The organism is Aureibacillus halotolerans, from assembly GCF_004363045.1.
In the GTDB taxonomy this organism is placed as follows: domain Bacteria; phylum Bacillota; class Bacilli; order Bacillales; family DSM-28697; genus Aureibacillus; species Aureibacillus halotolerans.
The window spans coordinates 57,672-115,342 of the sequence record NZ_SNYJ01000007.1; the positions used below are offsets into that span (position 1 = coordinate 57,672).

At 44.2% G+C, this 57,671-nt stretch carries 51 protein-coding genes and 1 pseudogene (2 of these 52 cut by a window edge); 48 read left to right on the plus strand and 4 right to left on the minus strand.

The window, feature by feature from the left end; all coding sequences use genetic code 11:
- The 6 genes from truB to EV213_RS09900 all read left to right on the plus strand — a co-directional run.
- Positions 1–361: the 3' portion of a tRNA pseudouridine(55) synthase TruB gene (gene truB, locus EV213_RS09870; protein ID WP_133580368.1), read on the plus strand. 539 nt of this gene lie to the left of the window's left edge; the window shows 361 of its 900 coding nt (coding positions 540–900); its start codon lies beyond the left edge, outside the window; the stop codon is at positions 359–361.
- Positions 362–405: 44 nt separating this feature from the next.
- Complete coding sequence (locus EV213_RS09875) at positions 406–1,365, plus strand: bifunctional riboflavin kinase/FAD synthetase (RefSeq protein ID WP_133580369.1); 960 nt, start codon at positions 406–408, stop codon at positions 1,363–1,365.
- A 129-nt stretch (positions 1,366–1,494) separates the two neighbouring features.
- Positions 1,495–1,764, plus strand: coding sequence for a 30S ribosomal protein S15 (gene rpsO, locus EV213_RS09880; protein ID WP_133580370.1), 270 nt, complete (start codon positions 1,495–1,497; stop codon positions 1,762–1,764).
- Positions 1,765–1,946: 182 nt separating this feature from the next.
- Positions 1,947–4,070 carry a polyribonucleotide nucleotidyltransferase gene (gene pnp, locus EV213_RS09885; protein ID WP_133580371.1) on the plus strand — a complete coding sequence of 708 codons (2,124 nt, stop codon included), beginning with the start codon at positions 1,947–1,949 and terminating at the stop codon, positions 4,068–4,070.
- Positions 4,071–5,124: 1,054 nt separating this feature from the next.
- Positions 5,125–6,138, plus strand: a complete 1,014-nt coding sequence (locus tag EV213_RS09895) for a polysaccharide deacetylase family protein (RefSeq protein WP_133580373.1) — start codon at positions 5,125–5,127, stop codon at positions 6,136–6,138.
- A 45-nt stretch (positions 6,139–6,183) separates the two neighbouring features.
- Positions 6,184–7,392, plus strand: a complete 1,209-nt coding sequence (locus tag EV213_RS09900) for a M16 family metallopeptidase (RefSeq protein ID WP_133580374.1) — start codon at positions 6,184–6,186, stop codon at positions 7,390–7,392.
- Between the two features lie 535 nt (positions 7,393–7,927).
- Here the strand turns inward: EV213_RS09900 and EV213_RS09905 are convergent.
- A pseudogene (locus EV213_RS09905) lies at positions 7,928–8,341 on the minus strand (YoqH family protein); the annotation flags it as partial.
- 202 nt (positions 8,342–8,543) lie between these two features.
- Between EV213_RS09905 and EV213_RS09910 the strand changes: the two are divergent.
- The 31 genes from EV213_RS09910 (at position 8,544) to hfq (ending at position 44,715) form a co-directional block, all read left to right on the plus strand.
- Positions 8,544–8,798, plus strand: coding sequence for a YlmC/YmxH family sporulation protein (locus EV213_RS09910; protein ID WP_133580375.1), 255 nt, complete (start codon positions 8,544–8,546; stop codon positions 8,796–8,798).
- 83 nt (positions 8,799–8,881) lie between these two features.
- Entirely contained in the window at positions 8,882–9,784 is a 903-nt protein-coding gene (gene dpaA, locus EV213_RS09915; RefSeq protein WP_133580376.1) for a dipicolinic acid synthetase subunit A, read from the plus strand.
- A gap of 1 nt (position 9,785) precedes the next feature.
- On the plus strand, positions 9,786–10,379 hold the full coding sequence (locus EV213_RS09920) for a dipicolinate synthase subunit B (protein WP_133580377.1): 594 nt from the start codon (positions 9,786–9,788) through the stop codon (positions 10,377–10,379).
- A gap of 147 nt (positions 10,380–10,526) precedes the next feature.
- On the plus strand, positions 10,527–11,579 hold the full coding sequence (locus EV213_RS09925; protein ID WP_133580378.1) for an aspartate-semialdehyde dehydrogenase: 1,053 nt from the start codon (positions 10,527–10,529) through the stop codon (positions 11,577–11,579).
- A 17-nt stretch (positions 11,580–11,596) separates the two neighbouring features.
- Positions 11,597–12,844, plus strand: a complete 1,248-nt coding sequence (gene dapG, locus EV213_RS09930) for an aspartate kinase (RefSeq protein ID WP_133580379.1) — start codon at positions 11,597–11,599, stop codon at positions 12,842–12,844.
- Between the two features lie 36 nt (positions 12,845–12,880).
- Positions 12,881–13,756, plus strand: a complete 876-nt coding sequence (gene dapA, locus EV213_RS09935) for a 4-hydroxy-tetrahydrodipicolinate synthase (protein WP_133580380.1) — start codon at positions 12,881–12,883, stop codon at positions 13,754–13,756.
- A 243-nt stretch (positions 13,757–13,999) separates the two neighbouring features.
- Positions 14,000–14,755, plus strand: coding sequence for a ClpP family protease (locus tag EV213_RS09940; RefSeq protein ID WP_133580381.1), 756 nt, complete (start codon positions 14,000–14,002; stop codon positions 14,753–14,755).
- A complete protein-coding gene (locus EV213_RS09945) occupies positions 14,752–14,967 on the plus strand; it encodes a YlzJ-like family protein (protein ID WP_133580382.1) in 216 nt (71 codons plus the stop codon). The genes EV213_RS09940 and EV213_RS09945 overlap by 4 nt, the downstream gene beginning before the upstream one ends.
- Positions 14,968–15,074: 107 nt before the next feature.
- Complete coding sequence (locus EV213_RS09950) at positions 15,075–17,453, plus strand: FtsK/SpoIIIE family DNA translocase (RefSeq protein WP_133580383.1); 2,379 nt, start codon at positions 15,075–15,077, stop codon at positions 17,451–17,453.
- A gap of 17 nt (positions 17,454–17,470) precedes the next feature.
- Entirely contained in the window at positions 17,471–18,781 is a 1,311-nt protein-coding gene (yfmF, locus tag EV213_RS09955) for an EF-P 5-aminopentanol modification-associated protein YfmF (RefSeq protein ID WP_133580384.1), read from the plus strand.
- The gene (gene yfmH, locus EV213_RS09960; RefSeq protein ID WP_133580385.1) at positions 18,759–20,054 is read left to right on the plus strand and encodes an EF-P 5-aminopentanol modification-associated protein YfmH; all 1,296 of its coding nucleotides are present in this window, start codon (positions 18,759–18,761) and stop codon (positions 20,052–20,054) included. The genes yfmF and yfmH overlap by 23 nt, the downstream gene beginning before the upstream one ends.
- A 13-nt stretch (positions 20,055–20,067) precedes the next feature.
- Entirely contained in the window at positions 20,068–20,790 is a 723-nt protein-coding gene (gene ymfI / locus EV213_RS09965) for an elongation factor P 5-aminopentanone reductase (RefSeq protein ID WP_133580386.1), read from the plus strand.
- 66 nt (positions 20,791–20,856) lie between these two features.
- Positions 20,857–21,120 carry a DUF3243 domain-containing protein gene (locus tag EV213_RS09970; protein WP_133580387.1) on the plus strand — a complete coding sequence of 88 codons (264 nt, stop codon included), beginning with the start codon at positions 20,857–20,859 and terminating at the stop codon, positions 21,118–21,120.
- Positions 21,121–21,332: 212 nt separating this feature from the next.
- Positions 21,333–22,124 (plus strand): YmfK family protein, encoded by a 792-nt coding sequence (locus EV213_RS09975; protein WP_133580388.1) that lies wholly within the window; start codon positions 21,333–21,335, stop codon positions 22,122–22,124.
- Between the two features lie 23 nt (positions 22,125–22,147).
- Positions 22,148–23,083, plus strand: a complete 936-nt coding sequence (locus tag EV213_RS09980; protein ID WP_133580389.1) for a helix-turn-helix domain-containing protein — start codon at positions 22,148–22,150, stop codon at positions 23,081–23,083.
- 106 nt (positions 23,084–23,189) lie between these two features.
- Positions 23,190–23,768 (plus strand): CDP-diacylglycerol--glycerol-3-phosphate 3-phosphatidyltransferase, encoded by a 579-nt coding sequence (gene pgsA, locus EV213_RS09985; RefSeq protein ID WP_133580390.1) that lies wholly within the window; start codon positions 23,190–23,192, stop codon positions 23,766–23,768.
- Positions 23,769–23,783: 15 nt separating this feature from the next.
- Positions 23,784–25,013, plus strand: coding sequence for a competence/damage-inducible protein A (locus EV213_RS09990; protein ID WP_133580391.1), 1,230 nt, complete (start codon positions 23,784–23,786; stop codon positions 25,011–25,013).
- 274 nt (positions 25,014–25,287) lie between these two features.
- Complete coding sequence (gene recA, locus EV213_RS09995) at positions 25,288–26,334, plus strand: recombinase RecA (RefSeq protein WP_133580392.1); 1,047 nt, start codon at positions 25,288–25,290, stop codon at positions 26,332–26,334.
- A 1,023-nt stretch (positions 26,335–27,357) separates the two neighbouring features.
- Positions 27,358–28,923: a ribonuclease Y gene (gene rny / locus EV213_RS10000; RefSeq protein WP_133580499.1), complete on the plus strand. Its 1,566-nt coding sequence runs from the start codon at positions 27,358–27,360 to the stop codon at positions 28,921–28,923.
- 95 nt (positions 28,924–29,018) lie between these two features.
- Complete coding sequence (locus EV213_RS10005) at positions 29,019–29,816, plus strand: TIGR00282 family metallophosphoesterase (RefSeq protein WP_133580393.1); 798 nt, start codon at positions 29,019–29,021, stop codon at positions 29,814–29,816.
- A gap of 108 nt (positions 29,817–29,924) precedes the next feature.
- Entirely contained in the window at positions 29,925–30,185 is a 261-nt protein-coding gene (gene spoVS / locus EV213_RS10010) for a stage V sporulation protein SpoVS (RefSeq protein ID WP_133580394.1), read from the plus strand.
- A gap of 317 nt (positions 30,186–30,502) precedes the next feature.
- On the plus strand, positions 30,503–31,435 hold the full coding sequence (locus EV213_RS10015; RefSeq protein WP_133580395.1) for a dipeptidase: 933 nt from the start codon (positions 30,503–30,505) through the stop codon (positions 31,433–31,435).
- A gap of 678 nt (positions 31,436–32,113) precedes the next feature.
- The gene (locus tag EV213_RS10020) at positions 32,114–33,784 is read left to right on the plus strand and encodes an ABC transporter ATP-binding protein (protein ID WP_166639246.1); all 1,671 of its coding nucleotides are present in this window, start codon (positions 32,114–32,116) and stop codon (positions 33,782–33,784) included.
- A gap of 101 nt (positions 33,785–33,885) precedes the next feature.
- Complete coding sequence (locus tag EV213_RS10025; protein ID WP_166639247.1) at positions 33,886–35,637, plus strand: ABC transporter ATP-binding protein; 1,752 nt, start codon at positions 33,886–33,888, stop codon at positions 35,635–35,637.
- Positions 35,638–35,880: 243 nt separating this feature from the next.
- Positions 35,881–37,398, plus strand: a complete 1,518-nt coding sequence (gene miaB, locus EV213_RS10030) for a tRNA (N6-isopentenyl adenosine(37)-C2)-methylthiotransferase MiaB (protein WP_133580398.1) — start codon at positions 35,881–35,883, stop codon at positions 37,396–37,398.
- A 5-nt stretch (positions 37,399–37,403) separates the two neighbouring features.
- The gene (locus EV213_RS10035; protein ID WP_133580399.1) at positions 37,404–37,841 is read left to right on the plus strand and encodes a YlbF/YmcA family competence regulator; all 438 of its coding nucleotides are present in this window, start codon (positions 37,404–37,406) and stop codon (positions 37,839–37,841) included.
- A gap of 301 nt (positions 37,842–38,142) precedes the next feature.
- On the plus strand, positions 38,143–38,700 hold the full coding sequence (cotE, locus tag EV213_RS10040) for an outer spore coat protein CotE (RefSeq protein ID WP_133580400.1): 558 nt from the start codon (positions 38,143–38,145) through the stop codon (positions 38,698–38,700).
- 345 nt (positions 38,701–39,045) lie between these two features.
- On the plus strand, positions 39,046–41,619 hold the full coding sequence (gene mutS / locus EV213_RS10045; RefSeq protein ID WP_133580401.1) for a DNA mismatch repair protein MutS: 2,574 nt from the start codon (positions 39,046–39,048) through the stop codon (positions 41,617–41,619).
- A gap of 12 nt (positions 41,620–41,631) precedes the next feature.
- Positions 41,632–43,464, plus strand: coding sequence for a DNA mismatch repair endonuclease MutL (mutL, locus tag EV213_RS10050; RefSeq protein WP_133580402.1), 1,833 nt, complete (start codon positions 41,632–41,634; stop codon positions 43,462–43,464).
- A gap of 25 nt (positions 43,465–43,489) precedes the next feature.
- Positions 43,490–44,428, plus strand: coding sequence for a tRNA (adenosine(37)-N6)-dimethylallyltransferase MiaA (gene miaA, locus EV213_RS10055; RefSeq protein ID WP_133580403.1), 939 nt, complete (start codon positions 43,490–43,492; stop codon positions 44,426–44,428).
- Positions 44,429–44,472: 44 nt separating this feature from the next.
- Complete coding sequence (hfq, locus tag EV213_RS10060; protein WP_133580404.1) at positions 44,473–44,715, plus strand: RNA chaperone Hfq; 243 nt, start codon at positions 44,473–44,475, stop codon at positions 44,713–44,715.
- Between the two features lie 125 nt (positions 44,716–44,840).
- Here hfq and EV213_RS10065 read toward each other — a convergent pair whose 3' ends face one another.
- Positions 44,841–45,848 (minus strand): tyrosine-type recombinase/integrase, encoded by a 1,008-nt coding sequence (locus EV213_RS10065; RefSeq protein WP_133580405.1) that lies wholly within the window; start codon positions 45,846–45,848, stop codon positions 44,841–44,843.
- Between the two features lie 141 nt (positions 45,849–45,989).
- Here EV213_RS10065 and EV213_RS10070 point away from each other — a divergent pair, with 141 nt between their 5' ends.
- From EV213_RS10070 to EV213_RS20715, 6 genes are all read left to right on the plus strand, one after another.
- Positions 45,990–46,958 (plus strand): AAA family ATPase, encoded by a 969-nt coding sequence (locus EV213_RS10070; RefSeq protein WP_133580406.1) that lies wholly within the window; start codon positions 45,990–45,992, stop codon positions 46,956–46,958.
- Positions 46,959–46,967: 9 nt separating this feature from the next.
- Positions 46,968–48,197, plus strand: coding sequence for a GTPase HflX (gene hflX / locus EV213_RS10075; protein WP_133580407.1), 1,230 nt, complete (start codon positions 46,968–46,970; stop codon positions 48,195–48,197).
- A 13-nt stretch (positions 48,198–48,210) separates the two neighbouring features.
- Positions 48,211–49,470, plus strand: a complete 1,260-nt coding sequence (locus EV213_RS10080) for a methionine gamma-lyase family protein (protein ID WP_133580408.1) — start codon at positions 48,211–48,213, stop codon at positions 49,468–49,470.
- 97 nt (positions 49,471–49,567) lie between these two features.
- Positions 49,568–49,981, plus strand: a complete 414-nt coding sequence (locus tag EV213_RS10085; protein ID WP_133580409.1) for a MerR family transcriptional regulator — start codon at positions 49,568–49,570, stop codon at positions 49,979–49,981.
- A 77-nt stretch (positions 49,982–50,058) separates the two neighbouring features.
- On the plus strand, positions 50,059–51,396 hold the full coding sequence (glnA, locus tag EV213_RS10090; RefSeq protein WP_133580410.1) for a type I glutamate--ammonia ligase: 1,338 nt from the start codon (positions 50,059–50,061) through the stop codon (positions 51,394–51,396).
- Between the two features lie 331 nt (positions 51,397–51,727).
- Positions 51,728–51,880, plus strand: a complete 153-nt coding sequence (locus tag EV213_RS20715; protein ID WP_166639248.1) for a hypothetical protein — start codon at positions 51,728–51,730, stop codon at positions 51,878–51,880.
- A 135-nt stretch (positions 51,881–52,015) separates the two neighbouring features.
- On the opposite strand, the gene EV213_RS10095 is transcribed toward EV213_RS20715, so the two are convergent.
- On the minus strand, positions 52,016–52,573 hold the full coding sequence (locus EV213_RS10095; protein WP_133580411.1) for a DEAD/DEAH box helicase family protein: 558 nt from the start codon (positions 52,571–52,573) through the stop codon (positions 52,016–52,018).
- 310 nt (positions 52,574–52,883) lie between these two features.
- Here EV213_RS10095 and EV213_RS10100 point away from each other — a divergent pair, with 310 nt between their 5' ends.
- On the plus strand, positions 52,884–53,666 hold the full coding sequence (locus tag EV213_RS10100) for a sporulation protein (RefSeq protein ID WP_133580412.1): 783 nt from the start codon (positions 52,884–52,886) through the stop codon (positions 53,664–53,666).
- A gap of 222 nt (positions 53,667–53,888) precedes the next feature.
- Here the strand turns inward: EV213_RS10100 and lexA are convergent, their stop codons facing one another.
- Complete coding sequence (lexA, locus tag EV213_RS10105) at positions 53,889–54,509, minus strand: transcriptional repressor LexA (RefSeq protein WP_133580413.1); 621 nt, start codon at positions 54,507–54,509, stop codon at positions 53,889–53,891.
- 217 nt (positions 54,510–54,726) lie between these two features.
- Here lexA and yneA point away from each other — a divergent pair, with 217 nt between their 5' ends.
- The 4 genes from yneA to tkt form a co-directional block, all read left to right on the plus strand.
- Positions 54,727–55,038, plus strand: a complete 312-nt coding sequence (gene yneA, locus EV213_RS10110; RefSeq protein WP_166639249.1) for a cell division suppressor protein YneA — start codon at positions 54,727–54,729, stop codon at positions 55,036–55,038.
- Complete coding sequence (locus EV213_RS10115; protein WP_133580415.1) at positions 55,038–55,712, plus strand: YneB family resolvase-like protein; 675 nt, start codon at positions 55,038–55,040, stop codon at positions 55,710–55,712. The genes yneA and EV213_RS10115 overlap by 1 nt, the downstream gene beginning before the upstream one ends.
- Positions 55,713–55,750: 38 nt before the next feature.
- Entirely contained in the window at positions 55,751–55,981 is a 231-nt protein-coding gene (locus EV213_RS10120) for a DUF896 domain-containing protein (RefSeq protein WP_133580500.1), read from the plus strand.
- A gap of 185 nt (positions 55,982–56,166) precedes the next feature.
- Positions 56,167–57,671 carry the 5' portion of a transketolase gene (gene tkt / locus EV213_RS10125; RefSeq protein ID WP_133580416.1) on the plus strand. Its footprint extends 505 nt past the window's final position, so only the first 1,505 of its 2,010 coding nucleotides appear in the window; it begins with the start codon at positions 56,167–56,169; its stop codon lies off the right edge, out of view.

The following is a 57,671-nucleotide window of genomic DNA, read 5'->3' on the forward strand; positions in this document are numbered from 1 at the left end:
ACTAGCTGTAGACATTGGAAAAAAGTTAGCGTATCCAGCGCATATGTCAACACTCGTTCGCTCTTCTTCAGGGCCTTTTACATTGCAAGATTGCACGACGTTTGACAGTATAGAGGCTGGGACGTATACCATTATGTCTATAAAAGATGCTTTAGCCGATTTGCCTTTTTGGCAAGCGACGGAAGCTGTGACGCCGAGCATTAAAAATGGGGCTGTGCTGCTTGCTGAGCAATTGCCTTCATTTACAGACAAGCTTTGTATAGAAACACCTGATTCATCAGTGATTGCCGTCTATATTCATCATCCTGAAAAACCGGGTATGGTCAAACCAGACAAAATGATTGTATTAACGAATGATTGAGTAAAACGAGCTAATTTAAACGCAAGCAAAGGTGGCGCAATCCCATGAAGACATACAACATAACGTATCCATCCGCATGGACTGCGGAGCAGAGGCAGGCAAAAACGCTAGCGCTTGGTTTTTTTGATGGCGTTCATCTCGGTCATCAAAAGGTGATTGCAACAGCTGTTGAAGAGGCTAAAAGAAACGACATAAAAAGTGCTGTATTGACATTTTCACCTCATCCTTCAGTTGTGCTTCGTGACCAACAGCACGTAAGTTATTTAACCCTTTCTGATGAGAAGAGAAAATTAATTGCTGCCTGTGGCGTTGACGAATTGTATATCATTGAGTTTAATGAAGAGCTGGCCAAGCTCTCGCCAGAAGCGTTTATCTCTCATTTTATTGATGATTTGAATGTTTCGCATGTTGTGGCAGGTTTTGATTTTTCTTTTGGACATCGAGGCGTAGGGACAATGGACATGCTTCAAAATGATACATCGCGCTCTTTTGCTGTCACTACTGTAGCCTCTGAAAATGATGACCAAGAAAAAATCAGCTCCACCCGTATTCGTGAGTGCATCCGTCAAGGCGATATGAAAAAGGCAACAGAGCTGCTTGGTCGACCTTATCAATTGACTGGCACAGTGACAACTGGTGAAGGTCGAGGAAGAACGATTGGTATACCAACGGCAAACATTGTCGCCTCTGAGAATTCATTGATCCCAGGGAGAGGCGTGTATGCGGTTTTGGTTTCATCTGAAGCGTTTGAAGGGAAAAAAGGTGGCATGTGCAATATTGGCTACAAGCCGACGTTCCATGGTGACAAGAAAACAGACATGCCGTCAATTGAAGTGCATTTGTTTGATTTTGCAGACGACCTATACGACAAAGAAATCACGGTTGAATGGCTCGCATACTTGCGCTCTGAGCAGAAATTTTCTTCTGTTGATGACCTGATCGCTCAGCTTGACAAAGATCGGCAAGACGCTAGAGAGATCACGAGTGGAACGCATAACTATTAGTAGAAAAATGAATACCTCTTGCTTTTTTGTAGAAATATCGGTATCCTTATCCGTGAACCTTTTCTTGGCATCTGAATCACCAGCTCATGCTAGGAGGATGGGGATATTGTTATAAAGGAGGTGGATAGGATGGCATTGACACAAGAACGTAAAAATGAACTTATTGCGGAGTACAAAACGCATGATCAGGACACAGGATCTCCTGAAGTTCAAGTGGCTGTCCTTACGGAGCAAATCAATTCATTAAATGAACATTTGCGCGAGCACAAAAAGGATCATCACTCACGCCGCGGTCTTTTGAAGATGGTAGGGAAACGACGTAACTTGTTGAACTATCTTCGTAAAAACGACGTAACGCGTTACCGTGAATTGATTCAAAAACTTGGCTTACGCCGATAATGTACGAGAAGCGGGTGGCGACACCCGCTTTTTTCCATACGTACAGATGAAAAGCAATAAAGACTGTTTTATTTGGATACATATCCTCTTTTTGTTAGGTTTTGTACGAATGGGCAACACTATACACAAAACCGTCCATGAATGGCATGTATGATATTGTATTGAGAGGAGCACTGGATCGAATGAGTAATGAGAAACAAACATTTACGACGGAATGGGCAGGTCGCACGTTAGTCCTTGAAGTTGGCGAGCTCGCTAAGCAAGCAAGCGGAGCTGTGCTCGTACGGTATGGCGATACGGCGGTTTTGTCCGCAGCCACGGGGTCTCGTGAGCCGAAGGACTTGCCGTTTTTTCCACTAACCGTCAATTATGAAGAGCGACAGTATGCTGTTGGTAAAATTCCTGGAGGCTTCATCAAGCGTGAAGGTCGTCCAAGTGAAAAGGCGATTCTTGCCAGCCGATTAATTGATCGCCCGATCCGCCCTCTGTTTCCAGATGGCTTTCGTTATGAGGTGCAGGTGATTAGTACAGTGATGAGTGTCGATCAGGATTGTTCGTCAGAAATGGCAGCGATGCTAGGGTCTTCACTTGCTTTGATGCTCTCAGATATTCCATTTGATGGACCGATTGCTGGCGCAAACGTTGGACGTGTGGATGGGCATTTTATTATTAATCCAACACTAGCACAAGCCGAAAAAAGCGATATTCAATTAACAGTAGCCGGAACGAAAGATGCCGTTAATATGGTTGAAGCAGGCGCAAACGAAGTGCCTGAAGAAATAATGCTTGAAGCGATTCTTTTCGGACATGAGGAAATTAAAAAGCTCATTGCTTTCCAAGAGGAAATCGTCAAAGCTTGTGGCAAGGAAAAACGCGACGTTGAGCTATTCTCCATTGATGAGGACGTCCAGGAAACAGTGAAAGAACTCGCTGGTCAAACGATCGAGGAAGCGGTTCAAGTGCATGAGAAAAAAGCACGTGAACAAGCGATTGCGGATGCCAAAGCCAACGTTATTGTGGCGCTTGAAGAGAAAGAAGCTGAAGATGCCTTCGTGAAACAGGCGAAAGCCTATATGGATAAAATGGTGAAGGACGAGGTGCGCCGACTCATCACTGTTGAGAAAATTCGCCCAGATGGTCGAAAAGTGGATGAAATTCGTCCGCTCACGTCTGAAACAGGTAAACTACCTCGTACACATGGCTCTGGTTTATTTACACGTGGACAAACACAGGCGCTTAGCATTTGTACGTTAGGACCACTTGGGGATATGCAAATCATTGATGGATTGGGCCTTGAAGACTCAAAGCGCTTCATGCATCATTACAACTTTCCGCAATATAGTGTTGGAGAAACAGGACCGCTTCGCGCACCAGGTCGTCGTGAAATTGGTCATGGCGCTTTAGGAGAGCGAGCATTAGAACCGGTTCTTCCTTCTCAAGAAGACTTTCCATACACCATTCGTCTCGTAGCTGAAGTGTTGGAATCTAACGGGTCAACGTCACAGGCAAGTATCTGCGCAAGCACTTTGGCAATGATGGATGCGGGTGTGCCAATTACCTCTCCAGTTGCTGGAATTGCGATGGGATTGGTCAAACAAGGTGAGCATTACACGATCTTATCGGATATTCAAGGTATGGAAGATGCACTTGGGGATATGGACTTTAAAGTGGCAGGTACAGCAAAAGGGGTTACCGCTCTTCAAATGGACATCAAAATTGATGGGTTGTCGAGAGAGATTCTTGAGGAAGCCTTACAGCAAGCGAAAAAAGGCCGTATGCATATTCTTTCTCATATGACAGAAACCATTGACACACCTCGTTCAGAGCTTTCTCCATATGCACCAAAAATCTTGATTATGAACATCAATAAAGACAAGATTCGTGATGTCATTGGGCCAAACGGGAAACAAATCAACAAGATTATTGAAGAAACAGACGTGAAAATTGACATCGAACAGGATGGTACGATTTACATTTCCTCCTTGGTTCATGAGCAAAATGAACGCGCGAAACAAATTATTGAAGATCTTGTACGCGAGGTTGAAGTTGGTCAAATGTACCTCGGCAAGGTAAAGCGAATTGAGAAATTCGGCTGCTTTGTTGAACTATTTAGCGGCAAGGATGGACTTGTTCATATTTCAGAACTGGCAGAAGAACGAGTTGGCAAAGTAGAGGACGTCGTCTCTATCGGCGATGAAATTCTTGTCAAAGTCACTGAAATTGACCGTCAAGGAAGAGTCAACCTGTCACGAAAAGTCGTTCTGAAGGAACAAAAAAACAAAGAAAAAGAAGCCAATAAAGACTAACTCCCAGGAAGCTAGAACGCTAGCTTCTTTTTCATTTGCCTATAGATGGGTAAGTCTGCAAATCAAAGTTGGGGTTGCTTTTCATACAAGCTGTCATACGCTCGCTTTCACCCTAAAGGGCATAAGCGCATCATCGATTCAGAAGTACGATTCGTCGTGATTTCTTTTCTACAAGTGCAACATCGATTCGAGAGGACCTCATCGTGTTTTCTTTGCCGCTGGTGTCTCACTAGCGGCTGCCTTTGATTTATCCTCTTTTTTATTGCTCAGGCACGGCTTAAAAAAATTTTGTTATGAAATTTACTCATTCCAGCTGTTTTCATGTGTTGAAGGATTCTTAGCTTCAAAAATGAAGTTTCATTTCTTGAGGTGGTGTAAGATAGTAAATGTTGGCATCATCACTTTACTAAATAAGGCTGATATTTTTCTCTATTAGCTCTATCATGCGTTTGGTGTTTTATTTCAAACGCAGTTAAGTATTCATAATGCGAAAATGCCCAATGTTCTTCGTTGTATGCATTACGTGGAATCGTTTCATCTCTGCGTTTTTGTGTTCCATAATTGGGCTCAAGTCGTTTTCCCATTTTCTCCGTTATATGAGACAAAGACAAATAAAAACAATGTACGCAGAAACAACCATCAGCGTAGTCAAAATACGCAGACTCCAGCGGGAACAGCGCGAGCTGAAGATCCCGCAGGAAAGCAAAATTCCGAGGAAGCTGAAGCCGTGCCCGCGGAAAGCGAAGTATTTTGACGAAGCGGCCGTAATTCCTTTACACCCTAAAGGGCACAAGTCCATCATCGACTCAGAAGTACCTCTCGCCGTGATTTCTTTGCCGCTGGTGTCTCACTGAGTGGCTGTTTTGATTCTTTTTTCTTGCTCAGACATTTCTCCACAAAGGCAAATCAGTGTTTAAGGTGATTTTAACGTTGCGAAAGTAAAATAATTAAGAGGTCCAACGACGTGTCGTTGAAAAGCTAGCCTGAAAGCAATGTGTCCAGTTCTGCCTCGTCCTCTGTCTTCATACGATGGGATAAGAGGAGGAAAGGACTCATGAAACAAAACGCATTGTCTATGGTCATTTATTTTGTGTTGATTATCGGGATGCTCCCGACCTTGTTTTTGCTTCCACATGTAGAACAATATGTGGAAGCTGTTAAAGACAAAGAGGCGATAATGGTGTCTGGTGAACCGTCAGAGGACAAGCTTTATGAAGCGGTTCGCAAAAGTGCTGAGAAACGCAATATCCCTCCTGTGAATGCAAGAATTGATCGTGTATGGAAGGCTGTTCCTGGGCTAGCTGGCCTGGAAGTTGATATCGAGGCATCAGTAGATCGGATGAGGAAAAGGGGCGTGTTTGAAGAGCATTTGCTAGTCTTTAAGGAAGTGCAACCAGAAGTCACGTTATCGGATCTTCCACCATCGCCTGTTTACAAAGGGAATGAAGGCAAAAATAAAGTGGCCTTTTTAATTAATGTTGCTTGGGGAAATGAGTACATTCCTGATATTCTCAGCACATTAAAAGAGCATGGCGTTCATGCAAGTTTTTCTTTAGAAGGGCGTTGGGCGCGGGAAAACATTGAACTGGCAAGGATGATTGCTCAGAATGGGCATGATATCGGCAATCACTCGTATTCTCACCCTGATATGACTTCGCTCTCAAAAGCCGAAGCCAAAAAGGAAATCAATCGTACAAATGAGGTCGTTGAGGCTGTGATTGGACAAAGGCCAGTATGGTTTGGACCTCCGAGTGGGGCGTATAACGAAGTGACCATTCAAGCCGCCGCAGAGGAAGGGATGCGAACTGTTCTATGGACGGTGGATACAATTGACTGGAAAAAACCAAAACCGGATGAAATGGTTCAGCGAGTCGATCGCCTCATTCATCCAGCAGCCATCGTTTTAATGCACCCAACGGAGTCGACACGAGACGGACTCGATGCAATGATAGAGAAGATAGAAGCCAAACAGCTTGGGATTACCTCCGTATCAGCTTTACTTAGCGAAAGCCGGCGTCCGCAAGTCGCCGAATCATTCATTAGGGATGACTTTTATGTGGATCGTTGATACAATATACGTTGATTTTCGATAGTGTGATGAGGAGGAAACGGATTGCTTAGAACACATACATGCAGCAACGGCGTTCGAATTGTTGCAGAACCCCTACCAAATGTTCAATCAGTCGCATTGGGCCTTTGGATTAAAACCGGATCAAGACATGAGACTGCGTCGCAAAATGGCATGTCTCATTTTTTAGAACACATGATGTTTAAAGGGACACCTACACGATCTGCAAAGGAAATTGCAGCGTTTTTTGATCGGATTGGCGGAGAAGTCAATGCTTATACGTCCAAGGAGTATACGTGCTTTCATGCCCGAGTGCTAGGAACACATGCCAAAGCAACGATAGACGTGTTGGCTGATATGTTTCTGAATTCGTCCTTTGACGAAGGCGAGATCGAGAAAGAGAAAAAGGTCGTAACAGAGGAAATAAAGATGTACGAGGATACACCTGACGATCTTGTGCACGATGTTCTTATGGAAGCCAGCTATCGTGATCACCCGTTAGGTAGGCCAATTTTAGGCACAGTGAATACGGTGAAACAGTTTTCAAAATCAACATTGACCGCCTTTCAAAAAAAGCATTACACTCCGAGCAATGTCGTCATCTCCATCGCAGGCAATTACGACGATGCCGTACTTGCTCAATTGGAAGAAGGCTTTGGTTCGTTTACTGTGTCGGGGAATGAAGCTTTTGAAGCACAAACACCAGCTTTTGAAGGATTGACACTTGAGCGCACAAAAGATACCGAGCAGGCACACCTATGCCTCGGGTACGAGGGCGTGCCCATTAATGACAAGCGCATCTTTCCAATGTCAATCGTAAACAACCACCTAGGAGGCAGCATGAGCAGTCGACTGTTCCAAAAAATACGTGAGGATTTAGGACTCGCCTACTCCGTCTTTTCCTACCATTCCTCCTTTGCAGACGTTGGCTTGCTTACCATTTACGCAGGTACGGGTAGTGAACAGCTAGAGCAATTGCGAGACGTGATAGACCACTGCCTAACAACCCTAACCAATGGATTAACAGAAGATGAACTGCTCATGCAAAAAGAACAGCTTAAAGGTCATCTGCTTTTGTCTATGGAAGGCACAGGAAGCCATATGCAGCGCAACGGGAAAAATGAGCTCCTGCTAGGCAAACACCGCACAAACGAAGAATTGATCCAACTCATCAACAACGTCACCCTCGACGACTGCCATACCCTCATAGAGCAAGTATTTAAAGGGAAAAAAGCCACAGCCATTGTGACGTAGCCAAGAAAAGCGAAGGCGAGTACGTTATGAAACGGAGGGCAGAACATCCTCAAACAGGGAAATGGTTCTTTCATTTCTCTCGTTTGGGGATTTCTGTCCCGCAGTTTCAGCGAGCCGTAGCTAGCCAAGAAAAGCGAAGGCGAGTACGCTATGAAACGGAGGGCAGAACATCCTCAAACAGGGAAATGGTTCTTTCATTTCTCTCGTTTGGAGATTTCTGTCCCGCAGTTTCAGCGAGCCGCAGCTGGACAAAGAAAAGCGGAGCGCCGTTGTACAGAAGCGCAGGTCAGAACATCATCGGGCAGGGAAATGGTTCTTCACATTTCACTAGCCCGAGGATTTCTGCGCCGCAGCTTCTACGGCGCGCAGCTAGCCAAGAAAAGCGGAGCGCCGTGCGCAAGTATTCGAATCATCCCCAAACCTAGAAATGGGTCTCCTATTTCAAGGTTTGGGGATGTCTTTTGTATTAAAGAGCCTTGCCACATCCCATGCTCCCTTGATAATGCATCACCACAACCCTATCTTCACCTCATCCTCAATCACTTTCGCACGTTTGAATGGAGCTCTGCAACACAGGAGAGCCAAGCTTTAATGACGTTGTATTCGAAGGTCGAACCTGAAAGACGACCCTTTTAAGCTCTGCCGAAATATAGTCAAATCGCCCTGCCCACGTAGGGCTTTCATTTTCAGCTGTCGGGTAAAGCGCGAAACGCCAGCTTATTTCACTAGGGATGGTCGCAAAGCCCTCATAACGATCAAATGCGCCGTAGGTCGATGGCGGGGGGAGGTGCACGGCATGAATACTTGCACTTGTGCGGGCAAAGCTTGGGGGATTTAACTGTGGCTTATAAACAAGAGAGACACCATTTGCATTCATCGCCTGTTGATCATTCGGGGTTAAAAGAATGAGGCATGGCATGGTTGATGCATGACTATAGAGCGGGGCTGCCTACGGCCATAAACAGAGTAGCATGATAAAAAGAACGCGGCGCATAAGACACAACCTTCCTCATTTTCCCCTAGCATCCCCAAACCTTCGATTAGTACACATTGGTCCCTATGCGGATCTTTCTAAAATCAGAAGACGAGCATGTTGCTGCTGATGAAATCATAAAATGAACGAAATGACTTAGTGAAAGAAGGCGTTGAGGTTGCGACTAAGTGAACTGAATTCAAAAGAAATCATTGATTTGAACAATGGAGAGCGGCATGGCACGGTCGGGCAATGCGACCTTGAGATTGATGTGCGTTCAGGGAACATTCATAGAATTATTGTTCCTGACTTGAAGTGGCTTGGGCTCAAAAAAGCAAGTGATCGCCTGACCATTGAGTGGAGTGATATTGAAACGATTGGCAAGGACATGGTTCTTATAAACAGTAGAGTGGAATTGTCTGATGTGGACTAATCACCTTCATCGCTTTTCGTCATACACTATGGTGAAACATCACATAAACGGGTGGCTGGGAAAGCAAAAAAGAAGGTGATTTTTTGACAGAGGGAAAACATATCGCAATGTTTGGCGGAGATGCAAGGCAGTTAGAGGTTGTTCGTTTTTTACAGGAGGCTGGCGCTCAGCTTAGCTTGTACGGCTTTGATCAATTGGACACGGTAGACACAAGTGCTGTGAAAAAGAGTTGGCAGACCGCGGATCTTTCTAATACCGATGCGGTGCTTTTGCCAGTGTCTGGCATTCAGTTAAATGGGACCATTGAATCCATGTTTTCAAACGAGCGTGTTGAGCTCTCTTTAGAAGCTCTGAAGCAGACACCTGCGCACTGCAAAGTGTTCACGGGAATTGCAAACGATACGCTTGTCAAGCTGTGTCACGCAGCGAATCGAACGCTAATACCAATACTTGACCGGGATGATGTGGCGATATTTAACTCGATTCCTACCGCAGAGGGCGCTGTGATGATGGTCATTCAAAATACAGATTACACCATTCATTCATCTAAAGTCGCCGTTCTTGGCTGGGGACGTACTGGCATTACGGTGGCTCGAACGTTTCATGCTCTTGGTGCCAATGTCTTTGTTGGCGCACGAAGCTCAAGTCATCTGGCGCGTATTGAGGAAACCGGCTATACATCCTTTCACACCTCTGATATGCAAGCGCATCTAAATGATGTCAATATTTGCATCAATACCATTCCGGATCAAATGCTTACAAAGGACATCTTGCAAACCATGTCTACGAACACGCTCATTATTGACCTTGCTTCAAAGCCGGGAGGAACAGACTTCAAATATGCAGAAGAACTTGGGCTTAAAGCCATTCTTGCGCCTGGATTGCCTGGGATCGTGGCACCGAAAACAGCAGGTCAAATCTTGGCGAAAATCCTCTCCCAGTTACTCCAGCAAAACGATGAGGAAGCGAAAGGAGAGGTGAGCTAACGTGAAATTAAAAGGCAAGCGAATTGGCTTCGGGATGACGGGCTCTCATTGCACGTATGAAGAAGTCATGCCACAAATGCAGGTGCTTATGGATGAAGGCGCAAAAGTCGTTCCAATTGTAAGCTCCACACTTGTTCATACGAGTACTCGCTTTGGGCAGGCAGGCGAATGGGTCGAGAAAATCGAGAAGGCTACCGGCGAAAAAGTCATTGATAGCATCGTAAAAGCAGAGCCGCTCGGACCAAAAACTCCATTGGATTGTATGGTGATTGCCCCACTAACTGGAAACTCATTAAGCAAGTTCGCAAACGCCATGACAGATACTCCGGTTTTAATGGCCGCGAAAGCAACACTTCGAAACCGTTCGCCCGTTGTATTGGCCATCTCCACAAATGATGCCCTTGGTCTTAATGGCGTTAATTTAATGCGGCTGATGGCAACGAAGCACATTTATTTTGTGCCGTTTGGTCAAGATGATCCAGTGAAGAAGCCAACCTCTCTGGTGGCTCGGATGTCTGACCTGCTTCCAACGGTACAGGCAGCAATCGAAAATGTACAATATCAGCCCGTCATCGTCGAAACGAACAAATCCTAACTAAAGTGTGCGGCTAGTTCAAAATGCCGCGCCTTTTTCAATTGTCTTCCACGAAAACACAGGGAACATTTGCTTGTCTACGGAGCTATGATAAAATACGACTAGAACCTTTCGCAGTTTGCGATGTTCAATCGAGAGGAGAAACCTATGAATACACAACAAACCTATCATGTTGCAGTCGTTGGTGCTACTGGCGCTGTAGGCGAGAAAATGCTAGAAACGTTATCGAAACGTTCATTTCCAATCGGGAAACTAACGCTATTATCATCAAAGCGCTCAGCAGGCAAAACGCTTGTCTATAATAACGAAACGTATGAGGTGCAGGAAGCGACACCTGAATCTTTTGCAGGTGTCGACATTGCCCTTTTTAGTGCGGGTGGATCTGTGTCTAAAAAACTAGCTCCAGAAGCTGTCAAGCACGGTGCAATCGTCATTGACAATACGAGCGCGTTTCGAATGGACACAGAAGTTCCTTTGGTCGTACCAGAGGTCAATCCGGAAGATTTAACAGCACACAAAGGCATTATTGCCAATCCAAATTGCTCCACCATCCAAATGGTGGCTGCATTGAAACCGATCAAAGAACGCTACGGGCTTTCCCGAGTGATTGTTTCTACGTACCAGGCTGTATCCGGTGCTGGGACAGAAGCCATTGAGGAGATGAAACAGCAATCACGTGACCTCCTAGACGGCAAAGCAGCAGAGCCAAAGATATTGCCCGTTGGCGGAGACAAAAAGCATTATCAAATTGCTTTTAATGCCATACCGCAAATTGATGTGTTTCAGGACAATGGGTATACGTTTGAAGAAATGAAAATGATAAACGAGACGAAAAAGATTCTTCATGATGAAGACCTTTCTGTGTCTGCAACATGTGTTCGCTTGCCGGTCGCATCTGGTCATGCAGAGTCCGTTTATATCGAAACTGAAGCAACAGATGTAACAGCAGAGGAGATAAAAGCATTGCTTCAGACGGCAGAAGGGGTCACGCTCCAAGACGATCCATCAACGCAAACGTATCCGATGCCCGCACTAGCAGAAGGCAAAGATGATGTGTTCGTCGGCAGAGTGAGAAAAGACCCAGACGTAGCAAATGGCATTCATCTTTGGGTCGTTTCTGACAATCTTTTAAAAGGGGCCGCCTTAAACTCTGTCCAAATTGCCGAACGAATGATTGAAATGAAGCTTTTGAACTCGTAAAGTAGGGTGTGTAATTTATGGCAAAACGTATTGTCCAAAAGTTTGGTGGAACGTCCGTAAAGGATGAAGCTTCCCGAGAGCAGGCAGCGTCTCATGTGAAGCGAGCGATTAAGGAAGGCTACAAGGTCGTGGTGGTCGTCTCTGCGATTGGAAGGCAGGGAGCACCATATGCCACAGACACGTTGCTCGGTCTCGTGTCAGAATCGACCGCGGATGCTCGCTCGCTTGATTTGTTGGCTTCCTGTGGAGAAGTCATTTCTGCCGTTTTATTTACGGATCTCCTTAAACAGAAAAATATGACGGCTACGGCGATGACTGGGGCGCAGGCAGGTTTTGTCACAAGCAGTGATTTTGGTGATGCCAAAATTACCGAGATGAAATGCGATTCACTAAAAAAAACGTTAGAGTCCTATGATGTCGTCGTTGTAGCTGGTTTTCAAGGGATGGATGATCAAGGTGAGGTGACAACGTTAGGCCGCGGTGGAAGTGATACATCAGCTTCTGCCCTTGGCGCGGCATTACAGGCCGAATGGATCGACATTTTTACAGATGTGGATGGTGTAATGACCGCAGATCCGCGCATTGTCAAATCCGCCCGTCAAATCCCTGTCGTCACGTACACAGAAATTTGCAATTTGGCGTATCAGGGAGCCAAGGTCATTCACCCAAGAGCTGTTGAAATTGCCATGCAGGCAAAAATTCCGATTCGAATTCGTTCGACGCATTCCGATTCTCCTGGAACGCTCGTGACGGCGCTTGTGAAGTCAGAGGCAAAAATCGCGGATATTGATGAACGTCTTGTCACAGGCATTGCTCACGTCGCAAACGTCTCACAAATTACGGTCAAGGCAACGGGCGATCAGCCTATTCAACAAGCTGCGATTTTTAATGCAATGGCATCCGAGGGCATTTCGGTCGATTTTATTTCCATTACGCCGACGTATGTGTCGTATACTGTAAGCGCGTCATCAACAAATCGCGCCGAAATGGTGTTGAAAACACAAGGGCACACGCCTTTCATCAAAAAAGGCTGTGCCAAAGTGTCAGCCGTCGGAGCGGGCATGACTGGCGTGCCAGGTGTAGCGGCAAAAATTGTCGCTGCGCTTGCTGCGAAAAAAATTAACATTCTCCAGTCCGCCGATTCACATACCACTATCTGGGTGCTCGTTGATGGCGAACATATGGAAGCAGCAGTTAATGCATTGCATGATGTGTTTTTACTGCCTTCAGAAATGACAACAACCTCTGTCGTTCATGAAGAGTAAAGCACGCAAGATATTTTATATGAAGGGGCGAATTAAATGGATGCTGGTCATTTGCTTACGGCGATGGTGACCCCATTTAACAACAAAGGCAATGTCGATTTCCAAAAAACGACTCAGCTGATTGAATGGCTCATACGCAAAAAAACAACGGCCCTTGTTGTCACGGGTACTACTGGTGAAGCACCGACGTTAACTAAGGAAGAGATGCAAGCCTTATGGGCATACACGGTGAAGGAAGTGGATGGTCGAATCCCTGTGATCGCTGGTGTCGGAACGAATGATACAAAGGAATCCATCTTCCTTGCGAAAAAAGCGAAGCTTGCTGGTGTTGATGGGATCATGGCCGTTGTTCCATACTACAATAAGCCGTCTGAGGAAGGAATCTTCCAACATTTCAAAGCCATTCTCGATGAGGTAGACCTGCCATTGATGGTGTACCATATTCCGAGTCGTACGGGCGTGAAGATGTCAGTGGATGGGCTTGTCGCCATTGCCGAACTGCCTGGAATCTTTGCGGTAAAGGAATCTAGTGGAGATTTTGCTACGGTGTCTGAATTGATTACCCGTGTACCTTCTCTTGCCGTTTACACCGGCGATGATTATTTAGCTTTACCGATGAGTGCGGTCGGGGCGAAAGGTGTCGTGTCGGTAGCTGCACATATTGTTGGAGAGGAAATGGACCATATGCTTACCGCTTTGGCACGGGGGAATACCGTAGAAGCAGCAAGGATTCATCGCTTGTTAATGCCCGTGTTTACCGGTATGTTTTTGGCACCAAGTCCTGTTCCTGTTAAAACGGCACTGCAGCTCTCTGGACTTGATGTAGGTGGCGTTCGCTTGCCGCTTGCTCAAATTACACAAGACGAACGAACGCAGCTTCAGCAGCTATTAGGAAAATTAAAAGCTTTGTAACAAAAACAGACAGAGACCTTTTCACACAGGTCTCTGTCTGTTTTTTGCTTGAATCTGATCAACTGAGGTATCCAAGACTTCTCAAAATTGACCGCTTATCGAAAACCAATGATAACTAAGTTGCCTCGTAAGTACGATCAGTTCACAGAAAATTTCAATGACCGAACATAGAACCTTGTATGATTTTTAACAGCTTGATCATACTACAGGTAACTAATGCAAGAAAGGTGGTTGTTTTGTGTCATGAATCCGTTCACCAATGAAGAGGAAACACCAAAAGAAGATAACGAAGACAACGAAAAACAAGACTCCTCAGATGGCATCCTTTCAAAAATCCAACAACTTGGACAAACAGAGGTCGCCAAAGCGCCAGAATCCAACATTCATTGTTTAAATATCATTGGACAAATTGAGGGGCATCTTCAATTGCCACCGCAAAATAAAACGACAAAATACGAGCATATCATTCCGCAAATTGTCGCGATTGAACAAAACCCTAAAATCGAAGGACTGCTCGTTTTGCTTAACACAGTAGGTGGAGATGTAGAAGCAGGATTGGCCATTTCTGAAATGATTGCTTCCATGACAAAGCCGAGTGTATCCATTGTTCTTGGTGGAGGACATAGTATAGGCGTGCCAATAGCCGTTAGTACAAGGCATTCTTTTATCGCTGAAACGGCAACGATGACGATCCATCCGATTCGTCTGACAGGGATGGTCATTGGTGTCCCACAAACGTTTGAATATCTCGATAAAATGCAAGAACGCGTCATTAATTTTGTGACCTCACATTCAAATATTGAGGAAGAAAAATTTAAAGAGTTGATGCTCTCAAAAGGCAATTTAACACGAGATATCGGCACAAACGTCGTAGGTACAGATGCGGTTTCTTATGGTTTGATTGATGAGGTGGGTGGAGTTGGCTTAGCCATTAAAAAACTGCAAGAACTTATTCAAGAAAGCAGACCGGAGAAGGATAAAGGAAGTGTCGATAAATGATCTTATATACTTCAATGCCTGAGGAACTTATTTTTCAGCCTGATGAGAAGGTGTTCCAAAATCGTATGACACTTCAAGTGGGAGGTTGCTCTTTGCTCGTCGAAAAAACGACAGAGGCACAGTTCCGAGTTGTTCAAGTGCTGAGCTCCGATCCATCACACTATTTAATGGAGGCCTATACGCCCGGGCAAATCCTTTCGAATCTGTCTTAACATTAGAGTGCCTGACCTTTCTTATGATATACTTTGGTAATGATTCTAAAGCAGCCCTCCAGAGGCTGCTTTTACCATCGTGAATGAAGGACAAAGGTGGGAGCTTTATGGCAAGTACTCGAAAAAAAAAGCAAACGAAAAAAAAACGTGTGTTACTCAACCAATTCTATTTTGAAATCTCTGGACTGTTATTGCTCGTACTGACGGTCATTACAGTTGCGCAGCTTGGTGCGGTTGGTCTTGCACTCTATGAACTTGTGCGATTTTTGGCTGGAAGCTGGTATTCATTGCCTTTATTTGCGTGTCTTTTACTTTCACTGTATTTTATTTTCAAACGCAAATGGCCAGCCTTTTTTACGCGTCGTTTGTCCGGCGCATACCTCATTGTGCTTTCTGTTTTATTGTTTTCTCACGTGAGTTTGTTTGAGACACTATCAAGACATGGTGTGTTTGAGGATCCATCGGTCATTCGCAATACATACCAGCTGTTTATGCAAGAAGCATCCAATCCTGCGATGACGGTTCAGCTTGGCGGAGGTATGATTGGTGCGGTTTTTTATGCCCTATTTCATTTTCTTTTTGCTGCGACCGGAACACGTATTTTTGCCCTCTTTATCGCAGCCATTGGGGTTCTTCTTCTCTCAGGAAAATCATTGCATGACTTGTTTGGCAGAGTGTCGGAGTGGCTTGCCGCAGCGTTTCATTCAGTTAAAAAGAACGTTCAGGAAAGCTTGACGCAATGGAAGCAGAACAAGAGCAACCAGGCCTCAAAACCTTCCAAACGCAGGGAGTCTAGAGAAGTCCTTGAAAATGATGATGAGGCTGCTGAGATAGAAGATGAATCTGTAGATCAGCAGGCGGCGCCAATCATTGCAGATTTTACTGAAACAGCTTACGGACAAGATGAGCCAATGGCACAGGCATCACCTCAAGCCGATCATCCTAACGAACTAGTGCAAGACGAAAAGGGTAGTGACGACCAACAAGAGCAGCAAGATCAACAAAAAGCGGACGGTTCTGTCACTCTTGTCATGAGAGAGATGGAAAACAAACAATACAAACTACCAACATTTAGTCTTTTGTCGCCTCCGAAAAGCAGCAATCAATCGACGGAGAAGCGCCAACTCGCTGCGAACGCAAAAAAATTAGAAAAAACGTTTCAAAGCTTCGGCGTCAATGCAAAGGTCACAAAGGTCCATCTAGGACCAGCGGTGACAAAATACGAAGTGTATCCTGATGTTGGCGTGAAGGTGAGTAAAATTGTGAATTTAAACGATGATCTTGCACTTGCCTTGGCAGCAAAGGACATTCGAATTGAAGCTCCGATCCCTGGGAAATCTGCTGTTGGTATTGAAGTGCCAAACAAAGAGGTGGCAATGGTCAATTTGCGTGAAGTGCTTGATACAAAAAACGCGCATAGCTCAAAAAGTCATTTGCTCATGGCACTAGGGAGAGATATTTCGGGAGAAGCCATTTTAGCTGAATTAAATAAAATGCCTCATTTGCTCGTGGCTGGTGCAACAGGAAGCGGAAAAAGTGTTTGTGTTAATGGCATCATTGTCAGCATATTGATGAGAGCAAAACCACATGAAGTCAAAATGATGATGATTGATCCTAAAATGGTTGAGCTGAATGTATACAATGGCATTCCCCATTTATTGGCTCCTGTTGTGACAGATCCAAAAAAAGCATCTCAAGCCCTTAAAAAAGTCGTGTCCGAAATGGAAAGAAGGTATGATTTGTTTTCCCATTCTGGCACACGAAACATTGAAGGGTACAATGACTATGTGAACAAACAAAATGCGCAACGGGAAGAACAGCAGCCGCAGTTGCCATTCATTGTTGTTATCGTAGATGAATTGGCAGACTTAATGATGGTGGCTTCTGGGGATGTTGAGGATGCGATTACACGGTTGGCTCAGATGGCAAGAGCGGCAGGCATTCATCTCATTATCGCCACACAACGCCCTTCTGTTGACGTTATAACAGGCGTCATTAAAGCCAATATTCCTTCCAGAATTGCTTTTAGTGTGTCGTCTCAAATCGATTCAAGGACCATTCTTGATTCTGGTGGCGCTGAGAAATTGCTCGGTCGCGGAGATATGCTCTTTATGCCTGTAGGTGCCTCACGTCCTGTTCGTGTGCAAGGCGCTTTCTTGTCTGACGATGAGGTCGAGCGCGTTGTCGAGCATGTCATTACCCAGCAAAAGGCACAATACCAAGATGAAATGATCCCAGACGATACTCAAGAGGTCACCTCAGATGTCGAGGATGACCTGTACCATGAAGCTGTAGCGCTTATCGCTGACATGCAAACGGCTTCTGTTTCAATGCTGCAACGTCGGTTCCGAATCGGTTATACAAGAGCAGCGAGACTTATTGACGCGATGGAAGAGCGGAATATCGTCGGTCCATATGAAGGGAGCAAGCCTAGGGAAGTACTTGTTTCAAAGCCGTCTGACGAGCCGTCAAGCCAAAGTTCGTAAACAAGGAGGACCAAACCATGACAAATCAATTTACAGAAACAACAACGTCGATCGACGCACTACAGGTGCACGTCTTGTCTTGCACCCAATTTAAAACAAATACGCTTTATTTAAAGCTTCATGCGCCACTTGATTCAGACACCGTGACAAAACGCGCCTTGCTTGCGCATGTACTAGAAAGTGGTACTGAGAGATTTCCATCAACTAAGGCGCTTCGTTCTGAGCTAAATCGCCTGTATGGTGCCTCTTTTAATGTGGATGTATCTAAGAAAGGCGATCAGCATGTAATTACGTATCGGATTGACATTGCGAATGAAAAATTTCTTGGCGCCAATGAAAATCTGCTTGAAGCTGCTGTGACGATGTTATCGGATGCACTGCTTCGTCCTGCGAAGGATGGCGAGCTCTTTAAGGAAGCCAATGTCACGAAAGAAAAGCGTGCGTTAAAGCAACGTCTCGATGCAATCGTCGATGATAAAATGCGCTACGCAGGTGTTAGACTCATTGAGGAAATGTGTGAGCAAGAGGTCTTTCGTCTGCATCCTTATGGAGATCGGGCATCCATTGACAACGTTAGTAATGACGAGTTGTTTGCCTACTATAAGCAGTTCTTGCAAACGGAGCAAATGGATCTTTATATTGTTGGGGACGTCCAAGCAGACACCGTCGTTCCAATCATTAAGAACGCCTTTGCCTTCAGTGGAACACGTCAGTCCCTGCCTGAGGTGAAAGAAGAGCAGGTCGTATCTAAATCAGACGTCAAGGAAGTACAAGAAGCGCAGGACATACAACAAGGAAAGCTGAACATCGGCTACCGGGTGCCTGTTGCGTATGATTCAGAGGATTATTATGCTTTGCAGGTGATGAACGGCATTTTTGGTGGATTCTCACACTCAAAGCTTTTCACGAATGTCCGCGAGAAGGAAAGCTTAGCTTATTACGCGGCCTCACGTCTTGAGAGTCACAAAGGGCTTTTGCTCGTCATGAGTGGGATTGAATTTGAGCAGTTTGATAAAACGAAGGCGATCATCATTCAACAAATGGATGATATGAAAAACGGCGTTTTTACCGACACGGAAGTGGAACAGACGAAAGCAATGATTGCGAATCAATTGCTAGAAATGATCGACACGCCGAGAGGCATTGTTGAGATGCTTTACAATAATGTTATTGCTGGCACAAAACGATCTGTAGAAGATTTTCTACAAGGCATCAACAATGTGACGAATGAAGCGATTGTGAATGTCGCCCAAAAAGCACAGCTTGACACTGTGTACTTTCTCAAAGGCTTAGAGGAGGAACAACATGGCTCAGAAAAAAGTATTTGATCAATTAGACGAAACGCTTTTTCACGAAACATTGACAAATGGCTTAGACGTTTATGTGCTTCCAAAGAAGGGATTTAATAAAACCTTCGCCACATTCACAACAAAATATGGCTCCATTGACGATCACTTTACCCCATTAGGGCAAAAGGAATCGCTTCAAGTACCAGATGGAATTGCTCATTTTTTAGAGCATAAGCTTTTCGAAAAAGAGCACGGCGATGTGTTTCATGATTTCTCGAAACAAGGAGCCAGCGCTAACGCCTTTACATCTTTCACACGAACAGCTTATTTATTTTCAACAACAACCAATGTAGAAAAAAACCTTGAAACATTGCTCGACTTTGTTCAAGAACCGTATTTTACAGAAGCGACGGTCAACAAAGAGAAGGGCATCATCGCACAAGAAATTAATATGTACAACGACAATGCTGATTGGCGGTTGTTTTTTGGGCTCATTGAAGCCATGTACCATAAACACCCCGTGCAGGTCGACATTGCTGGGACAGTAAAATCAATTGACCGTATTACAGCTGATCTACTTTATACATGCTATAAAACGTTTTATCATCCGAGCAATATGCTTTTGTTTGTAACAGGCAATGTGCAGCCTGAAGAAGTTTTCAAACAAGTTCGTGACAACCAGGAGAAAAAACCATTTACGGACCAAGCCCCTGTCGAACGTTTTTTTGAGGAAGAAGATAAAAGCGTTTCTGAGGCAAAAAAGGTCATTCACATGACCGTACAAACGCCAAAGTGTTTAATTGGCTTTAAAGATCCCTCACCAACAAGGCAAGGGAAGGAAATGTTGCAGCACGAGGTGGCAGTCAATGTAGCGCTTGACTATTTGCTCGGCAAAAGCTCGTCTGCCTATGAACGTCTGCTGGATGAAGAAATCATTGATGAGAGTTTTTCATTTGATTATACCCAAGAGGACGGATTTGGCTTTTTGTCCGCTGGCGGTGACACTACAAAGCCGGACCTATTGGCTGAAGAAATTTCCGCGTTGCTTCTTGACGCGATTTCATCAGAGTCGCAGTGGGACGCTCAGCATGTCGAAGAGATCAAAAAGAAAAAAATTGGCGGCTTTCTTCGCTCTTTGAATTCACCGGAGTACATTGCGAACCAATTTACACGCTATCAGTTTAATGAGATGAATTTATTTGATGTTGTTCCTGTGCTGGAACAATTGTCATTACGTGATATTCAAGCAGCTCTGAAGGCTGTCGTGACAAAGGATGGGCAAGCGGTTTGTCAAATCCTTCCGAAATCGTAGAGCGTAAGAAAAAATGAAACACATCTTTGTAACCGGTGCGAGTGGAGCCATTGGGCGAGCCATATGTGAAGCCTTGCTTCAGCAAGAGGTCACTGTTTACGCGCACTATCATACAAACCGTGCAGCTATAGACAACTTACAGCAGCAAGCGCAAGAGTTAAACAAGAAGGTTGTCGCCGTGCAAGCCGACATGACCTCTGCGACCGGAGCACAAGAATGTCTTGATCAATTGCCATCAGAACTCGATGTGTTGATTCATGCGGCAGGACACACCGTCGAAGGGCTGTTTCAGGAAAGTACGGATACGCAGCTGGCGGGCTTGCTCCAAGTCCATGTGCAGCAGCCTCTCGCGCTCACTCGTCATTTTCTTCCATCGATGTTAAGGAAGCCGTATGCTCGTGTTGTTTTTATATCCTCTGTTTTTGGTCAAACTGGTGGGGCGTATGAAAGCATGTACTCGACTGCGAAGGGTGGACAAATTGCGTTCGTTAAAGCACTGGCTAAAGAAACCGCACGTACAAAGCTGACCGTGAATGCTGTAGCACCTGGGGCTATTGAAACTCCAATGACGACTAAGTTGTCGCAGGAAGACCTTGAAGCCTTGACCATGGACATTCCTGCAGGTCGACTTGGGCATGTAAAAGAAGTGGTTCATGCGGTACGTTATTTTCTTGATCCAGCTTCACAATACGTGACGGGACATATTCTCTCTGTAAATGGCGGTTGGTACACGTAACCGTGCATAGAGTAACCTGAAGATGCGCAAGCTAGGATATGAAGTCAACTATAGGAGGTTGAAGGCATGTCCATCCTGGATAATTTTGATTCATGGAAAGGCTTTTTAGGAGACCGTCTCGAACATGCAGAAGGGCAAGGGTATGACCAAAAAGCCATTTCGGAAATCGCATTCCAAATTGGCGGGTATCTTGCAGAAGAAGTCGAAGGCAAAAACGAAGAAGAGCGTATTTTAGCTGAGCTTTGGAAAGTCGCTGACGAAAAAGAACAGCATGCCATCGCAAATATGATGGTCAAGCTTGTGAAACAAGGCGGAAACGACCACAAATAACAGGGCCAAGTTTGGCCCTGTTTTTTCAAGTTCTAACGGGTGAATTTAGATGTGTGAATGGCCACTAATGAAGCCGATTCCGTAATCAATTTTGACGATGTCCTCTTGGAATGATAGCTTTGCATAAGAATGATACATTGATGTGTCACATGGCCTATATCTTTATGTTAAAATGGAGAAGATTGACTGTATAGAGATAAAAGGGGGAAGATATGGAAGGAAAAGAATGGTATCTTGAATACGAGATTCAGCGTGATCGTCCAGGGTTGCTCGGTGATGTCGCGTCCCTTTTAGGCATGTTAGGCATAAATATTATAACCATTAATGGTGTCGATAATTTACGACGTGGCATGCTTCTAAGAAGTGATGAAAGCCAGCAGATAGAAAATTTAGAAGCGATACTTTCAAATATGGAAAACATTACGATCACAAAGCTCCGGTCGCCAAAACTCCGTGACAGACTGGCTGTTCGTCATGGTCGGTACATTCAGCGAGATGCGGACGACAAAAAGACATTTCGGTTTGAGCGTGATGAGCTTGGTTTGCTTGTTGATTTTATGGCAGAGCTTTTTAAACAGGATGGTCACCGTCTTATTGGCGTGCGCGGGATGCCTAGAGTTGGCAAAACCGAATCGGTCGTTGCCTCAAGTGTTTGTGCGAACAAACGCTGGTTGTTCATATCATCGACAATGTTAAAGCAAACCATTCGTGACCAACTTATCGACGGCGAGTATGCCGAAGACCAAATTTACATCATTGATGGCATTGTTTCTGCACGAAGGCACTCAGAGAAACATTGGCAGCTTGTGCGAGAAATGATGCGTATGCCGGTAACGAAAGTTGTTGAACACCCTGATATTTTCGTGGAAGCAACCGAATATGATATGAACGACTTTGATTATATTATTGAGCTTCGATCGACTCCGGACGAAGAGATTACATACAAAAATGTGGATTGGCGACCGCATGACGATTTTAGCGGTCCACACCAGTTTGATTTTTAGTCTAAGTGTGGCAGGTGTTTCCTATGACGGAACTAGGACAGTATTTAAAAGAGCATCGTCTGACGCAGCAGTTAACACTCAATGAGCTGCAAACACGCACAAAAATACAAGCGCGTTATCTTCAGGCGATTGAAGAAGGAAATTATGATGCATTGCCAGGGCATTTTTATGCACGTGCATTCGTGAAGCAATATGCAGAGGCGGTAGGACTATCACCAGATGAAGTGTTTGAAGCCTACGAAAAAGACCTTCCGCAGCATAAAGTGCCTGATGAGCTCCCGAGTCGTTTGGCACGGTCTAAAAGCACGATGCATGTATCAGCAGGACGGTCAAAATTCGCACGCGTATTCCCGAAGATTCTTATTGTGCTCGTCTTCTTAATTGCTGTTATCCTCGTGTATACGTTCATACAAAGAGCGACACCAAATGAATCGGCAGACGCTAATCAGGATAATTCGCCAACTGTCGTATTAGATGAAGGCAATCCGTCTACAACAGAAGAGGATCCAGACGTTCCTGACAGCGCTGCGGATAGTGAAGGCATGGGCACTTCTTCTGGTGAGGATGAGAAAACGGATGAGTCTACGACAAATGAGGAAACCACAGAACCAGTATTAACAGTAACTCCTACGACAGACCAAGGCGTCACAACAACTTACGAGCTCACAAATGCACCAGATTCGTTTGAATTGACCTTTGAGGTGACGGGTAGAGCCTACATTGGTGTTCGCACAGCTGACAGAAGCATAATAGAACAAAATACACTGTCTCCGGAATCAGGCGAATGGACAGTGGATATGAGCCAACACGACACGATCAACCTTCGCTTGCCTAGAGCTTATGATACAAAAGTGACTGTGAATGGAATTCCTCTTCAATATGAGGTGTCACCAACTGAGCAAAAGGATCAAACGATTGTGATTACAAAGGCAGGGAATGAAACGGTCGAAGGCGAATAAAAGGAATGGTCAAAAACCTGGCTGTCGCGTCAGGTTTTTTGATGTACACGAATTATCAAAGGTACATATAGTGCAAGATTAACTTTTTAAGAAGGAGGACGACGTTATGAATTTGCCGAATAAAATTACAGTTGGAAGAATATTTCTCATTCCCGTTTTTATGGTGTTTATGCTTGTTCCTCTACCTTTTGGAGCCGTTGAGATTGGCGAAATTACGTTTCCAATTGCCCATATGATTGGCGCATTTATTTTTGTTTTCGCATCGTTAACCGACTGGGTGGATGGCTATTTGGCGAGAAAACACAACTTGGTCACTAATTTCGGAAAATTTATGGACCCTCTAGCAGATAAATTACTTGTGTCTGCTGCGCTGCTTATTTTGATTGAAATGGGGGATGTTCCAGCTTGGATCGCCATTGTCATTATAAGTCGTGAGTTTGCTGTTACGGGTCTTCGCTTAATCGCTGCTGCAGATGGCACGGTGTTAGCTGCAAGCCAGTTGGCGAAGTTTAAAACGTGGACACAGATGATCGCGATTGTGGCGTTTTTACTTTACAATCTTCCATTCGCACTTTTTAATTTTCCATTTGCCACTATTGCACTATGGGTTTGTTTATTTTTCACTGTCATTTCTGGTTGGGATTACTTTGTGAAAAACAAGGAAGTCGTTCTTTCATCAAAATAACAAAGGGGTTTTCATATGAATGCTGAAATCATCGCTGTTGGATCAGAGCTACTGCTCGGTCAGATCGCCAATACGAACGCGCAGTTTATTTCAAAAGAACTCGCAGAGGTCGGCATTAATGTGTATTTCCATACGGTTGTTGGAGACAATCCTCAGCGACTAAAGCATGTGATTGAAACAGCGGAGCAACGTGCCGACGTCTTGCTTTTTACTGGGGGACTTGGTCCAACAAAGGATGACTTAACAAAAGAAACTGTTGCGCGTCATCTTGGCGTCCAGCTTGTTCATGATCCAGAAGCTTTGCACTATATTGAAGACTACTTTGCTTCTGTAAACCGTCAAATGACCCCAAACAACCGCAAGCAGGCGCTCGTTCTGGAGGGCTGTGAGGTGTTGAAAAACACGACCGGTATGGCACCGGGTATGGCACTGACTAAGCAAGGCAAAGTGTACCTTATGTTTCCTGGACCCCCACACGAGCTTCAGCCAATGTTTCTAAAAAGTGCTCTGCCTTATTTGACCAATACCTTTCCTGAGCTGGATCGCATTGAGTCACGAGTGCTCCGTTTTACAGGTATCGGTGAGTCGCAGCTTGAGCATGAGTTGGAGGATCTCCTTAGTGCCCAAACGAACCCGACGATTGCGCCACTCGCAAAGCCCGGAGAAGTCACCTTGCGTTTAACGGTAAAGCACCGAGATCCGCAGGAGGCCAAGCGACTTCTTGATGCGTGTGAAGAGAAAATCAAAGCGCGCGTGGGTGAATATCTTTACGGCTATGGAGAGACAATGCTTCCTGAAGCACTCGTTCACACGCTCAAAGAAAAACAACAGACGGTTGCTGCGGCAGAGAGTTTAACAGGAGGCATGTTTGCCGATGCACTGATTGCCGTCCCAGGTGCGTCAAGCGTTGTTAAGGGAGGCGTCGTGTGTTACCATCCCGATCTAAAAGTTTCATTGCTCTCAATCCAACCAGACGTAATAAAGACGTATGGAACGGTCAGCGAAGAGTGCGCGAAGGCGATGGCGGAAAACATTCGGCGAATCGCTGGAGCTTCAATTGGAATTGGCTTCACTGGCGTAGCAGGACCAGATGATTTGGAAGGGAAAGCACCAGGTACCGTCTACATAGCCGTAGCCACTGAAAATGGCACTACCGTGGATTCTTTTCGATTTGCAGGGTCGCGTGCGTCTGTCCGAAACCGTGCCGTCCGTCAAGGCATGGCGTTGCTCCTACGCGGGGAATAGTCAAAACAGTGCTCCTTGTTCGTTTGAACAAAGATGCACTGTTTTCATTTTTTGTGTTTTTGCTTCCCTTCAAAAACAACGACAGAATGGTCGTCTTTGCTGACTCGCCGATAAGGCGAACTGAAAGAGAAACATTCGGGCAATCGTTCTTACAAAACTTGAGATTGATATCGTTTGAATTTTATTTTTCCGAATAAATGTTCGCTTTTTTGTTGGCAAAAGGAATAAAAAAATGTATGATAGATATAGAAAGAGTTTATGAGGAGGAATTCAAATGAGTGATCGTAAAGCAGCGTTAGATATGGCGCTTCGACAGATAGAGAAGCAATTCGGTAAAGGATCCATTATGAAGCTTGGCGAACAAAGTGATCGGAAAATCTCAACAACTTCAAGTGGGTCGCTAGCGTTGGATATTGCTCTTGGTGTTGGTGGGTACCCAAGAGGACGTATTATAGAGGTCTACGGTCCAGAATCCTCTGGGAAAACGACGGTCGCTTTGCATGCCATTGCCGAGACACAGCAAAATGGAGGAACAGCAGCCTTTATTGATGCCGAGCATGCCCTTGATCCGGAATATGCTCAGAAGCTTGGCGTTAATATTGATGAACTGTTGCTCTCGCAGCCGGATACTGGTGAACAGGCATTAGAGATCGCAGAAGCTCTTGTTCGGAGCGGTGCTGTTGACATCCTTGTTATTGATTCTGTTGCCGCTCTTGTTCCTAAAGCAGAAATTGAAGGAGAGATGGGGGATTCGCACGTTGGTTTGCAAGCTCGTCTCATGTCTCAAGCTCTACGTAAGCTTTCTGGGGCGATTAGCAAGTCGAAAACAACTGCGATCTTCATAAACCAAATCCGTGAAAAAATAGGCGTCATGTTCGGAAATCCAGAAACTACGCCAGGGGGTCGTGCATTAAAATTCTATTCCTCTGTTCGTCTTGAAGTACGCCGTGCAGAAACGTTGAAGCAGGGCAATGATATGGTCGGGAATAAAACGCGTATTAAAGTCGTCAAAAATAAGGTAGCTCCGCCTTTCAAACAAGCGGAAGTGGATATTATGTATGGCGAAGGAATTTCAAAAGAAGGGGAAATTCTTGATATTGGTTCTGATATTGACATTGTCCAAAAGAGTGGCGCTTGGTATGCCTTTAATGATGAACGCTTAGGTCAGGGGCGTGAAAATGCAAAGCAATTCCTCAAAGAAAATGTAGAAATTCGTAAAGTTATTCTGGAAAGCGTTCGGAGCCATTATAACCTTGACGCGCCGAAAGTTACTCCAGAGGAAGAAGATGCGGATGATCAAGATAAGCTTGATCTAGCTTAACAACGTTACCCCCGTTACGCATAGCAATAATAAATGAAACGAGCCACCTTGATAACGTCTGTCTTCAAGGCGGCTCGTTTTTTGCGTAAAGAGAAGTTCCTTACTCAACTTTCGTACCTAGAATTTACTTGATATAAACGGGGAAAACCGGCACATTGGTTCAACTCGCTTTTCTATTTATTTCGTTTTACGAGACCGAGCCAAAGTAAAAACAATTTACGCAGAAACAAACATGAGCGTAGTCAAAATACGTAGACTCCTGCGGGAACAGCGCGAGCTGAAGATCCCGGAGGAAAGCCGCTTTTGCTTTCCGAGGAAGCTGAAGCCGTGCCCGCGGAAAGCGAAGTATTTTGACGAAGCGGTCGTGTTTTCTTTGCCGTTGGAGTCCCGTTAGTGGCTGCTTTTGATGATGCACTCATTTTATATGATGTGACATGAAATAAAAAGGGACTCAACTTGTTAATTATAGTGTAGAAATCCGCTGTTACTATAAGGCGATCTTTTAGTAAATACAGGATTGTGAGCATTGGCACCTTTAGATACTGAGTACAGCAGGTGTTGTTCTCAAAATGTCAATCGATCTACCCCACCTTGCTTCCACTCAGGTACAGCAAGCGTTGAGGTGATTTTTGCTCTGCGAAAGTTGTTTTACGTAGCACCAGACAAAACAAGCAGCGAAGAAAGTGCACGATTCTAGATCAACCCATTCATGCAGAATGAAATCGTTTGCCATATCTAAAATGAAAAATTTTAGGAGGGTCGGAGTTGCCATATAGGCAATGAGCACCGGACAAAACAAACCAACAAAGGATCCGAACGATTCGCATCCGCCTGAACCAAAGGGGATTGCTTGACATTCCGTGCTTGCAGCCGTAAAATTACGATGTATAATTCTTTACTATACACAAAAGTAAATAATGGTATTGTGCTGTATGTTGACTTCTGCTGAGTAGCAATATACATGCCGACATGAATGGAACAACTAAGATGTTTAAGGCAAGGAGGTGAACTCGTGTGCCATCAATGAATGATTGGACAGTGTTTCTCATCTCTAATGTTGTTATCTTAATCGTCGGCGCAATCGTCGGTTATTTTGTTCGCAAATCCATTGCAGAAGCGAAAATTTCCAGTGCGGAGAACGCAGCGCAGCAAATCGTGGATGAAGGTAAAAGAGAAGCTGATGCCTTGAAAAAGGAGGCTCTCCTGGAAGCAAAGGATGAGATTCATAAGCTTCGAACTACCACTGAAGAAGAAGTACGCGACCGAAGAAATGAATTGCAGAAACAAGAAAATCGGATATTGCACAAAGAAGAGAACCTTGACAGGAAAAGTGAAAATGTAGACAAACGTGAACTTTCACTTGAGAAAAAAGAGGATTCTCTGGCGGTGAAGCAACAACAAATTGAAGAGATGAAAAACAAAGTCGATCACCTAATTCAAATGCAGCATACAGAATTGGAACGAATTTCGGGATTGACTAGTGAAGAAGCACGACAAATGATTTCTCAAGAAGCAGAAAAAGAGCTGTCCCATGAAATGGCAATTATGATTAAAGATCATGAGAACCGTGCGAAAGAAGAGGCAGACAAACGTGCGAAAAACATTCTCTCTCTTGCTCTTCAACGATGTGCTGCCGACCATGTAGCAGAGACCACGGTGTCTGTCGTCAATCTTCCAAATGATGAAATGAAAGGCCGCATTATTGGGAGAGAGGGCAGAAACATTCGTACTCTGGAAACCTTGACAGGCATTGATCTCATTATTGACGACACGCCAGAAGCAGTCATTCTTTCAGGCTTCGATCCGGTTCGTCGAGAAACGGCTCGAATCGCCTTAGAAAAACTCGTTCAAGACGGACGAATTCATCCTGCACGCATTGAGGAAATGGTGGAAAAATCTCGTCGTGAGGTCGATGAACACATTCGTGAGGTCGGTGAACAAACAACGTTTGAAGTTGGTGTTCATGGACTGCATCCTGATCTCATCAAGATTCTTGGCCGTCTTAAGTACCGGACAAGCTATGGACAGAATGTGTTAAAGCATTCTACAGAAGTGGCGTACCTGACCGGATTGATGGCAGCTGAGCTTGGTGAAGATGAAAAGCTCGCTCGACGTGCTGGTTTGCTTCATGATATTGGCAAGGCTGTAGATCATGAAGTTGAAGGCAGTCACGTGGAAATTGGCGTTGAATTAACGACCAAGTATAAGGAGCACCCTGTAGTCATTAACAGTGTAGCTTCCCACCACGGAGACGCTGAAGCAACATCCATTATTTCAGTGCTTGTTGCAGCAGCAGATGCATTGTCAGCTGCTCGCCCAGGCGCACGAAGCGAAACACTTGAGAATTATATTCGCAGGCTTGAAAAGCTTGAGGATATCTGTGAATCGTTTGATGGGGTTGAAAAATCATTTGCGATTCAAGCGGGAAGAGAAATTCGTATTATGGTGCGTCCAGATGAAGTCAACGATGTTGAAGCACCTAGACTTGCACGAGACATACGAAAGCAGGTTGAGTCAGAGTTAGACTACCCTGGACATATTAAAATTACAGTGATTCGTGAAACACGATCTGTAGAGTATGCTAAATAAAGCGGCGATTCGCCGCTTTATTTATTTTTGGAAAAGAACGGCAGGAGGGACGCGTTCATTGGGACCTCCTGTCTTATCTATAAAGGAGCTTACAAATGAATCTATTGTTTATTGGTGATGTTGTAGGGAAGCCAGGCCGGCACATGATTGATGTGTATTTGCCGAAATTGAAGGAAAAGTATAAACCTCAACTGACGATAGTGAATGGTGAAAACGCCGCGAATGGTCGCGGAATCACTGAAAAGATCTATCGAGCATTTATGACTGCTGGTGCGCAGGTGGTTACGATGGGAAATCATACGTGGGACAATAAGGAAATCTTTGAATTTATTGATGGAGCGAAAAACCTAGTAAGGCCAGCAAACTTTCCTGAAGGCACCCCAGGAAAAGGCATCGTGTTTGTTAATATAAACGGTGTCGAAATTGCCGTCATTAATTTACAAGGAAGAGCATTCCTACCTCCTCTAGACTGTCCTTTTCTGAAAGCAGAAGAACTGATAAAAGAAGCGAAAAAACGGACACCATTCATTTTTGTTGATTTTCATGCGGAAGCGACTTCTGAGAAGATTGCCATGGGGTACTTTTTAGACGGCAAAGCCACTGCGGTTGTTGGCACGCACACTCATGTACAAACAGCTGACCAACGTATTTTGCCTCAAGGCACTGCCTATATGTCTGATGTAGGCATGACTGGACCATACGATGGCGTGTTAGGCATGGACAGTGAGACGGTGTTGAAGAAATTTACAACTGCACTGCCAGCAAGGTTTGAGGTAGCAGAAGGTAGGGAACAGTTAAGTGGCGTCTTTATAAAGGCAGACAGCCGCACAGGAAAAGCAATGTCGATCGAGCGGATTTTAATTAATGACGATCACATGTTTATTGAAGGCTGATCATTTTTTGGGACTGTCATCATGAAGTGCCGCCAAAAGGAATAAGAACGGACGTCTTGAATATATTTGGTAGAGCATCGACCTAATGAGACGAGGAGGAAACGAAGAATGGAAATATTAAAAGTTTCAGCAAAATCCAATCCGAATTCCGTTGCGGGCGCACTTGCAGGAGTATTAAGAGAACGAGGAGTAGCAGAGATCCAGGCTATTGGGGCAGGTGCACTTAATCAGGCTGTAAAGGCCGTTGCGATTGCTAGAGGGTTTGTCGCACCAAGTGGTGTGGATCTTGTTTGTGTTCCGGCGTTTACTGACATCCAAATTGATGGCGAAGAACGAACTGCGATCAAATTGATAGTAGGACCTCGATAACGATCAACTACGTCCATGCGAGCTGACAAAAGCAGCACGCTGGCTCAATCAGATGAAATCATTTTTTATTCACACACCAGTAAAAGAACCTGCCAATGGGACAGGTTTTTTTTACTGGCAATAAAAGCGAGAGGTTCTCTACTTGCGCATTGAAAACGCTTGTTTCATCAAAGCGCGAAGCTGAGAGAGGAGCAGAGTTGCGATAAGGGCAATGAGCACCGAACGAGGCAAAGCAACGAAGAAAGCGAGCGTTTATCAAAAGCCTGAATCGACAACCATCCGTTGATACTGTACGATATTGTTCAGGAGGTGTACGCATGGGTTTTTATGATTTTCATTGTGACGTACTTTACAAACTTTGGATGAATCCAACGCTTTCGTTTGCCAATAGTGAAGCACTTGATATTCATCTCGGGCGTTTAACGCGCCAAGGGGCAGAGGTGCAAACCTTTGCGCTCTTCGTGGCAGAAGAAGTAGCAGACATACAGCAATTTGACGTCGTGCTTGAAATGATCAATCTATACAACGAGCAAGTCCTTGCTCAGCCGCAGATAAAGCCAATTTTGACGAAGGCGGATGTAGAGAATTTAACGCCTCCAAACATTGGTGCCTTTCTTACGTTAGAAGGATGCGATGCAATAGGGAAAAGCCTTGATCGTCTGAAAATTTTACTTCATCTCGGCGTTCGCTCCGTTGGTTTGACTTGGAACGATGCCAATGCTGTGGCGGATGGTGTAGGCGAACCACGCGGGGCTGGGCTGTCTTTGTTTGGTAAGGACGTTGTCCGGACGTTGAATGAACACAACTGCTGGACGGATGTAAGTCATCTCTCGATAGCAGGGTTTTGGGACGTCATAGACCTGGCGGACGTCGTATGGGCGTCGCATTCCAACGCAAGGGCGATTGCCGACCATCCTCGCAATTTAAATGACGATCAAATCAAAGCGTTATTTGCTCGAAAAGGTTTGATGGGTGTTACATTTGTGCCTGACTTCATCCGCGTGGACCAACCCGCACGAGCAGAAGATCTTCTCACTCATATTGATCATTTGCTTGCTTTAGGTGGAGAGGATTTTGTTATTATTGGCTCAGATTTTGATGGCATAGATGAAAAGACGATTGGACTCGAAACCTATGATTCAATGCAATCGTTTAAAGACTTGCTTGCGTCAAGGTACGACAAGGAAATTGTCGACAAACTTACGAGAGAAAACGCTAGACGGTTTATGCTTGAGCATCTCCCGTCATAATAGGCTTACTCATTTGCAGAGCATGGTCTACAAAACAGTCATCCGCAGCCATGTTTTATACCCATCCAGGTTCGACAGCGAGCGTTTCCTTCTCCTGCTGTTTCAGTGGATGTACTTCATTAAAGAAGCAGGAGCGCTCATTCCAGTCGAGTCGCAATGAATGTTATCAAGCAGTTCATTACAAAGGCTACTATATAAGTAAAATGGATTTTAGTGACGGTGAATTCTCGCTTTTTTTGTAGACACGGAATGTTCAGAATGTTATGCTGTGGATTGGTAGTGGAGTTGTCAATATCCACTGCACTAACAACAAATGAATTGGCCAGTGAAGAAGTTGTAATGGCTTTTAATGAAATGCTCCCCAAAAGGTAAACAGATGAATGCAAAGATCTGTTTATTTTTTTTGGGGAGTATCTTTGACGAAAAGAAAATGTTTAAGGAGAAGTAAGATAGTTCCATAATAGGAATTCACTCGTTGCTATAAACGATTTACAGAAGAAGAATAGGAGCAATGAAATGAGCAAAAGGAAAGAAAAGACTTCGCATGGGTTTCTTAATAATATGAATTTTATGTTTCGTGAACAATGGAATTTTGAAAAGACAGCATTTTTATTCGCGCTCGTTTTTATTCTTTTTGATTTGACCGTTTCATTCATTGTCATATGGCTCCCAAAGGTTGTGCTGGATTCAATAAATCAATCGATTTCACCAGCTGCCTTTATAACGACGATTGGCACAATAACGATTGGGCTGATGTTTTTAAAATATTGGAGCCATTATTCGGAGCAGGGGGTTTTAAAAAGCGCAGTCAACATATTGAACATGCATTTTTATATTAAAAAGGATTGGAAAATTCTCGATATGGATTACTCCCTGTCCTCGTCTGCACAAGGCAAAATAAAAATTGAGAGAGGGCATAATGCAACAAGCAGAAATATATATGTGAATATGGCCTCTTTTTACCCTAACAGTGCATATTTATTGAAAGCTATCATCGGTTTCATTTCTTTTAGTGCGATTATCCTCGTTTTGAATCCAATCATCATCTTGATTTTAATCATCAGTTATCTGGCGAGTGCCTATGTTTCTTTTCTAGTCCAGCGAATGGAACATAGCTTCAAGGATGTGCGTGCTGAAATCGATAGTAAATTGTATTACCTACTTGAAGAGATTAATCACCATGCATTTGCAAAAGATATCCGTGCTTACAATATGAAAAGTTGGATTAACGATACGACTCATCTATTTATGGACGAGAAGTATAGATTGGAAAATCATATTCAAACAAAGCACTTCATGCAAGGACTGTTTGACGTGTTTCTGTTTATGATTCGAAATGGCGGAGGCTATGTCTTTTTGATCTGGCAAATGCTCACCAGTGATATGACTATTGGTGATTTTATTTTCTATTTTGGTGCAATTACGGGGTTCAGTGAGTGGTTGAAGCAAATTGTTATGAGGTTTAAGAATCTGACCAACGCGAATTTTTCAGTTGATGATTATCGTTATTTGATGGACACAAAAGATGCATCTAAAAGAACGAAAGGGGCAACCTTACCTGCCTATGATCAACCTGCAGAACTTGTGCTCGAGAATGTTTGTTTTAGTTATGAGGAAAGCGATCGAGTTTTTATTAACCAGCTTAATCTTAAGGTTTACGCAGGTGAAAAACTTGCCATCGTTGGAGCTAACGGGGCAGGTAAGACAACATTGATTAAACTAATTTGTGGTCTTCTGCATCCAGTAAGTGGGCGTATTTTATTAAATGGAACGGATAGTAAAGAATTTAACAGAGACGACTATTATTCTCTTATTGCTGCTGTGTTTCAAAATGTAAGCTTGCTGCCAATGAGCATTGCAGAAAACATAACATTCTGCAAGGAATCAGAATTTGATACGGAGAGGTTATTGGATGTCATTCAAAAGGCTGAGCTAAGCGAAAATATCAACGAGCTCAAAGACGGCTATCATACAAATCTTCTCCCATCGATTACTGGAAATGGCGTTAATTTGTCTGGTGGCGAAATACAAAAACTCATGCTGGCGCGAGCTCTTTATAAAGATGCACCATTGCTTATTTTGGATGAGCCAACCGCTGCCCTTGATCCCATTGCCGAAGATTTGATGTACCGACGATACGATAAATTAACAAAAAATAAAACATCACTTTTCATCTCCCATCGGCTTTCATCTACTCGTTTCTGTGACCGAATTATCTTTCTAGAAGATGGCCAAATCTGTGAAACGGGATCACACGATGAACTTATGGCGCTTGGAGGAAAATATAAGGAGGTTTTTGATATTCAAAGCCATTACTATAAAGAGAACAGTGGAGTGAAGTTACGGTGACCATAATACCCCGTATAAAAGCGTTCGTTGCTGAATTCCACATTATGAAACGTGCATGTGCGTTAGTAAGGGAATTATCGCCAGGGTACTTGGAGTTCAATTTGATTAAATCATTACTGGATGCTACGGTTCCTTTCATAGCTATATACGTAGCTGCACTGATTATTGATGAACTGGTCGGAGATAAAAATCTAAATGTATTGCTTGTATATGTCACCCTTTCTGTTGGAGGGACTGCTTTTTTTACAATTATTACGTTATTTCTAACGAAAAAAATAGATGTGCTAAATGCAATGTTTATCATCAGAATTAAGAAGTATCTTAATGACAAAAAATATTCAATGGATTACGCGATGCACGAGAACCCTAAATACACGGAATTGCATGCTAAAATCGTAGAAGTTATGTTCTTAACAAATGGTGGGATGTCTTCAGTGACAAAATTATTAAGTGATATTTGTCATCATTTAATTTCACTCACCATTGCCACTGGCATATTAATAGTCTCTTCACTTGATACAAGTACAGTAGACGGCAGTTTTAGTTGGGTTTCAATCTTATTTTTTATTTTGACATTGGCCGTTATCGTGATAAGTGTGTTTTTTTCAGCCAGAAATTCAAAGATTGTAGGCGAGAAAGAATACAACTTAACTCAAAACAGTTCAACAAACAAATATCTAGATTACTATCATTATCATTACATGGAGGATGATCAAGCTGGAAAAGATATACATTTATTTAATCAGAGAAAATTAATAATTGGTGAGGTGCTTTCAAAGGGGCGTTTACCTTGGATGAAAGTGTTGAACGGAAGGTACAGCCTTCATCAAAAATACTTTGGGATGAATGTATTAATCTCAACCTTTGTCGGTGGATATGCGTATATTTATGTCGGACTCAGAGCTCTTGCAGGACATATTACCTTAGGCAGTGTCATCAAAAGTTATGCGTCAATAACCATCCTCATTTTTAATATCAATGAATTATTCATTGCATTATCCCAAGTCAAAAGCAACAACAGATATTTACGTTCGTTTTTTGAATTTATAGATGCAACTTCTGAGCAACAATCAGACAAACAACTTCGTATAAAAAACTGTGAGACTTGGGAAGTCGTATTTCACAATGTCAGTTTTCGATACCCAAACAGTGATGATTACGTAATTAAAAATGTGTCTATGAAAATAACCTCCAATAGACGTGTTGCTATTGTTGGGATGAACGGCTCCGGAAAAACGACAGTGATTAAGTTGCTTTGCGGGTTGTATCAACCAGATGAAGGGTGCATCACTTTAAATGGGAAGGATATTAGAGATTATGACAACGAAGAGTATTTAAAATTGTTTAATGTGGTGTTTCAAGATTTTCAGCTGCTCTCATTGCCGATTGGAGAAAACATTGCAGCTTCCCGGGACTACGACGATGACAAAGTATGGAAATCATTGGAGGTCGCGGGCATTGATGACTATGTCCGGGGATTGCCCCATAAACTCAAGCAACCCATCTATAAATATGTTCATGCGTATGGTATCAATCTCTCGGGAGGCGAAGAACAAAAAATGGCGATAGCACGTGCACATTATAAAAATGCGCCATTCGTCATTCTTGATGAGCCAACAGCAGCGCTGGACCCGGTTGCTGAATTTGATATTTATAATCGGTTTAACGAAATGATTGATAATAAGGCAGCAGTGTTCATTTCCCACAGACTTTCTTCATGCAAATTTTGCGATACAATTTATGTGTTCGACCATGGGGTACTCATTCAAAAGGGATGTCATGAAAAGTTATGTAAAGATACAGCAGGCAAATACTATGAATTATGGAATGCTCAAGCGCAATATTATAGTTGAAAATGAGATGATTTCATAAGGCAAATTTGTTGGGTGGCGAGACTTCTGGCGGCTTGCCGGAAACTTAAGGGAAGTCGATAAGGACTGATCTCGTGAGCTGGCTGAGCTTTCAAGCGTAAATCATCACAAATGGACAACGACTAACCTTGTTCATATGAGAAAAACTTTGTTATAATAGCACAGGCTGTACAAGCTATCCAACAAGGGTGTGCAGTGGAAGAGGAAAGGGTGTTACACAATCGCATGACTAAGAACTTAACGTCTACAGATGAAAAGCCTTTAAAGGAGAAAACCTCTGAAGACTTTGCGAAATATTTTCAAACGACCTATCAACCGCCGTCGCTAAAAGATGCGCGTCGCCGGAGAAGAAAAGATATTGATATTCATTATGATTTTGACATACGTACTGACATGCAACAGGTCGGTGTTGGGAAGCGCTTTTATATTCGCACGTACGGTTGTCAAATGAATGAGCACGATACCGAGGTTATGGCAGGAATCTTTGAGGGAATGGGCTATGAAGCGACAACGGATGTGAACGATGCTGATGTGATTCTTTTGAATACGTGCGCCATTCGTGAGAACGCTGAAAATAAAGTGTTTGGTGAGATTGGGCATTTGAAGCCACTGAAGCTTGAAAAGCCTGATCTACTCATAGGTGTTTGTGGATGTATGTCGCAAGAGGAATCAGTTGTGAATCGGATTTTGCAAAAACATCCGTTCATTGATATGATTTTTGGCACACACAACATCCATCGTCTTCCAGACATCCTTCGCGAAGCCATTTTCGGTAAAGAAATGGTCATAGAAGTTTGGTCGAAGGAAGGCGATATTATTGAAAACCTTCCAAAGGTTCGAAAAGGCCAAATTAAAGCTTGGGTAAATATCATGTATGGCTGTGATAAGTTTTGCACGTATTGCATTGTTCCTTACACACGTGGGAAGGAACGAAGCAGGCGCCCAGAAGACATTATTGAAGAGGTTCGCCATTTAGCACGAAATGGCTACAAAGAGGTAACGCTCCTTGGGCAAAATGTAAATGCGTATGGGAAAGACTTTGAGGATTCCTCCTATGGGTTAGGCGATTTAATGGAGGAACTTTCAAAAATAGACATTCCGCGTTTTCGATTTATGACAAGTCATCCACGCGATTTTGATGACCGCTTGATTGATGTGCTTGCCAAAGGTGGAAATTTAATGGAACATATCCATTTGCCTGTGCAATCAGGAAGCAGTGAGATTCTTAAAATCATGGGAAGAAAATATTCGCGTGAGCATTATATGACCCTTGTTGCAAAAATGGAGGAGCGAATCCCGAACGTTACCTTTACAACCGATATTATTGTTGGTTTTCCGAATGAAACGGAGGAACAGTTTGAGGAAACGTTGTCGATCGTTCGTGAAGTTGAGTACGACGCGGCATACACCTACATTTATTCGCCAAGGGAAGGAACGCCCGCCGCAAAAATGGAAGACAATGTACCTATGGAGGTCAAGCGTGAGCGTTTGCAGCGATTGAATCAGCTCGTGAATGAGCTCTCATTAAAGAAAAACAAAGTGTTTGAAGGACAAGTCGTTGATGTACTAGTTGAAGGGGAAAGCAAAAAGAACCCGGATGTATTATCAGGCTACACACGCAAAAGCAAACTAGTTAATTTTAGAGGACCTAAATCACTTGTAGGCAAAATCGTCCCCGTTTACATTACCGGGGCAAAAACGTGGACGTTGGACGGGGATTTGGTTACAGAATCGAAGAGGTGATGGAAATGGCAGCATTTACGAGAAATGAAGTAATGGAACAGGCAAGAAAAATTGCTGAAATGATCGCAGAGACTCCTGAGGTAGATTACTTCAAGAAGGCTGAGCAACAAATCAATGAAAATACAAAAATACAAGAATTGATCAAACAAATCAAGGCTGTTCAAAAGCAAGCTGTTAACTTGCAGCACTATGGCAAGGGTGAAGCTTTGCAAAAGTGTGAAGAGCGCTTGGATCGACTGTTTGAGGAACTTGATGACATTCCTGTTGTGCAGGAATTCAAATCCTCCCAAAACGACGTCAATGACTTGCTTCAAATTGTGGCTACGACAATTTCATCGAAGGTGACTGCTCATGTGATTGAATCCACGGATGGCGATGTCATCAACGGATTGACAGGCTCGGCATTAAAAAATGAAAAGTCTTGTGAAACGGCTGAAAAATAATTTTTCGCGCACAACATGCATTCGGCATGTTGTGTTTTTTTCATTTAAGTGCACAAATCTTTTGCCCTGTACACACTCTTGGTCATGATCTCGAAGCCTTCTTCATACAATGAGAACAGAGCGTAAGGCTACGAAACAGCAGCCACGTCCGTAAAAAGTACTTTTGCTGTTCTATGTCAAAGGAAGCTTCATAAAATCTATGGAAGAAACGACTTTCGATCGTCCTACTAGGCATTTGTCACACTTGATGTGCACACTGCATACGATATGGGGACAGCTGAAGAAGGAGGTTTGGACTTTCATGGCGAAAAGAGGTCATTCAGTGAAGTACAGAGAAATTATTGTCAAGGCGGTTTGCGGAAAAGGCAAGAAATTTACGCAGTGCACCCACACCATCTCACCGAACTTTAAACCAACCAGTATTCTTGGGTGTTGGATTATTAATCATCGCTACGAAGCAAAAAGAAAAGGCGATTGTGTTGTTGTAGAAGGGCGTTACGATGTAAACGTCTGGTATTCGTGTGAGAACAACACGAAAACGCAAGTAGTTACGGAGACGATTAGCTATAAAGATGAAGTGCCCTTGAAGGTAAAGGATGAGCATTGCATTGGTGAAGAAGAGGAAGTGGTTGCACGTGTGTTGCAGCAGCCCAACTGTTTAGAAGCCAACATTTCCGAGAAGGGCAGCAAGGTTCTCGTGGAAGTGGAAAGAGAATTTATCGTGGAAATAATCGGTGAAACCAAAATACGCGTCAGTGTGCACCCAGATTCACGCTGCGATGACGACTGGCAGCGGGTGCTTGAAGAAGAGTCCTTTGAAGATCTTGAAACCGATTTTCTTTCTGCAGAAGAAGAGTAGGGCTAGGAAGCGGACACTTCCTAGTTTTTTTGTTGTTTAAGTTTTTAGCTGATTTCAAGCAGATTATTTATATCTAATTCAAGCGTTTATTCGTAATAACTTAACCGCTTCGTCAAAATACTTCGCTTTCCGCGGGCACGGCTTCAGCTTCCTCGGAAAGCAAAAGCGGCTTTCCTCCGGGATCTTCAGCTCGCGCTGTTCCACCCTAAAGGGTACAAGTGCAACATCGACTCAAAAAGATTTCGTCGTGTTTAATTTTCATCCTTAGCCTATCGTGTGCATCGTCAACCTTCGACATAAATGGTATACTAGTCTTCAAGATTGTTTACACGGAGAGATGCGAAAATGCCTCAATATACACCAATGATGCAGCAATATTTATCAATCAAATCGGCATACAAAGATGCCTTTTTATTTTTTCGTCTCGGAGACTTTTATGAGATGTTTTTTGACGATGCGACGAGAGCCGCACAAATTCTTGAGATTGCCTTAACTAGCCGCGATGGTGGTGGAAAGGAACGTGTCCCGATGTGTGGGGTGCCACACCATGCGGCCAAGGGGTATATTAAACGGTTTATCGATCAGGGCTATAAAGTAGCCATTTGTGAACAGGTGGAAGATCCAAAGCAGGCGAAGGGCGTTGTGAAACGCGAGGTGACCCATGTCATCTCCCCTGGAATGGTGATGGATGAAACGATTCTATCTGAGAAAGAACATAATTTTCTAGCTGCACTGGCCCATGACGACGAGCAGTATTCGCTTGCGTTATGTGATTTGACAACAGGCACGATACATACAACATGTGTTCAAGATTTTGAGCGTGCGTTAGAAGAATTGAAGGTCGCTCGTGTAAAGGAAGTGATCGTTTCTGCTCAAATGATGGACCTGATGCGCGAGCAATCGTGGACCGTCTCTGTTGCGCAAACGATTGACAATGCTGCAGAGCTCCCCTTTGCCTTTGAGAATAAGGCTTGTTTACCTGCGCTCTTATTGCTCACACAGTATTTGCAGATAACGCAGCAGCGTTCTCTCGATCATTTACAGCAGCCACGTTTCTATGAACCTGATGAGTATTTAACGATTGATAGCAATGGGAGACGCACATTGGAGCTTGTCGAGACAATGCGTGACAAAACCAAAAAAGGCTCGTTGCTTTGGCTCCTAGATGAAACAAAAACCGCTATGGGGGGGCGAAGGCTTAAGGAATGGTTGGACAAGCCTTTGCGGTCAAAACAAGGCATTCAGGATCGACTTGACGCAGTGTCCACCCTGATCGAAGGGTTTACATCCAGGCATGACATTCGCGAAAAAATGACGGCTGTGTACGATATTGAACGACTTGCAGGCAGGATTTCTTATGGCAATGCCAATGCGAGGGACCTTGTGCAAGTGAAAAAAACGGTGTCCACCTTGCCTGGTATTCAGAGGGCTGTTAGCGAGCTAGGGTTGCCTTTGGCGTCTTTACTGGCAGAGCAGGTAACGGCATTGGAAGAGCTGGAGAAACTGTTAGCCAATTCGCTGCTTGAGGAGCCGCCGTTGACCATTACCGAGGGCGACATGATTGCTGACGGGTATTCGGATGTCCTTGATCGGTACCGGGATGCTGGCAGAAACGGAAAGGAATGGATCGCTGCGCTTGAAAAACGGGAGCGTGATGAGACACAGATTCGCACGTTAAAAGTAGGCTTTAATCGCGTTTTTGGCTATTACATCGAGGTGAGTCGCTCCAATCTGAAAAATCTCCCTGAAGGTCGGTACGAACGCAAACAAACGCTTGCCAATGCCGAACGATTTATTACCGATGAGCTCAAAGAGAAAGAGCGTTTAATTCTGGAGGCACAGGAGAAAAGCGTTGACTTGGAGCATCAGCTGTTTTTAGAGTTAAGACAACGTGCACAGCAGTTTATCCCTGCCTTGCAAGAGCTCTCTCGCCTGATTAGTGAGCTTGATGTGTTGGCGAGCTTTGCTGAAGTGAGTGAAAGGTCTGGCTATGTCCGTCCGCAATTTTCTCCGACTGGCGAGCTTTCGATAGTGGATGGCCGTCACCCTGTAGTTGAAAAGATGACGATGCATCAGCATTATGTCGCCAATTCAGTCACACTTGACAATACGACGTCCATGCTATTGATTACAGGGCCAAACATGTCCGGTAAAAGCACATACATGCGACAGGTGGCGCTCATTGCAATCATGGCACAAATCGGCTGCTTCGTCCCCGCCAAAGAGGCCACGCTGCCATTGTTTGATCAGGTGTTTACACGAATTGGGGCAGCGGATGATTTAGCCGCTGGGCAAAGTACGTTTATGGTTGAAATGATGGAAACCAACGATGCCATTCAAAAAGCGACAGCAAGCAGCTTGCTATTGCTTGATGAGATTGGTCGTGGGACATCGACGTATGATGGGATGGCCTTAGCGCAGTCCATATTGGAGTACATTCACAATCACATTGGCGCAAAAACGCTGTTCTCCACCCATTATCATGAACTAACGCAGCTTGAATTAACGCTTGATGCCTTGCAGAATGTTCATGTCGCGGCTGTCGAGGATCAGGATACAATTGTCTTTTTGCATAAAGTGGAGCCCGGTCCGTCTGATCGTAGCTACGGCATACATGTTGCCAAGTTGGCAGGTCTTCCAGACGGGATTACAAAACAGGCGACAGCCCTATTGCAGCAGCTGGAGCAAACAAAAGGGCAAGCGGCACCAACAGCGGAAGTAGGAGCGACGCAGACTGTTGCTGAACAGCTGTCGTTGTTTGGCGAGGCAAACACAGCTTCAAAGGCGGCCAAGAAGACGCCGGCTCCATCTAAAGCGGAAGCCACTTTTGCAAGCGAGCTGGCCTCGCTTGATTTGATGGATATGACGCCGCTTGAGGCAATGAATTGGCTATATCGTATGAAAAAAAAGGTACAGTAGGAGGGAGCGCGTATGGGTCTCATTCGGCAAATGAATCATCAGCTATCCGATAAAATTGCCGCAGGAGAAGTCGTTGAGCGACCAGCCTCTGTTGTGAAGGAATTGCTTGAAAATGCAGTGGATGCCAAAGCGACGAAGGTAGATGTGCATGTGGAGGAAGCAGGCTTGGGCATGATCCGTGTTATTGACAATGGGGTCGGCATGGACGAGGAAGACGCATTGCTCGCTTTTAAGCGACATGCGACGAGCAAGCTGCAAGATGAGCACGACTTGTTTCGTATCCGTACCCTTGGGTTCAGGGGAGAAGCGCTTCCGAGCATTGCCTCTGTCAGTCATATGGTGCTGTCGACGTCTACGGGCGAAGGACCAGGAACTGAAGTGCATATGACAGGCGGCAGCATCGTCGAAGCAAAAAAATCACATAGCCGCCAAGGGACAGATGTCCGCGTTTCTTCGCTTTTCTTTAACACGCCAGCTCGACTAAAATACGTTCGTAGCTTGCACACAGAGCTTGGCCATATTACGGAGGCAGTGAATCGCGTGGCTGTCGCATGTCCACACATTCAGTTTTCTCTCGTTCATGAAGGAAAAGAACTGCTAAAGACGAGTGGCAATGGTCGATATGACCAAGTGCTTGGTCATCTATACGGAATGGATGTTGCTAAAGCCCTTGTACCTGTGGAAGCTGAGACTTCTAACTTTGTGCTTTCTGGGTTTGCGGCCAAGCCCACTATCACTCGGGCGTCGAGGCACTATTTCTCTCTCGTCCTCAATCAACGTTATGTCAAAAATATTCCGTTGTTTCAAGCGGTGATGCAAGGGTATAAAACGTTGTTACCAATAGGGCGCTACCCTGTTGGTGTTCTTTCTATTGAGATGGACCCGATGCTCATGGACGCCAATGTGCATCCGTCAAAACTCGAGGTACGACTAAGTATGGAAAAGGAGCTTTGTGCGTTGGTGACCGAAGCGCTTGAAAAAAGCCTTCGTAAAAGCCCGCTCACCCCCGAAGCAACTAGGCCAAAGGCTCACAAAACGACATCCATTCAAGAATCGATACGGCTTGATACTCCTCCAGCCAATTACCGAAAGCCCTCTCTGCCTCAGAGCCCTACGCAGCAGGAGGCATCGTCTCATAACGCAGAGAACAGCCCATCTGCGCCAGCTGTTGAAAGAGAGGAAGAGCAACGACACGCATCCGAGTCTTTTGAGCATACCGAGCTTGCGGAATCTATGTCTCCCTATGTGTCTGCGGAGCCTTATGAGATGCCTGAATTAGAAGTAGTAGGACAGCATCATGGCACGTATATCCTTGCCCAAAGCGTGGAGGGGCTGTTTATTATAGATCAACACGCAGCTCAGGAGCGTATAAAATATGAGTTTTACAAGCAAAAACTCGGCGAGCACACGCATGAGCTTCAAGATCTAGCTCTTCCACTGACGATGACGTTTCGGCAGCATGACTACCTTGCGCTCTTAGAACATAAAGATTTATTATTAAACCTAGGATTAGCCGTCGAGGATTTTGGTGAAGGCAGCCTTCTTCTCCGCAGTCATCCAGTATGGTTTCCGCACGGAAAAGAAGAAGAGGCTGCGCAAGACGTCATTCAAAAAGTACTTGATACACCGAGCGTAACGTTAGAAGAGATTCGCGAAGAAGCAGCGATTCTTATGTCTTGCAAGAAGTCTATAAAGGCGAACATGTACTTGCGGAAAGAGGACATGCAAACATTGGTGAACGACCTCCGTAAGGCGAAGGATCCGTATACATGCCCGCATGGACGACCTGTGATTGTTAAATTTAGTGAGTACGAACTCAAAAAAATGTTCAAACGTGTGATGTGAACCTAGTAAAAGAAGGGAGATCACTATGGAAGACAAACCACTGCTTGTCATTGTAGGGCCAACCGCTGCAGGAAAAACAGAACTTGGTATTCAGTTGGCGAATCGGTTGTCGGGGGAAATCATCTCTGGCGATTCGATTCAAGTGTATCAAGGCTTAAACATAGGCACAGCAAAAGCCTCTCCAGCTGAGCGAGAGGATACGCCACATCATTTGATTGACATATTACCACCTGATGCGTCTTATTCCGTTGCTGATTTTAAAGATCAGGCTTTGGCATGCATTGACGGAATTCATCAACAATCAAAACTTCCAATGATCGTAGGAGGAACGGGCCTTTACATACAATCGATCGTATATCCATATGAATTCACAGAAAAAAGTGGCTCCGCCGAGGTAAGGCTACGTCTCGAAAAAGAGGGTGAAATGATCGGCAAAGAGGCTCTTCATAAACGGTTGGCAGATGTGGATCCAAAAGCTGCGAAAAGCATTCATCCGAACAATGTTCGTCGTGTCATTAGAGCACTCGAGGTGTATGAAACGACGAGCGAAAGGCCTTCTGATCGTATTTCCCGACAAGCGGACGCCTATCGGTACAATACCTTTATCCTGGGGCTTACAATGGATCGGCAGGAGCTCTATGAACGCATTAATCAGAGGGTTGACCACATGGTAGAAGAGGGTCTGTTTCAAGAGGTGGAGGCCCTGTTTAAAAGCGGCTATGAGAATTGTCAATCCATGCAAGCCATTGGCTATAAAGAAATTGTAAGCTATTTTAGAGGCGACTGCACACAAGAAGAAAGCATTGCACAACTTAAAAAAAATACACGGCGTTTTGCAAAACGTCAGCTCACTTGGTTTCGAAATAAAATGGATGTGGAATGGATAGATGTGACCACTTCTAGGTCAATGTCTAAAATCGCTGACGAAATTTTGCCTTCGATAGCAGGAAAGCTGCGTTTTTAAGCGAAATAGTATTACGAGATAAAGAGAAAAGGAGGATTCCGCCCTTGAAGCAGAGCATTAATATCCAAGACCAGTTTTTAAACCAGCTTAGAAAAGACAATATGTTCGTTACTGTTTTTCTGCTAAACGGATTCCAGCTACGTGGAACCATTAAAGGCTTCGATAATTTCACGGTGCTAATTGAAACAGATGGGAAACAACAACTGATTTTCAAGCACGCTATTTCTACGTTTGCGCCTCAAAAGCCAGTGCAAATGGATACAAGCAAGACTTCAGACGAAGCATAAGAAGGACGGAGAGGAAAGGATCTGTCTTTAGGTCTGACCTTTCACCGCATTCGTTTTTCGTATACATATTCATTTTGCGCCTCCCCTGCCATTCGCAGGGGAGTTTGTTTCGCTTTTTGGCAATCTTAAAAGTGCGCGCCAAGGCTATCCTCAAAAGCGCTGTAAAAACGAAGGTAACGCCTAGCAGAAGCTGTGGTACGCAAACCAAAGTTCTCCATAAGTTTCTCTTCTGTGTCGGAGGAGTTACTGGCGATAGAAGAAAGAATGGCAGTATTCCTCATATGCTGAGCTGTTCTGCCTGGCAAGCCCGCACGCGTGGATTCTTGGCGAATCATTTTTTGAACTGCAAAATCACTTAGAGCCTTTGGTTGATCCAACTCGTACACCCAACGGAACGTCAATCGTTGATAATCAAAAGCAATAAAAAACGGATCGTTCGTATAATACCGTGGTCGTACCGGCTCAGGGACATCAGTTAAATAAGAAAACAGCTCGACACGGTCTTCTTTCAAAAGTGAAACGGTTCTTGAAGCTGACCCGTGCGTTGGATAAAGGACGAGTTCGTTTTTTTCAAAGTGAATATCTTTTATCGTAAGACGTGTCAGCTCCCCGATGGTTAAGCCATAATGAAGGAACAACCTTACAATCATGTAATTTCTTGTCCGTAGATAAGGGCGCCCCTTTAATTGATGATCGCTTAACTGCTTGTCAGAGAGAAGCGTTTCATACAATTGCTGGCGATCCTTTTTAGAAAGGATGTCCTCTAGTCCAAGCTGTCTGTGCTTTACAGTTGTTAAATCAAGTGTATGAATGGGATTAATTAACGCTGGGTCATGGTACACTTGAAGAAAGCGATACAATTGATTGAGCACAGTGATCAAGCGCTTTACAGTGGCGTTAGAATACTGGCGTTCCTCCTGCATATTGTATAGCCAGCGCTCTGCTTGAATAGAGTCAAAGAGAACGAGGTCTTGCAACGCTTCGATTTGACATCTCTTCGCCAACCATTCATGCAAATCTTCAAGGTCATACGCATACCTTTGTATAGTGGAGGGCAGACGACCTTTCGCTTCGAGCTGCTGCAAAAAATCTTGCATATACTCGGGGAGACGCTGGGTGAGAAGCATATCCATAGATACTTCCTCCTTTTTAGAGAATCATGAAAGTATGTCTCTTTCACAATGATGGCGCGCTTTCTTCTTATAGTAGCATAGGCGAATGTCACATTCATGCTTCGCTGTACGTATACTGTTCGGAATAAGGGGTGAAGAGCGATGGAGCAATCCTATACATTGAAAACCAATGGACAAATGAACTTTGTCCTAAATCGACACCATGCAGGAGAAGGCACAGTGCAACTGGAGGCAACATCAAGTGCAGTAGATGAAGGAGTTCATCAGCCTTTAAAAAACATTGAACAACGCTTAGAACAAATGGTTGGCATGCAGGAGATTAAAAAGCATGTCAAAGAGCTTTACGCCTGGCTGTTTTTAAATAAATTTAGAGAACGATTTGCTTTGAAAACAGAGCCCCAAGTCCTTCACATGCTATTTAAAGGCAACCCGGGCACTGGGAAAACGACGGTGGCAAGACTGCTAGGCGAATTTCTTAGAGATATGGGAATGCTTCCTAAAGGTCACCTTATCGAAGCGGAGCGAGCGGACCTCGTTGGCGAATACATCGGGCAAACCGCACAAAAAACGAGGGACCTCGTTAAGAAAGCACAAGGCGGCATTTTATTCATTGATGAAGCGTACTCCTTGTCAAGAGGTGGAGAGAAAGATTTTGGCAAAGAAGCGGTAGATACGCTCGTGAAGCATATGGAAGACGCATCTGGTGAGTTTGTCTTAATTCTCGCAGGGTATCCTTTAGAGATGGAGCGGTTTTTACGTTTAAACCCTGGGCTGCCCTCAAGATTCCCTTTGATTATTGATTTTCCAGATTATACTCCCAATCAGCTCGTGCAAATTGCCAGACAAATGGCGAGACAACGTGATTACTCATGGACGCAGGAAGCGGAGCATATGCTTCAAGCTCACTTTGATGAGCAAATGAATCAATCTCGCCAAGGATTTTCGAATGGTCGCTACGTACGAAACATTATGGAGAAGTCCGTTCGAAAACAAGCCGTGCGACTGCTGCATCATCCATCCGCGTATACAAAACAGGATTTGATGTGGCTGACGGCTGCAGACATCATTTTTCAATCTGATGGCACGACCGGTGAAGACAAATACAAGTAGGTGACAAGAATGAGTGAACAAGTTGAAGCGTTACAAGAAGTAGCCGTATTGTTTTCTATATTGCGTTCTGACAAGGAAGACGAGGAAGGCTCGCTGTCAGAGCTTGCCTCGCTTGTTGAAACGGCCAATGGAACAGTTGCAGCCACAGTGCTACAGAAACGAGATCGCCCAGAACCTGGGACGTATTTTGGAATTGGTAAGCTAGAAGAAGTAAAACAGCTCATGCTGGAGAAAGATGCGAATGTGGCGATTTGTAACGATGAACTAACGCCTTCTCAACTGAGACGTCTACAAGACATACTAGAAACAAAGGTCATTGACCGCACACAGTTAATACTTGATATTTTTGCCCAGCGCGCTAGGTCTAAGGAAGGAAAGCTCCAAGTTGAACTTGCACAGCTAAACTATATGCTTCCAAGGTTGAGCGGAATGGGAGCGGCCATGTCAAGGCTTGGGGCTGGAATTGGGACGAGAGGTCCAGGGGAAACCAAGCTGGAATCAGACCGTCGCCATATCCGTCGTCGTATTCGGGATATTGGGCGTAAGCTAGAGGAGGTTGTCGCCCACCGTGAGCGTTACAGACAGCGAAGAAAGCAACAGCAAACGTTCCAGCTTGCACTGGTCGGGTATACGAACGCTGGAAAATCAACGTTGTTTACGCAACTGACGTCCCAGGAAACGCTCGCAGAGGATAAGTTGTTTGCCACGCTCGACCCTTTAACGAAAAAAAGCACCTTCCCAAGCGGTTTTCAGACGGTCGTCACCGATACTGTTGGGTTCATACGTGACCTCCCGACGACAGTCGTTGCTTCTTTCCGCTCCACACTTGAGGAAGCAGGGGAAGCCGATGCACTACTTTTTGTCGTAGATGCGTCAGATCCAGAGCGACTTGAGCAGGAGAAAACAGTGCTGTCTTTGCTTGAAAAGCTCGGCCTCGATCAAATCCCATGTTTTACGGTCTACAATAAAATAGACCGTGTTCAAAAAGAAGACGTGTATCCTTTGATCAAGCCTTGTGCGTTTGTTAGTGCACTAGATAAGGACGGTGTTCAAACGTTAAAAACCGATATTGAAGCTTGGCTGACATCATGGTTTACCCCATTTTCAGCAGACGTGGAAGCAGGAGACGGAAAACGTCTTGAACAGCTGAGGTTGCAGTCCATTACAGAAAAACCCGTATTTAATGATGAAACAAACATCTACGAAGTGGCAGGCGTTAAACCGCCACAGCAGGAGTAAAGGAGAGCATGTCATGAACGCTGATTTAAATGCTTTAGCTAGGGATGCTGAAGTGGAGATTGCCTCTGCTTGGCAACGCATCCAGCAGGTCGCAGAGAGAAACCAAGAAAGAGTGCTCCATGCCTTTCGCCGCCATCAAGTGAGTGACGCTCATTTGCAGGACTCAACAGGGTATGGCTACGATGATATCGGACGTGAAACGCTTGAGGCGTTGTATGCCGATGTTTTAGGTACAGAGGATGCCCTCGTTCGCCCGCAAATCATTTCAGGCACCCATGCGATCGTTCTCGCACTCTCTGCCTTGCTGCGTCCTGGAGATGAGCTGTTGTATGCTTCTGGTACGCCGTATGACACGCTGCATGATTTTATTGGCATCGGCAAAGACAGCCAAAGCTCTTTAAAAGCATACGGCATTTCGTATAAGGACGTCCCATTAAACGAAGATGGTCTGAATGAAGAGGCGATTCTTGCATCGATCACACCACAAACAAAAGTGGTCGCCATCCAACGTTCGTGTGGATATGCTAAACGACCCGCATTGTCCGTGGCTGCTATCGGACGTATCGTCGAGGCAGTAAAGGCCGTGAAGAAGGACGTGTACGTGTTCGTCGACAATTGCTATGGGGAGTTTACCGAAACGATTGAACCCGGGCATGTCGGTGCTGACGTCATCGCCGGCTCCCTAATAAAAAACCCAGGTGGTGGGCTAGCGCGGACAGGGGGCTATATTGCCGGAACAAAAGCTGCGATTTATTTAAGTGCAGAACGGTTAACATCCCCAGGCCTAGCAAAAGAAGTCGGTCCTTCTTTAGGGCAATGGCCACTCATGTACCAAGGTCTTTTTCTTGCTCCCCACACGGTTGGACAAGCATTAAAAGGGGCCGTGTTTACGGCATGTTTTTTGAATAAACTAGGTTTCTCAACGTGGCCGAAGTGGAATAGTACTAGGTATGACTTAATTCAAACGGTTGAATTTCCAGATGCGAGCACGATGATCGCGTTTTGTCAGGCGATTCAAGCAGCGTCGCCAATAAACAGCTACGCCAAGCCAGTTCCAGGGGCGATGCCAGGCTATGACGCTGAGGTCATCATGGCTGCTGGGACATTCGTGCAAGGGGCAAGCCTTGAATTCAGCGCCGACGGACCGGTAAAACCTCCATATCGTGTCTATGTCCAAGGTGGGCTTACATATGAGCATATTAAAATCGCCGTCAAAGAAGCAGCAGCAAAGGCAATTAATGAAAATACCAACGCGATGATTAAAAAGCCTTAATGTCCCTTGTTATGTTTCCTCACACGTATTGACAATATTATTCACGTTCGTTACACTTAAGCTGTGTAAGCATTTTAATAGAAATGAGGGGACGAACATGAATGATACAGTACGCAGGTCGATGGCGTTGTTCCCAATTAGCATTGTAAAAAAACTAACAGAACTGACCGCAAGACAAATTCGGTATTATGAGGAACATGATCTTGTTCATCCAGAACGGACTGAAGGGAATCGCCGGCTTTTTTCATTTAATGATGTCGATCGGTTGCTTGAAATTAAAGCGTTGATCGAGCAAGGCATTAACATGGCAGGGGTTCGCAGAGTGTTTGACATGCGTGAACAACAAGAGAAGCTTGACAAAATACAGGCAACAGAAACAAAAGCGACAGCAAAGGATGACATTAGCGATGCGAAGCTTCGTTCAATGTTGAAAAAGGAGCTTGTCCAGCAGGCAGGTCGTCACAACCGTGCTTCCTTGATTCAAGGTGAGCTTTCACGTTTTTTTCATTAATTTGATTGGTCGATAGCCAGGTAGTCCTTAGGCTTGAGATAGATGAGTTCATACTATAAGAGGAGGAACATGTGATTATGGGTTCTAAGTACACGAGAAAAGACATCGTAAAGCTTGTTGAGGAAGAGAACGTACGTTTTATACGTTTGCAGTTTACAGATTTGCTAGGAATTATAAAAAACGTTGAGATCCCTGTTGATCAATTGGGTAAAGCCTTAGACAACAAAATGATGTTTGACGGCTCATCCATTGAAGGGTTTGTTCGTATCGAGGAATCAGACATGTATCTCTATCCAGATCTAGATACCTTTGTTGTATTCCCATGGACGAGCGAAAAAGGTCGCGTAGCTCGTTTAATTTGTGATATTTACAATCCGGATGGCACACCGTTCGCAGGTGATCCAAGAAGCGTACTTAAAAAAGTCATTCAAGAAATGAAAGATCTCGGCTTTACTGCCTTTAATATCGGACCAGAGCCTGAGTTTTTCCTTTTCAAAAATGATGAAAAAGGTGAGCCTACGCTTGAGTTGAATGACAAAGGCGGCTATTTTGACTTAGCACCAACGGATCTAGGTGAAAATTGTCGACGTGATATCGTGCTTGAGCTTGAAGACATGGGCTTTGAAATTGAAGCATCACACCATGAAGTCGCTCCTGGTCAACACGAAATCGACTTTAAATATGCAGACGCTGTAAAAGCGTGTGACGACATTCAAACGTTTAAGCTTGTTGTTAAAACAATTGCACGTAAGCACGGCTTGCATGCGACGTTTATGCCAAAACCATTGTTTGGTGTGAATGGTTCTGGTATGCACGCAAACATGAGCTTGTTTAAAGGTGAGCAAAACGCGTTTTTTGACGAAAAATCAGACCTTCAATTAAGCGAAACAGCAAAGCAATTTATTGCTGGCATTCTGAAGCATGCTGAAGCATTTACAGCCATTACGAACCCAACAGTAAACTCATACAAGCGTTTAGTGCCTGGCTACGAAGCCCCATGTTACGTTGCATGGTCTTCTCGTAACCGTTCACCACTCGTACGTATCCCAGCTTCTCGTGGCTTGAGCACACGTATCGAAGTGCGTTCGGTTGACCCAGCTGCGAACCCTTACTTGGCCATGGCTGTAATGCTTGCTGCTGGACTTGACGGTGTGAAAAACAACTTAACACCACCAGCACCAGTAGATCGCAACATCTACGTGATGGACAAGGAAGAGCGTATTGAAAACGGCATTGCTGATCTTCCAGCAACGCTTGCCCAAGCGCTTGACACTCTTAAGCGTGACGATATCATCATGGCAGCACTTGGTGAGCACGCTGCAGAACACTTTATCGAAGCAAAAGAAATCGAATGGGACATGTTCCGCACACAAGTTCACCCTTGGGAGCGCGAGCAGTACCTTACCCTTTACTAAAAGATCAAACCCCTTGCCGCTGTAGCGGTTGGGGGTTTTTCTTTATTTTAATTCTTCTTAAAAACAACCACCGCACATACGAACACCCAAGAAAATCCGCAAAAAAAATTTTTAGTCCAATATTTCGCCCACCTGATGAATTGTATTGCAGCAAATCCAATGGAAAAATACTTAGTAATGGAACATCAAAACTACAAAAAGGGATTCGTGAACACTTCTATGGGATTAAGATGTGGTGATTGCCCCAAATCTTATAAGAATAAGTATTTTTGGTCGCACTACCACCGAAAAAGCTACCCAATATAATTCTGTAAAAAAGGGGGTAAAGCCCATGAAGATTATAGACAAAAATGAACCGGACAATTACTTAATATATATCGCGCTGATCGTATTGTCCATGGTAACTTTTAAAGGCGTGAAGAAAATTGAAACAAAACGATTAAAGCTAAAGCAAGATATGAAAGACAAATCGTATCGTATTTAAAACATTCCTTCATTCCTACTAAAACATATGTGTCGAGTTGGCTAAATTAAGGGGTGGAGGGAAGGTCAATTCGTTATTATGATTCGTGAGAAAGAATTGCAGATAAGATTTGTGCATATACTCATCGTCCGAATATTACAATCCAAACCGTTCCTTTATCATTTTCGCAACGTCTTCAGCTTCCAGATCCTCATTGTTAATTCGTAGATAATGTTTTTGAGTGATTTCTCCTCTTTTAGAATTCAATCGAAGGCTATCCATGCTTCTTAATAATTCTTGTTCAGAGTACTGCACGTTCTTTTTCGTTGGCTTTTGTTCAAGTCTATAGGGTGTTTTATTCCGTTTCAGTCTTTTTTCGACGCCAGCTTCCAACTCAACAAAATAGATTTTTGCTCCTTTAGAACTGAAGATTCTGCATATTTTCTCAACACTGTCCCAATCTTCTTTTTGATTAAATGCCCAGACAAACGTAAAAATCATCCCATAGTTATTGCTTGTTGCAAAGGTTCTAAAAACTTCCTCTCTAAAAAGGGTAGATAGTCTCCACATGTCAGGACTAAATCCGAAAAAGGGTTCAAGTAAATCAATGGTCATATGATTATGGAATAACTTTAAAGCAGTTATTTTTGAGAGCTCATTTCCGACTGTCATTTTCCCGACGGCTTGTGGGCCAAAGAGTAGAACAAGCTTCATCATTGCGCCTCCTGATATTTTCGGATTTTTCTAGACAACTGCTATTTCAAAGGATTATTCCACAATCCTTGCTTAAATTCAATAATAATCAATAATGTAGGCGAAGAGGGGTCTACATCACGAATACTTGGCAAAGTCTTTACCCCTTTGGTAAGAAATTCTTTAAGGATCAAAGGGTATATTCCAATCGCTTTAGCCGAACATGCAGGAGCAATGTCGAGAAACCACACCAATACTTGAAATAACTTGAAACCTTTGTCAAAGTAGATTCGTAGACACATGTAGACGACAAGACAATGGAGGCGTTCAAATGAGTTTCTTTAAAAAATCGCTAGAAAGAGTCGGCATCGGTGGTGTGAAAATTGATGCGCAACTACAGAACAATCAGTACACAAAAGGGGATACTGTCCATGGCGAGTTCCATATAAAAGGGGCAGGCACGGACACAGACATTAACCAGCTTGTGATTGATTTATGTACAGTGGCTTGGTACGAGCATGAGGACAAAATGCATCAGAAGAAAGTGGTTGTTGACTCCTATTCATTTGAGGGCAGCCATGTAAAAAGTGGAGAGCGCTTAACGATCCCCTTTGCATTCGAGCTCCCTTATACCGTCCCACATTCCACGTCAAGAAGTCCTGTTTGGATTACGACTAGAGCGGACATTGAGCTCGCCATTGATCCAAGAGATGAAGATTATCTTGTGATTAAGGAGCCGGAAACATCTCGTCTTTTCCTCAATGCTGTCAGAAACCTTGGATTCCGTCTACGAGAAGTGGAGGTTGAAGCAGGCAACTATTTGACAGAGCGCTTTTATCAGAAAGTCTTGCCGATGGATCAAATTCCAAAGTATGTCCAAGAATTTGAATGGGCGGTCCCATCAGAATTTAGAGGTCATATTGATGAGATTGAAGCAGTCCTATATGCAACTGAATATTCCTTGCATGTACTGCTTACAAAGGACCAAAGATTAAGAGGGTTGGATAAGTTCTTTAAGTCCGAGGATGCGTATTATGAATTGGAATTTACGTTGGATGAGTTGAATCAACCTGATGTCGTTGAACGTGAGTTATGGTCCATCCTTCAAAAATAAACTTCAGGCTGATGAGAAACGCTCGCTTTCGTCGTTGCTTTGCCTTGTCCGGTGCTCATTGCCCTTTTGGCAACTCCGCACCAGTCGAGGTTTTACGTTACATAGAGCAAGCACGTCCGATGGCCTAAAGAAGCATGTAGTGAATGCAATTCTATAACAAAGAGCCTCTCCAATTTGGAGAAGGCTCTTTGTTTATCTATATCCAATGCGAAAGACAACCTCTTAATGAATCGCTCTGTAAAGCCCTACGACTTTACCGAGAATGGTGACATCATGAAGAATAATTGGCTCCATCGCTGCGTTTTCAGGCTGAAGACGGATAAAGTCTTTTTCCTTGTAGAAGCGCTTGACCGTTGCTTCATGGTCTTCTGTCATTGCCACAACGATATCCCCGTTATTGGCTGTTTGCTGTTGTTTAACGACAACAAAATCCCCGTCATAAATGCCAGCTTCAATCATACTTTCACCTTCGATGACGAGCACAAACACTTGCTCATCTGCTGGAAGTAGACTTTCAGGCAGGGCCATGTAATCTTCGATATTTTCAATGGCTGTAATCGGTTGTCCAGCTGTAACCTTCCCGATGACAGGAACATTCAATACTTTTGCAATAGGAGATGCATGTTCATCACTGTACAAGACTTCGATGGCTCTTGGTTTTGTTGGATCACGGCGGATTAATCCCTTGTCCTCTAGTCGTGCTAGATGACCATGAACGGTTGAACTAGAGGCAAGTCCAACAGCTTCCCCAATCTCTCTTACAGAGGGTGGATATCCTTTGCTTTGTACATTGTCCTTAATAAAATCTAAAATATCTTGTTGTCTTTTTGATAGTTTTTTCATAGTTATCCTCGCTTTCTATTACGCGTAGTGGATCCATACTTACAAAGTAAATGTAGGCATACAATTTCAAAAGGTTCATAGACTGGAAGTAATTTATATAAATTATAACAAACAGTCCTTTGGAATACAAACATAAGTTCGAATTTTATAGTTGACAAAACAAACGTTCGCATGTAATCTAAAGGCGAACGAACATTCGTATCAGGGAGGAATGAAGATGGTGGTTTCTGGGCGTTCTTATTATATTTGTCTTGCATTTGTTATTGTTGGCTTGATTCTCTTTCATGGTGTAAGTGATGAGGAGTATGCAACTGTTCATATAGAGAAGGGAGATAGCATTTGGGCACTTGCTGAAGAATACACGGCGCTGCATACAATGTCAAAACCGGATTTCATTCAATGGGTGAAAGAGAACAACCAGCTTCCTACAAGCACGCTTGAGCCAGGACAGCAGCTCATCATTCCAGTAACGATGAAGCAGCTAAGCACTGAGAGATCCTCACAATTTGCATACACGGGTGCGGAGTAATGAATGTGATTGGGTATTGTCGAGTAAGCACGGACAAGCAGTCGCAGGAGACGTCGTTAGGACGACAAGAAAAAGAGCTTACACAAGCCTGCCACACGGAAGGCTGGACATTAAAAGGCATCATTTCAGAAAAAGCCAGTGGCTATGACATTGATCGCGAGGGCATGCTTGAATTGATGGAAAGAGCGGTGTCCGAACAGATAGATGCCATCATTGTAAGTGATGCGACAAGAATCGGTCGTGGCAATGCAAAAATGGCGATTGTCCATTATTTTCGTAAGCATGGTCTGTCCTTGTACTGTGTCGAAGAAAATGGAGAGTTGACTCTGTCAGATGCTGATCACCTCGTGCTTGACATCGTTTCCATTGTCGAAGAATATCAACGCAAGGTACATAATGCTAAAATTTCTCGTGGGATGAGACTTGCAGTGAAGGATGGCTACAAGCCGTTTCGCAATTTAAGCAATCATACGTCAAGTTCGCCTGGTCGGAAAAGAAAAGAAATCCCTATATCCGAGATTGTAAGGCTCAAGAAGAACGGCCTGACGTATAGAGATATTGCGGCAACCTTAAGAGGTCTTGGGTACGACGTTTCTAAAGCGACTGTGAATCGACGTTTTAAACAATACGAAAATGAGCAAGTACAAAAAGAAGCGGTTCATTTGCATCCTTAATCCGTATTTTGTATGATGGGTGGCAAGAGGTGATAACGTTGCTATCCAAAGAGAAAATTAATCGCATTAACGAGCTTTCTAATAAAGCGAAACAGAGCACACTGACCAATGAAGAAAAGGAAGAACAACAACAGCTACGTAAAGAATACTTGGCCACTTTCCGATCGTCTATGCGTGACCACTTACACAATGTGAAAGTCGTTGACCCTGAGGGAAATGATGTCACACCAGATAAATTAAAGGAATCCAAAAAAAATCGTTTGCATTAACAGCTATAACGGAATAAACGAACATGACACCCGACGTCATGTTCGTTTTCATATAGTAGCAGTCGAATTGCTGTCAGCTAAGTTCACATGAAATGATTTCAGATGGCATTAAAGCCTTGCTACTTCACCGTGGTAGGGTATATGATAGAAGCAATAAGTTCTTTAATGAAGAAAGGAATGTACATATGACTGCAAACTTAGATACGCTAGCGATTAATACGATTCGAACGCTTTCAATTGATGCAATCGAGAAAGCTAATTCAGGTCACCCTGGGTTGCCAATGGGGGCTGCTCCAATGGCCTACAAGCTTTGGAAAGATTATCTTAACATTTCGCCTAAACAACCAAAGTGGTTTAATCGAGATCGCTTTGTTTTATCAGCAGGTCATGGCTCGATGCTACTTTATAGCATGCTGCATTTGTCTGGGTTTGATGTAACCATTGATGACTTAAAGCAATTCCGTCAATGGGGCAGCCGCACGCCAGGACATCCTGAAGTTGGTTATACAGATGGTGTAGAAGCGACGACAGGTCCACTAGGACAAGGGATTTCAAACGCCGTTGGTATGGCGATGGCTGAGCGCCACCTTGCGTCAACATACAACCGCGACGGCTATCCTGTTGTTGATCATTTTACTTATACGATCTGCAGTGATGGCGACATTATGGAAGGTGTTAGTGCAGAGGCAGCTTCCCTAGCAGGTCATTTGAAGCTTGGCCGTTTGATAGCTTTATATGATTCCAATGACATTTCACTTGATGGTGACCTAAATAGATCATTTTCTGAAAGTGTTGAAGATCGCTATAAAGCCTATGGCTGGCAAGTCATTCGCGTTGAAGATGGCAATGACCTTGATGCAATTGGTAAAGCGATTGAAGCCGCACAAAACGAAACGAATAAGCCAACGCTTATCGAAATCAAAACAGTGATTGGTTATGGATCTCCGAATAAATCCGGAAGCAGTGCATCGCATGGTTCAGCGCTTGGCGTGGACGAAGTAAAGCTCACAAAAGAGGCGTACAAGTGGACATATGAAGAAGATTTTCATGTGCCTGATGAAGTGTATACGAATGTCCGTGATGCGATCGTTTCAGCTGGTGAAAAGAAAGTGGCAGAATGGGATTCGTTGTTCGCTTCTTATAAAAACGACTTTCCAGAGCTTGCGGCACAGCTTGAGCTAGCGATCGATGGAAAGCTCCCTGAAGGTTGGGAAAAAGCGTTGCCTACGTATAGTGTTGATGATAAGGCAGCCGCTACTCGGGCGACTTCTGGTGAAGCCATTAATGCCATTGCAAATGCTGTTCCACAATTTTGGGGCGGTTCCGCTGACCTAGCTGGATCGAATAAAACTGAGGTTAATGGTCAAGAAGACTTTACAGCTGAAAACTACGCGGGCAAGAACATTTGGTTTGGTGTACGTGAGCATGCCATGGGTTCTGCGATGAATGGAATGGCGTTGCACGGTGGATTAAAGCCTTATGGCGGTACGTTCTTCGTCTTCTCGGATTATTTACGTCCGGCCATCCGTTTAGCTGCCATTTCACACTTGCCTGTCACCTATGTGTTTACACACGATTCGATTGCTGTCGGTGAGGATGGACCAACGCATGAGCCAGTTGAACAGCTTCCAGCGTTACGCGCAATGCCGAATTTAACCGTTTTGCGTCCAGCAGACGGAAATGAAGTACA

Coding starts and splice junctions, on each gene's coding strand:
- EV213_RS09875 (WP_133580369.1), top strand. CDS start 406: ATGAAGACATACAACATAACGTATCCATCCGCATGGACTGCGGAGCAG.
- rpsO (WP_133580370.1), top strand. CDS start 1,495: ATGGCATTGACACAAGAACGTAAAAATGAACTTATTGCGGAGTACAAA.
- pnp (WP_133580371.1), top strand. CDS start 1,947: ATGAGTAATGAGAAACAAACATTTACGACGGAATGGGCAGGTCGCACG.
- EV213_RS09895 (WP_133580373.1), top strand. CDS start 5,125: ATGAAACAAAACGCATTGTCTATGGTCATTTATTTTGTGTTGATTATC.
- EV213_RS09925 (WP_133580378.1), top strand. CDS start 10,527: ATGAATACACAACAAACCTATCATGTTGCAGTCGTTGGTGCTACTGGC.
- dapG (WP_133580379.1), top strand. CDS start 11,597: ATGGCAAAACGTATTGTCCAAAAGTTTGGTGGAACGTCCGTAAAGGAT.
- dapA (WP_133580380.1), top strand. CDS start 12,881: ATGGATGCTGGTCATTTGCTTACGGCGATGGTGACCCCATTTAACAAC.
- EV213_RS09940 (WP_133580381.1), top strand. CDS start 14,000: ATGAATCCGTTCACCAATGAAGAGGAAACACCAAAAGAAGATAACGAA.
- EV213_RS09945 (WP_133580382.1), top strand. CDS start 14,752: ATGATCTTATATACTTCAATGCCTGAGGAACTTATTTTTCAGCCTGAT.
- EV213_RS09950 (WP_133580383.1), top strand. CDS start 15,075: ATGGCAAGTACTCGAAAAAAAAAGCAAACGAAAAAAAAACGTGTGTTA.
- yfmF (WP_133580384.1), top strand. CDS start 17,471: ATGACAAATCAATTTACAGAAACAACAACGTCGATCGACGCACTACAG.
- yfmH (WP_133580385.1), top strand. CDS start 18,759: ATGGCTCAGAAAAAAGTATTTGATCAATTAGACGAAACGCTTTTTCAC.
- ymfI (WP_133580386.1), top strand. CDS start 20,068: ATGAAACACATCTTTGTAACCGGTGCGAGTGGAGCCATTGGGCGAGCC.
- EV213_RS09970 (WP_133580387.1), top strand. CDS start 20,857: ATGTCCATCCTGGATAATTTTGATTCATGGAAAGGCTTTTTAGGAGAC.
- EV213_RS09975 (WP_133580388.1), top strand. CDS start 21,333: ATGGAAGGAAAAGAATGGTATCTTGAATACGAGATTCAGCGTGATCGT.
- EV213_RS09980 (WP_133580389.1), top strand. CDS start 22,148: ATGACGGAACTAGGACAGTATTTAAAAGAGCATCGTCTGACGCAGCAG.
- pgsA (WP_133580390.1), top strand. CDS start 23,190: ATGAATTTGCCGAATAAAATTACAGTTGGAAGAATATTTCTCATTCCC.
- EV213_RS09990 (WP_133580391.1), top strand. CDS start 23,784: ATGAATGCTGAAATCATCGCTGTTGGATCAGAGCTACTGCTCGGTCAG.
- recA (WP_133580392.1), top strand. CDS start 25,288: ATGAGTGATCGTAAAGCAGCGTTAGATATGGCGCTTCGACAGATAGAG.
- rny (WP_133580499.1), top strand. CDS start 27,358: ATGAATGATTGGACAGTGTTTCTCATCTCTAATGTTGTTATCTTAATC.
- EV213_RS10005 (WP_133580393.1), top strand. CDS start 29,019: ATGAATCTATTGTTTATTGGTGATGTTGTAGGGAAGCCAGGCCGGCAC.
- spoVS (WP_133580394.1), top strand. CDS start 29,925: ATGGAAATATTAAAAGTTTCAGCAAAATCCAATCCGAATTCCGTTGCG.
- EV213_RS10015 (WP_133580395.1), top strand. CDS start 30,503: ATGGGTTTTTATGATTTTCATTGTGACGTACTTTACAAACTTTGGATG.
- miaB (WP_133580398.1), top strand. CDS start 35,881: ATGACTAAGAACTTAACGTCTACAGATGAAAAGCCTTTAAAGGAGAAA.
- EV213_RS10035 (WP_133580399.1), top strand. CDS start 37,404: ATGGCAGCATTTACGAGAAATGAAGTAATGGAACAGGCAAGAAAAATT.
- cotE (WP_133580400.1), top strand. CDS start 38,143: ATGGCGAAAAGAGGTCATTCAGTGAAGTACAGAGAAATTATTGTCAAG.
- mutS (WP_133580401.1), top strand. CDS start 39,046: ATGCCTCAATATACACCAATGATGCAGCAATATTTATCAATCAAATCG.
- mutL (WP_133580402.1), top strand. CDS start 41,632: ATGGGTCTCATTCGGCAAATGAATCATCAGCTATCCGATAAAATTGCC.
- miaA (WP_133580403.1), top strand. CDS start 43,490: ATGGAAGACAAACCACTGCTTGTCATTGTAGGGCCAACCGCTGCAGGA.
- EV213_RS10065 (WP_133580405.1), bottom strand. CDS start 45,848: ATGGATATGCTTCTCACCCAGCGTCTCCCCGAGTATATGCAAGATTTT.
- EV213_RS10070 (WP_133580406.1), top strand. CDS start 45,990: ATGGAGCAATCCTATACATTGAAAACCAATGGACAAATGAACTTTGTC.
- hflX (WP_133580407.1), top strand. CDS start 46,968: ATGAGTGAACAAGTTGAAGCGTTACAAGAAGTAGCCGTATTGTTTTCT.
- EV213_RS10080 (WP_133580408.1), top strand. CDS start 48,211: ATGAACGCTGATTTAAATGCTTTAGCTAGGGATGCTGAAGTGGAGATT.
- EV213_RS10085 (WP_133580409.1), top strand. CDS start 49,568: ATGAATGATACAGTACGCAGGTCGATGGCGTTGTTCCCAATTAGCATT.
- glnA (WP_133580410.1), top strand. CDS start 50,059: ATGGGTTCTAAGTACACGAGAAAAGACATCGTAAAGCTTGTTGAGGAA.
- EV213_RS20715 (WP_166639248.1), top strand. CDS start 51,728: ATGAAGATTATAGACAAAAATGAACCGGACAATTACTTAATATATATC.
- EV213_RS10095 (WP_133580411.1), bottom strand. CDS start 52,573: ATGAAGCTTGTTCTACTCTTTGGCCCACAAGCCGTCGGGAAAATGACA.
- EV213_RS10100 (WP_133580412.1), top strand. CDS start 52,884: ATGAGTTTCTTTAAAAAATCGCTAGAAAGAGTCGGCATCGGTGGTGTG.
- lexA (WP_133580413.1), bottom strand. CDS start 54,509: ATGAAAAAACTATCAAAAAGACAACAAGATATTTTAGATTTTATTAAG.
- yneA (WP_166639249.1), top strand. CDS start 54,727: ATGGTGGTTTCTGGGCGTTCTTATTATATTTGTCTTGCATTTGTTATT.
- EV213_RS10115 (WP_133580415.1), top strand. CDS start 55,038: ATGAATGTGATTGGGTATTGTCGAGTAAGCACGGACAAGCAGTCGCAG.